54 protein-coding genes (2 of these 54 running past the window's edge) are annotated in these 57,671 nt (G+C 35.0%); 14 read left to right on the top strand and 40 right to left on the bottom strand.

Annotated features, from left to right (window positions below; genetic code table 11):
• The 3 genes in view from GM921_RS14300 to rfbC are tightly spaced (at most 15 nt apart) and all read left to right on the top strand, a layout consistent with a single transcriptional unit that may run on beyond the window.
• Window positions 1-227, top strand: partial view of a tetratricopeptide repeat protein gene (locus tag GM921_RS14300; RefSeq protein WP_182923310.1) — the end only. It extends 1,582 nt beyond the left edge of the window; only the last 227 of its 1,809 coding nucleotides appear in the window; its start codon lies beyond the left edge, outside the window; it ends in the stop codon at window positions 225-227.
• A 15-nt stretch (window positions 228-242) separates the two neighbouring features.
• On the top strand, window positions 243-545 hold the full coding sequence (locus GM921_RS14295) for a DUF4286 family protein (RefSeq protein ID WP_182923309.1): 303 nt from the start codon (window positions 243-245) through the stop codon (window positions 543-545).
• Window position 546: 1 nt separating this feature from the next.
• Window positions 547-1,101, top strand: a complete 555-nt coding sequence (gene rfbC / locus GM921_RS14290) for a dTDP-4-dehydrorhamnose 3,5-epimerase (protein ID WP_182923308.1) — start codon at window positions 547-549, stop codon at window positions 1,099-1,101.
• Window positions 1,102-1,291: 190 nt separating this feature from the next.
• On the opposite strand, the gene GM921_RS14285 is transcribed toward rfbC, so the two are convergent.
• From GM921_RS14285 to GM921_RS14190, 20 genes are all read right to left on the bottom strand, one after another.
• Entirely contained in the window at window positions 1,292-2,134 is an 843-nt protein-coding gene (locus GM921_RS14285; RefSeq protein ID WP_182923307.1) for an OmpA/MotB family protein, read from the bottom strand.
• Window positions 2,135-2,136: 2 nt separating this feature from the next.
• Window positions 2,137-2,799 (bottom strand): DUF2461 domain-containing protein, encoded by a 663-nt coding sequence (locus GM921_RS14280; protein WP_182923306.1) that lies wholly within the window; start codon window positions 2,797-2,799, stop codon window positions 2,137-2,139.
• Entirely contained in the window at window positions 2,796-3,206 is a 411-nt protein-coding gene (locus tag GM921_RS14275) for a DUF983 domain-containing protein (protein ID WP_182923305.1), read from the bottom strand. The genes GM921_RS14280 and GM921_RS14275 overlap by 4 nt, the downstream gene beginning before the upstream one ends.
• 26 nt (window positions 3,207-3,232) lie before the next feature.
• Window positions 3,233-3,484 carry a hypothetical protein gene (locus GM921_RS14270; RefSeq protein WP_182923304.1) on the bottom strand — a complete coding sequence of 84 codons (252 nt, stop codon included), beginning with the start codon at window positions 3,482-3,484 and terminating at the stop codon, window positions 3,233-3,235.
• A gap of 36 nt (window positions 3,485-3,520) precedes the next feature.
• Window positions 3,521-4,060, bottom strand: coding sequence for a DUF420 domain-containing protein (locus tag GM921_RS14265; protein ID WP_182923303.1), 540 nt, complete (start codon window positions 4,058-4,060; stop codon window positions 3,521-3,523).
• A 147-nt stretch (window positions 4,061-4,207) separates the two neighbouring features.
• A complete protein-coding gene (locus tag GM921_RS14260; protein ID WP_182923302.1) occupies window positions 4,208-4,912 on the bottom strand; it encodes an SCO family protein in 705 nt (234 codons plus the stop codon).
• Entirely contained in the window at window positions 4,912-5,268 is a 357-nt protein-coding gene (locus tag GM921_RS14255; RefSeq protein WP_182923301.1) for a cytochrome C oxidase subunit IV family protein, read from the bottom strand. Before GM921_RS14255 ends, GM921_RS14260 begins: the two co-directional genes overlap by 1 nt.
• Window positions 5,269-5,290: 22 nt before the next feature.
• On the bottom strand, window positions 5,291-5,998 hold the full coding sequence (locus tag GM921_RS14250) for a cytochrome c oxidase subunit 3 (protein WP_182923300.1): 708 nt from the start codon (window positions 5,996-5,998) through the stop codon (window positions 5,291-5,293).
• Window positions 5,999-6,029: 31 nt separating this feature from the next.
• Complete coding sequence (locus GM921_RS14245) at window positions 6,030-6,608, bottom strand: cytochrome c oxidase subunit 3 (protein WP_182923299.1); 579 nt, start codon at window positions 6,606-6,608, stop codon at window positions 6,030-6,032.
• A 10-nt stretch (window positions 6,609-6,618) separates the two neighbouring features.
• Window positions 6,619-7,524: a heme o synthase gene (gene cyoE, locus GM921_RS14240; RefSeq protein ID WP_182923298.1), complete on the bottom strand. Its 906-nt coding sequence runs from the start codon at window positions 7,522-7,524 to the stop codon at window positions 6,619-6,621.
• 1 nt (window position 7,525) lies between these two features.
• Complete coding sequence (locus tag GM921_RS14235; protein ID WP_182923297.1) at window positions 7,526-8,587, bottom strand: COX15/CtaA family protein; 1,062 nt, start codon at window positions 8,585-8,587, stop codon at window positions 7,526-7,528.
• Between the two features lie 94 nt (window positions 8,588-8,681).
• Complete coding sequence (locus GM921_RS14230; protein ID WP_182923296.1) at window positions 8,682-10,571, bottom strand: cytochrome c oxidase subunit I; 1,890 nt, start codon at window positions 10,569-10,571, stop codon at window positions 8,682-8,684.
• A 21-nt stretch (window positions 10,572-10,592) separates the two neighbouring features.
• The gene (locus GM921_RS14225) at window positions 10,593-11,825 is read right to left on the bottom strand and encodes a cytochrome c oxidase subunit II (RefSeq protein WP_182923295.1); all 1,233 of its coding nucleotides are present in this window, start codon (window positions 11,823-11,825) and stop codon (window positions 10,593-10,595) included.
• A 63-nt stretch (window positions 11,826-11,888) separates the two neighbouring features.
• On the bottom strand, window positions 11,889-13,112 hold the full coding sequence (locus GM921_RS14220; protein WP_182923294.1) for a quinol:cytochrome C oxidoreductase: 1,224 nt from the start codon (window positions 13,110-13,112) through the stop codon (window positions 11,889-11,891).
• Window positions 13,113-13,127: 15 nt separating this feature from the next.
• Complete coding sequence (locus GM921_RS14215; RefSeq protein ID WP_182923293.1) at window positions 13,128-13,736, bottom strand: c-type cytochrome; 609 nt, start codon at window positions 13,734-13,736, stop codon at window positions 13,128-13,130.
• Window positions 13,708-14,244 carry a DUF3341 domain-containing protein gene (locus GM921_RS14210; RefSeq protein WP_182923292.1) on the bottom strand — a complete coding sequence of 179 codons (537 nt, stop codon included), beginning with the start codon at window positions 14,242-14,244 and terminating at the stop codon, window positions 13,708-13,710. Before GM921_RS14210 ends, GM921_RS14215 begins: the two co-directional genes overlap by 29 nt.
• Window positions 14,245-14,246: 2 nt before the next feature.
• Entirely contained in the window at window positions 14,247-15,719 is a 1,473-nt protein-coding gene (nrfD, locus tag GM921_RS14205) for an NrfD/PsrC family molybdoenzyme membrane anchor subunit (RefSeq protein WP_182923291.1), read from the bottom strand.
• 23 nt (window positions 15,720-15,742) lie between these two features.
• Window positions 15,743-18,802 (bottom strand): TAT-variant-translocated molybdopterin oxidoreductase, encoded by a 3,060-nt coding sequence (locus tag GM921_RS14200; protein ID WP_182923290.1) that lies wholly within the window; start codon window positions 18,800-18,802, stop codon window positions 15,743-15,745.
• A gap of 48 nt (window positions 18,803-18,850) precedes the next feature.
• Window positions 18,851-20,140, bottom strand: a complete 1,290-nt coding sequence (locus tag GM921_RS14195; RefSeq protein ID WP_182923289.1) for a c-type cytochrome — start codon at window positions 20,138-20,140, stop codon at window positions 18,851-18,853.
• A 427-nt stretch (window positions 20,141-20,567) separates the two neighbouring features.
• Window positions 20,568-21,548, bottom strand: a complete 981-nt coding sequence (locus GM921_RS14190) for a deoxyhypusine synthase family protein (RefSeq protein WP_182923288.1) — start codon at window positions 21,546-21,548, stop codon at window positions 20,568-20,570.
• 712 nt (window positions 21,549-22,260) lie between these two features.
• Between GM921_RS14190 and GM921_RS14185 the strand changes: the two genes are divergently transcribed.
• Window positions 22,261-23,391: a BamA/TamA family outer membrane protein gene (locus GM921_RS14185; protein WP_182923287.1), complete on the top strand. Its 1,131-nt coding sequence runs from the start codon at window positions 22,261-22,263 to the stop codon at window positions 23,389-23,391.
• A 167-nt stretch (window positions 23,392-23,558) separates the two neighbouring features.
• Window positions 23,559-25,733: a penicillin acylase family protein gene (locus GM921_RS14180; protein ID WP_182923286.1), complete on the top strand. Its 2,175-nt coding sequence runs from the start codon at window positions 23,559-23,561 to the stop codon at window positions 25,731-25,733.
• Between the two features lie 231 nt (window positions 25,734-25,964).
• Here the strand turns inward: GM921_RS14180 and GM921_RS14175 are convergent, their stop codons facing one another.
• The 4 genes from GM921_RS14175 to GM921_RS14160 all read right to left on the bottom strand — a co-directional run bounded on the left by GM921_RS14175 (window position 25,965) and on the right by GM921_RS14160 (window position 31,272).
• Complete coding sequence (locus tag GM921_RS14175; protein WP_182923285.1) at window positions 25,965-28,148, bottom strand: N-acetylmuramoyl-L-alanine amidase; 2,184 nt, start codon at window positions 28,146-28,148, stop codon at window positions 25,965-25,967.
• Between the two features lie 15 nt (window positions 28,149-28,163).
• Window positions 28,164-29,795: a M56 family metallopeptidase gene (locus GM921_RS14170; RefSeq protein ID WP_182923284.1), complete on the bottom strand. Its 1,632-nt coding sequence runs from the start codon at window positions 29,793-29,795 to the stop codon at window positions 28,164-28,166.
• Window positions 29,796-29,797: 2 nt separating this feature from the next.
• Window positions 29,798-30,160, bottom strand: coding sequence for a BlaI/MecI/CopY family transcriptional regulator (locus GM921_RS14165; protein WP_182923283.1), 363 nt, complete (start codon window positions 30,158-30,160; stop codon window positions 29,798-29,800).
• A gap of 290 nt (window positions 30,161-30,450) precedes the next feature.
• Complete coding sequence (locus GM921_RS14160) at window positions 30,451-31,272, bottom strand: O-methyltransferase (RefSeq protein ID WP_235969844.1); 822 nt, start codon at window positions 31,270-31,272, stop codon at window positions 30,451-30,453.
• A 5-nt stretch (window positions 31,273-31,277) separates the two neighbouring features.
• On the opposite strand from GM921_RS14160, the gene GM921_RS14155 reads away from it, so the two are divergent.
• Window positions 31,278-32,135: a transglutaminase-like domain-containing protein gene (locus GM921_RS14155; protein WP_182923282.1), complete on the top strand. Its 858-nt coding sequence runs from the start codon at window positions 31,278-31,280 to the stop codon at window positions 32,133-32,135.
• Here the strand turns inward: GM921_RS14155 and GM921_RS14150 are convergent.
• The 5 genes from GM921_RS14150 to GM921_RS14130 all read right to left on the bottom strand — a co-directional run bounded on the left by GM921_RS14150 (window position 32,124) and on the right by GM921_RS14130 (window position 37,711).
• Entirely contained in the window at window positions 32,124-32,657 is a 534-nt protein-coding gene (locus GM921_RS14150; RefSeq protein WP_182923281.1) for an NADPH-dependent FMN reductase, read from the bottom strand. The genes GM921_RS14155 and GM921_RS14150 overlap by 12 nt on opposite strands.
• Before the next feature lie 3 nt (window positions 32,658-32,660).
• A complete protein-coding gene (locus GM921_RS14145; RefSeq protein WP_182923280.1) occupies window positions 32,661-33,575 on the bottom strand; it encodes an alpha/beta hydrolase in 915 nt (304 codons plus the stop codon).
• Window positions 33,576-33,684: 109 nt separating this feature from the next.
• A protein-coding gene (gene prfB, locus GM921_RS14140; protein WP_182923279.1) for a peptide chain release factor 2 occupies window positions 33,685-34,759 on the bottom strand; the annotation gives its coding sequence in 2 pieces (ribosomal slippage) (window positions 33,685-34,698 and window positions 34,700-34,759; 1,074 coding nt in all).
• Window positions 34,760-35,772: 1,013 nt separating this feature from the next.
• On the bottom strand, window positions 35,773-37,080 hold the full coding sequence (locus tag GM921_RS14135) for an amidohydrolase (RefSeq protein WP_182923278.1): 1,308 nt from the start codon (window positions 37,078-37,080) through the stop codon (window positions 35,773-35,775).
• A gap of 118 nt (window positions 37,081-37,198) precedes the next feature.
• Window positions 37,199-37,711 carry a hypothetical protein gene (locus tag GM921_RS14130; RefSeq protein ID WP_182923277.1) on the bottom strand — a complete coding sequence of 171 codons (513 nt, stop codon included), beginning with the start codon at window positions 37,709-37,711 and terminating at the stop codon, window positions 37,199-37,201.
• Between the two features lie 62 nt (window positions 37,712-37,773).
• Here GM921_RS14130 and pgi point away from each other — a divergent pair, with 62 nt between their 5' ends.
• The 7 genes from pgi to GM921_RS14095 all read left to right on the top strand — a co-directional run bounded on the left by pgi (window position 37,774) and on the right by GM921_RS14095 (window position 44,277).
• A complete protein-coding gene (gene pgi / locus GM921_RS14125) occupies window positions 37,774-39,420 on the top strand; it encodes a glucose-6-phosphate isomerase (RefSeq protein ID WP_182923276.1) in 1,647 nt (548 codons plus the stop codon).
• 426 nt (window positions 39,421-39,846) lie between these two features.
• Window positions 39,847-40,422: an RNA polymerase sigma factor gene (locus GM921_RS14120; RefSeq protein WP_235969843.1), complete on the top strand. Its 576-nt coding sequence runs from the start codon at window positions 39,847-39,849 to the stop codon at window positions 40,420-40,422.
• A gap of 20 nt (window positions 40,423-40,442) precedes the next feature.
• Window positions 40,443-41,660: an outer membrane beta-barrel protein gene (locus GM921_RS14115; RefSeq protein ID WP_182923275.1), complete on the top strand. Its 1,218-nt coding sequence runs from the start codon at window positions 40,443-40,445 to the stop codon at window positions 41,658-41,660.
• Entirely contained in the window at window positions 41,641-42,204 is a 564-nt protein-coding gene (locus GM921_RS14110) for a YceI family protein (RefSeq protein WP_182923274.1), read from the top strand. Before GM921_RS14115 ends, GM921_RS14110 begins: the two co-directional genes overlap by 20 nt.
• A gap of 2 nt (window positions 42,205-42,206) precedes the next feature.
• Window positions 42,207-43,148 carry a DUF5777 family beta-barrel protein gene (locus tag GM921_RS14105; RefSeq protein ID WP_182923273.1) on the top strand — a complete coding sequence of 314 codons (942 nt, stop codon included), beginning with the start codon at window positions 42,207-42,209 and terminating at the stop codon, window positions 43,146-43,148.
• 12 nt (window positions 43,149-43,160) lie between these two features.
• The gene (locus GM921_RS14100) at window positions 43,161-43,601 is read left to right on the top strand and encodes a QcrA and Rieske domain-containing protein (RefSeq protein ID WP_182923272.1); all 441 of its coding nucleotides are present in this window, start codon (window positions 43,161-43,163) and stop codon (window positions 43,599-43,601) included.
• A 148-nt stretch (window positions 43,602-43,749) separates the two neighbouring features.
• The gene (locus GM921_RS14095) at window positions 43,750-44,277 is read left to right on the top strand and encodes a DUF4251 domain-containing protein (RefSeq protein ID WP_182923271.1); all 528 of its coding nucleotides are present in this window, start codon (window positions 43,750-43,752) and stop codon (window positions 44,275-44,277) included.
• A gap of 174 nt (window positions 44,278-44,451) precedes the next feature.
• Here GM921_RS14095 and GM921_RS14090 read toward each other — a convergent pair whose 3' ends face one another.
• The 11 genes from GM921_RS14090 to GM921_RS14040 form a co-directional block, all read right to left on the bottom strand.
• Window positions 44,452-45,543: a glutaminyl-peptide cyclotransferase gene (locus GM921_RS14090; protein ID WP_182923270.1), complete on the bottom strand. Its 1,092-nt coding sequence runs from the start codon at window positions 45,541-45,543 to the stop codon at window positions 44,452-44,454.
• On the bottom strand, window positions 45,521-45,886 hold the full coding sequence (locus tag GM921_RS14085; protein WP_182923269.1) for a YraN family protein: 366 nt from the start codon (window positions 45,884-45,886) through the stop codon (window positions 45,521-45,523). Before GM921_RS14085 ends, GM921_RS14090 begins: the two co-directional genes overlap by 23 nt.
• Entirely contained in the window at window positions 45,886-47,829 is a 1,944-nt protein-coding gene (dnaG, locus tag GM921_RS14080) for a DNA primase (protein ID WP_182923268.1), read from the bottom strand. The genes GM921_RS14085 and dnaG overlap by 1 nt, the downstream gene beginning before the upstream one ends.
• 58 nt (window positions 47,830-47,887) lie before the next feature.
• Window positions 47,888-48,190 carry a GIY-YIG nuclease family protein gene (locus tag GM921_RS14075; protein ID WP_235969842.1) on the bottom strand — a complete coding sequence of 101 codons (303 nt, stop codon included), beginning with the start codon at window positions 48,188-48,190 and terminating at the stop codon, window positions 47,888-47,890.
• A 74-nt stretch (window positions 48,191-48,264) separates the two neighbouring features.
• A complete protein-coding gene (locus GM921_RS14070) occupies window positions 48,265-48,930 on the bottom strand; it encodes an SGNH/GDSL hydrolase family protein (RefSeq protein WP_182923267.1) in 666 nt (221 codons plus the stop codon).
• A gap of 6 nt (window positions 48,931-48,936) precedes the next feature.
• Complete coding sequence (locus tag GM921_RS14065; RefSeq protein WP_182923266.1) at window positions 48,937-50,499, bottom strand: serine hydrolase; 1,563 nt, start codon at window positions 50,497-50,499, stop codon at window positions 48,937-48,939.
• Window positions 50,500-50,600: 101 nt separating this feature from the next.
• The gene (locus tag GM921_RS14060; protein WP_182923265.1) at window positions 50,601-51,545 is read right to left on the bottom strand and encodes a hypothetical protein; all 945 of its coding nucleotides are present in this window, start codon (window positions 51,543-51,545) and stop codon (window positions 50,601-50,603) included.
• 65 nt (window positions 51,546-51,610) lie between these two features.
• Entirely contained in the window at window positions 51,611-52,792 is a 1,182-nt protein-coding gene (locus tag GM921_RS14055; protein WP_182923264.1) for a M20 metallopeptidase family protein, read from the bottom strand.
• 20 nt (window positions 52,793-52,812) lie between these two features.
• Entirely contained in the window at window positions 52,813-53,253 is a 441-nt protein-coding gene (locus GM921_RS14050; RefSeq protein ID WP_182923263.1) for an SPOR domain-containing protein, read from the bottom strand.
• A 104-nt stretch (window positions 53,254-53,357) separates the two neighbouring features.
• Window positions 53,358-56,666 (bottom strand): preprotein translocase subunit SecA, encoded by a 3,309-nt coding sequence (gene secA, locus GM921_RS14045; protein ID WP_182923262.1) that lies wholly within the window; start codon window positions 56,664-56,666, stop codon window positions 53,358-53,360.
• A gap of 151 nt (window positions 56,667-56,817) precedes the next feature.
• Window positions 56,818-57,120 (bottom strand): hypothetical protein, encoded by a 303-nt coding sequence (locus GM921_RS14040; protein WP_182923261.1) that lies wholly within the window; start codon window positions 57,118-57,120, stop codon window positions 56,818-56,820.
• 122 nt (window positions 57,121-57,242) lie between these two features.
• Between GM921_RS14040 and purD the strand changes: the two genes are divergently transcribed.
• Window positions 57,243-57,671 carry the 5' end (the start) of a phosphoribosylamine--glycine ligase gene (gene purD, locus GM921_RS14035; RefSeq protein WP_182923260.1) on the top strand. 843 nt of this gene lie beyond the right edge of the window, so only the first 429 of its 1,272 coding nucleotides appear in the window; the start codon lies at window positions 57,243-57,245; its stop codon lies off the right edge, out of view.

Raw genomic sequence — 57,671 nt, 5'->3', positions numbered from 1 at the left:
ATAAAGCGGTTACTGTGCTAAAAGAATTAATTACAACTCAAAATAATAGCATTTGGATTGATGATGCCTTGTTTACACTGGCGGATATTTTAGAGAAAAAACTAAATAATCCCGATGAGGCTAAGAAATTGTATCAACAATTAATGAATGATTACCCAGGCAGTATGTTTAATGCAGAAGCGCGGAAACGTTTTAGAAATATCCGTGGTGATAATGTAGGCACTTAATTATATCTTTGTACCATGTTATTATATAATGTAACCGTAATTATAGAAGATGCAGCTGCAGAAGAGTGGTTGCAATGGATGTTAGAAATCCATATTCCTGAGGTAATGGCAACTGGAAAATTTGTTTCCAATCGTTTATTAAAGGTATTAGATTCGCCAAATGAGGGAGTAACGTATTGTACACAATATGTTGCAGAAACGCTGGAAGCTTATGAAGATTATCAGCAAAATTACGCCCCAACTTTGCAAACAGATTTGCAAAGTAAATTCGAAAATAGATTTGTTGCTTTTCGCACATTAATGGAATTTGTAGCCTAATATGAACATCATAGAAACCCCAATAAAAGACCTTCTTGTAATTGAACCGAAAATTTGGAAAGACCCACGCGGTTATTTTTACGAGAGTTATAGTGCAAAATCATTTTCGGAAGTAGGTATAAATGCTGTATTTGTGCAGGATAATCAATCCTTTTCTCAAAAAGGAACTTTACGCGGCTTACATGCGCAAGCACCTCCTTTTGCACAAGGCAAATTAGTTCGTGTACTGCAAGGAAGTGTATTAGATGTTGCTGTTGATATTCGTAAAAACTCAGCTACATACGGCGAGCATTTTGCACTAGAATTAAGTGGCGAAAATCATAAACAACTATGGATGCCCCCAGGCTTTTTACATGGATTTCTTACGTTAGAAGACAATACCATTTTCACGTATAAAGTAACTAATTACTACGATAAGAGTTCTGAAATCGGCATAATGTGGAACGACCCAACATTAAATATAAATTGGAGCGAGCAAGTTAATGCAAACGAATTTTTATTATCTGATAAAGATTTGGTTTTAGGTAATTTTAAAGATTTAAAAAGTCCTTTTTAAGCCTCCTTTGTCATTCAGAGCGCAGCGAAGAATTTTGCTCGTCATTCCCATGAAAATGGGAATCGTAATGCGGGAAAAAGCCTCCTATTGCTATTGTCATTCAGAGCGCAGCGAAGAATCTCTAGCTTGTTTAATAATAGATTCTTCGCTGCGCTCTGAATGACAAAACTAACTATGAATGATAAAACAATTATTGTTTTATCAAATTATACAATTCATCCAATTTAGGAGAAAGTACAATTTCTATTCTACGGTTTTTGCTACGACTTTCTGCTGTTGTATTTGGACCTAAAGGCTGAAACTCTCCTTTACCTGTTGCCGTCATTCTAACACTTTCTACTTTTTGCTCGTCTGTTAAAAACCGAACTACCGATGTAGATCTAAGCACACTTAAATCCCAGTTATCTTTAATTTGTCCAAGGTTAGTGATTTTTTGAGAATCGGTATGACCTTCTACCGCGATATTAATTTCTGGTTGTTGTTTTAATACGGTGGCTAATTGCGTTAACGCTTGTTTACCTTTTTCATCAATAATAATACTACCCGATGGGAATAATAATTTATCCGTTAACGAAACATATACTTTGCCATTTTTAATTTCAACTGTTAATCCGCTTTTAGTAAAGCCCAGCAATGCTTCTTGTAGTTTTGCTTTTAATTGGTTTGTGGCTTCATCGCGTTTGCGTAAAACTTCTTCTACTTCTTTTAAGCGCTGTTCACGTTTTTTTAAATCATCAGAAAGTTTATTAATCTCTGTAGAGCTATTGCTGCGTAACTTATTATAGTTGGCATCCATTTCACTGTATTGAGATTTTAAGTCGTTTAATTGCCCAGTTAAGTTTGTAGTATCCGTTTTTAAACGAGCAATTAACTGTTCTAAACTTTCGTTTTTAAGCTGAGATTCTGTCCAGCCAGTACTTAATGAATCTTGTTTTGACAATAAGGCTTTATATTTTTTAGGTGATAATATTACGCAAGAACTAATAGCGGTAACAAATAATACTAATATTGCAAGCAGGGCGATTTTTCTCATAATTATACTGTGGTGGCTTTTCTCAAAAATAGAACAAATGGTTGGATAGTTTTAAAAGCAGTTATTAACTTATCAACGATGGTAGGTTTAAAAAACTCTTCATCCGCTATTGAATAAATTGCAATAAAGCTTTTCAACTTTAATAATTCAATTTCTGGATGTGTAACTTCATATCCCTTTGGTGCTTTTTTCAGTTTATCTTCTTGACTAAGTCTATATGTATTTTTAAATTCTTTTGCATTGATAACGTCTAAAAATTCGGAAGTATTGTAATCAATTTCTTCTCTAATCATTTTTAATACGGAAGACTCTGGTTGCCAAAAGCCTACGCCGAAAAAAGAGTTTCCTGGTTGCAAATGAAGGTAATATGCGGCTGTATTTGGCCCATATCCTTTTACATCAAAAGCAATTCCGTAGTTCTTTTTATAAGGATCTTTGTTTTTGCTAAAACGTACATCGCGATAGATACGCATTAATGCTTTTTTAGGCTCTGTATCTGCAGAAAACTGTGGATCAATTGCAGCAAGCTCTTTTATCAGCTGCGCTATGAATGGAAATAAATCTGCTTTTGCTTCCTCATACAAATACTTGTTTTCTGCAAACCATTCGCGGTTATTATTTTTGGAAAGTTCAGTTAAAAAGGATAAGGTTTTAGGTTTAATCATGGCTTATCAAAATTTGCATTGTACTTAATTTTAGGCGATAGCAAATGCAGTAAAATTATACGTGAATATCGATAATTTAAGGGAGATAAAAAAAGTGAACCTAAAAAAATGACACCTACATACAGCCACAATGAGTCGAAATCTAATCTTCCATCAGAGAGATAATAAGTGGCAAAACCCATAGTAATCATTTCTACCATATTCATGGCATAACTCACGTACATGGCTGCATAAAAATAGCCCGGTTCTATTTCAAACCGTTGCCCGCAATGAGCACATTTGTAATTGGTGCGTTGAATATTGAAACCGTAAATACTTCCTGTAAATATTGCTCCTCTTCTACAATGCGGGCATTTTCCTTTTAGAAGCGCATAGAGTTTAGGTGTTTTCTTTGTAGAATGACCCATGGCAGCAAAAGCTTGATGAAGAAAAATTAGTTAGTTATCGGTGCAGATGCAACTTTCTTACGGTAATTTCTATACCACAAAACACCAATTCCTGTCATTAAAATATAAGGAATTACTAAAAGATAAATGATGCCAGAATTAAGCCCTTTTCCTTGTGTATTCCCATTTTTAGTGCTCTGTTCGGCATTAATGGTGCACATAGAACATTGTGCTTTTACCGCTGGGCTAAATGAAAAGCTTAACAGGATAATAAATAGAAAAACTATACCTTTTTTCATGGCAACAAATATACCCATTAAAAAATAAAACTGCTTTTAAAAATTATAATATGGCGATATCATGAGATATACAATTACACCTGTTACTGCTACATACAACCACATTGGAAATGTGATTTTCGCAATTTTTTTATGCTTATCAAAACGTTGAGCTAAGGCTCTCACATACGTTACCAATACAAACGGGATAATGATAACCGATAAACAGATGTGTGTTATTAAAATGAAATAGTAAATGTATTTGATAGCACCTTCACCGCCAAATTTAGTAGAATCTGATGTCATGTGGTAAGCAACATACATCCCTAAAAACAAAACAGAAAGACATATTGCAAACTTCATTAGGTTTTCGTGCAGCTTTCGTTTGCCATTCTTAATAGCCAAAACTGCAAGAACTAATACAACTGCAGTTATCCCATTAATGGTTGCATAAATTGGTGGTAAAAAAGAAAGTGGTTGTACATCATAACCTAGCTTTCTTAAATTAATGCCAAAAAGCAAGGCAACAACTAGTGGTATTGCTACAGATAATACAATTATCCATTTATTATATTTTTGTTCTACTGAGGTATTCATATTAATTGTCCTAACTTGTTTAGCCAAATTTCATTGACTATTGACTATTGACTATTGACTATTGACTATTGACTATTGACTATTGACTATTGACTATTGACTATTGACTATTGACTATTGACTATTGACTATTGACTATTGACTAATCTATCGTCCATCTTTCATGTTCCTTAACTCTTCAGCAATCAAAACTTTAATTTCATCGTCTAGTTTAGATATTGCTTCTTGATTTGTGGCTTCGTAATACCCTCTTATTCTATGCTGTGGATCTAACAAAACAAACATATTGCTAAACGTAAATTTAGTTTGTCCGTTTTCTGTTGATTTCAATGCATCTAATAATAATCCCTTTTTGATGAATTGATTAATTACTGTGCTATCGCCTGTCAACAAATCCCATTTACCCGCTTTAGCTTTTAGCTTATCTGCATAATCTGCTAAAACAGCTGGTTGGTCATGTTCAGAATCCATAGTTAAACCTATAAAATGGACCATGGTATTTTTTACGTACTCCTTATTCAGAACTCCCAATGCTTTATTAGCAACATCAATTCCGTAATTTCCTCCGCTAGTATAAAACAGATGAGCAAGGATAATTTTACCCTCGTAATTTTTCCAGCTTACTGTATCAGACTTTTGGTTAACTAACTTAAAGTCTTCCACTTTGTGATAAATGGTATCTGGTATTTGCTTACCTCTTACCGAATGAAAGGTTGATGCAACTTGTTTTGCACCATAAATAGCTAAGGGTTTATATCTGTTTTTTCCCTTTTCCTGAAGTAAATAATATAAAAATCCCGGTACCGCTAATATGGTGACCAGGATTAATATTTTTTTTATGGGATAATTCATTAAACCTTTGGCATGTGAACGTGAAGATAACCACCTTCAATAAGCATTAACGTAATGAAATAAATAATAAATATAAAGGAAACCGTAAGCGCTAATTGTAGTCCTCGTTTTTCGAACTTTAAGTGCATAAAGTAAGCTACAATGTAAAATGCTTTAATTAAGGTTAAGCCGATATAAATATAATTACCTGTATGTTGTGTAAGGTGGCCTTGAGGAATTGCCCACAAAGCGATGATAAACTCAATCACAGTAATCAGTAGTAAAATACCGAAAACTTTCCAGATCTTTTTCTTCGTCATTCCTTCATGCTCGCCGTGTGCATGTTCATCAGTAGTATGTATGTGTTGTTCTGACATAATATTTTTTTTAAAAGAGTAATTAAACTAGATAGAAGAATGTAAATACAAACACCCAAACTAAATCTACAAAGTGCCAATATAAACCTACTTTTTCCACCATTAAATAATGACCACGTTTCTCGAAAGTTCCGTTAATTGTCATACATAAAATGATGATATTGATAACCACACCACTAAATACGTGGAAACCGTGGAAACCAGTAATAGTAAAGAATAAGTTTGCAAATTGTTGTGCAGCAACTGTAGAAACAGGGCCGTTAAAGAAATGGGTTAACTCTTCTGCAGATGGAATAGTACCCCACCAAAAACCTTCATGGTGTAAGTGTGTCCATTCTATAGCCTGACAGCCTAAGAACATTAAACCACCAATAATAGTTGCAATCATCCATCCAATTACTTCTTTTTTTGCACGGCGATGACCAGCTTCTACCGCTAGTACCATGGTTACCGAACTCATAATCAAAATAAAAGTCATTAAACCCACAAATACAAGTGGAGCACCGTGATCGGTTATACCTGGAATAGATTGAAACACCTTGTCTGGTGCAGGCCAAGTAAACTTAGTAAAACGTTGCGCACCATAATAAACCAATAATGACGAGAATGTAAAGGCATCTGATAATAAGAAAAACCACATCATTATTTTACCATATTCTACGTTCCAGGGAGAATGTCCGCCAGCCCATGGAGTGGTTTTAACTTGGTCTAATTTCGATAATGAATCCATTTAGTAATAGTATAATAGTTTGTTAAAAAATCTAACTGTTCAAAAGTAAAAAAACATACAGATATATCCATAATATATCTATAAAATGCCAAAAAATAGAGGTAATTTCTTGACGATAAACGGCTTTCTCTAATGGAATCTCTTTATAAGAACCAATTAAAGTATTTAAGATAAAGCAAATACCTGCAAAAATGTGTAATAAGTGGAAACCCGATACAATATAAATTAAAGATATTGCCGCATTATTATTGATTAAAACCGCTCCACTACGGTATAATCCTGTCCAGCCTTGAAATTGCAAATAGGCGAAAATTAAGCCTAATGCTAGAGTAATCCATAAAAATAATTGCTGCGATTTTTTATTCCCATTTCTCAACGCTCTTGAAGCTAAGAAAAGAGTAACGCTGCTTGCAACTAAAACTGCGGTGCTATACATAAAAGCATCTGGCAATACTAAGCCATGACCTTTTCCTTTAGATGCTGCGAACACGATATAATAACTTGTCCAACCACCAAACATAATGGTAGATGAAACTACAAATAACCACACCACAAACTTTTTGGGTTTAGCATCAAACTTAAATTCTTTTTGTTGCAAAGTATGCACCATTTTAATATTGTTAAACTATCAAATTAAATAATAAAACCACTTGTACCAAGGGGATGTAAAAAAACGAGCAGAACATCACTTTTCTTGCGCTCGGCAAATCCATTTTCACCATCATTTGGTAGGCAAAATAGCTAAACACAAGTCCAGCTAGTATAGATACTCCAGCTATATAATATCCGCCAAAACCGTAAAAAGTTGGCAATAAACTTACTGGTATCAAAATCAATGTACTCACAAAAGTAAATACAGCACTTGTTCTATCTCTTTTTTTGGTTGGTAATAATCTAAAACCAGCTTTTTTATAATCATCATCTAATACCCAAGCAATAGCCCAAAAGTGAGGGAATTGCCATACAAATTGGATTAAAAATAGAATTAATGCAATCTGATAATCAACAGGAACATATCCCACTTCAGATTGTCCTCCAATAGCAGCAATATAGCCGATAAGTGGTGGCAAAGCACCCGGAATTGCTCCCACAAATACAGCAATTGGCGATTTTCTTTTTAATGGCGTATAAGCAAAGGCGTATAATAAAATAGAGAAAACAGAAAGTATACCTGTTTCTGGATTCAATTTCACCAATAACGAAGTACCCGCCATTCCCATAATTAAACCAAGTACCAAGCCTTGTCCTGTTGTCATTCTACCAGCTGGCATTGGTCTATCTTTGGTTCTGGTCATCAACTTATCCAAATCCTTTTCAATAATTTCATTGAAACAATTTGCAGCAGCTGTAACTAGAAATCCACCCACAATTAAAATCAGCCAATTAGTCCAGTTAATCCCTGGTGCTATGCCTCTATCAATCTGAATTTTAGAACCAATTAAAAACGTAACCGATGCAGAAAACACTACCAAAAAGGTAAGTCTGAATTTGATTAGTTTCGAGAAGTCTGAAAAAAATTGTTTCAATTTAATTGGGTTTATAAGTAGCTGTACGGTAAACTAATAGGTATAAATAATATTGTAGGCTAAATAATATCGTGGCAAATAAAATATGTATCGCTTGTGCGTATGGCGGTAATGATAAATACGACAGTAAAAAGCCTGAAGCAACTTGTACTACCAATGTTATCATGATGTAATTAGCAGTTAATAAAGGCCAACCTTTACCACTAAAACGATCTATCACCATTTTGTACACTATAAAATTGCAAATGGTTACCAAAATTGCTAAATCCCTATGGTAAGAAAATATAGAACCAACCTTACTAACCCAAGTATTTCGCCCATTAAATTGCAGTGATTTGGCAACTACATCTACGCTTTCACGCACTTCTGTACCTAATATAATTTGTACAATGGTGATGATAATGGTAAAAGCCAAAAATCCTTTTAGCCATAAAATACGGTACATGATTACACTGCGTTCTTTGTGCAGCATTTTAGCATAATTATAGGTATAAATTAAAATACCCAAAATTACCAAGGCCAATAACATGTGTACCGTTACCACCCACTGTGTTAAATTCGTTGATACTACAATGGCGCCTAACCATCCTTGAAAACCAATAAGTAATAGATTCAGAACACTTAATACGATAATCCTTTTAGCTGATTTCTTAAACGCAAATGAATAAAAAACCAATAGAACCAAACAAAAACCTGCGGCTACACCTACTAATCTATTTCCATATTCCGTCCAAGTATTTGCAACATTAAAAGCTTCAGGTTGTGCAATGGAAGCATCATGTCTAATACTATCTGCTAAATCAGCCTTGCCTAGTTTTTCTAAGGTCTTAGCAAACCGTTCGTTTTTAGCTAAGCGTTGCGCTACAAATTTTTCTTTGTAATTAGCTGGTAATTGTGATGCAGAAGTCGGCGGGATATACTGATCAAAACACTTTGGCCAATCAGGACAACCCATACCAGAACCAGTACTGCGAACAATTCCTCCAGCCAAAATGACCATTAGTGTTACAACAATACTAATAAAGTTTAATCTAATAAATCTATTTTCAGATTTAGCAATCATTTGATGTGTGATAGATTAAAAAAATAAGGTATCTGTTGCAAGTTAATTACTTCAGCAGATACCTTATCTATATTATTATACAGAATAATACCTGCTATTCTGTGTCTTTGGCGGGTTTGTTATTAAATTCCCAATCTGCCTGAATTTTTTCAGCTTCTGTGTTTCCTTCAAAATCATGTGGCAAGTTAGAGCTCATGGTTTGAGAGAAAGGAATAGTTTGCGGAATAAAATCTTCCTCAGCACCTGGTTTGCTATAATCATATGGCCAACGGTATACTGTTGGAATTTCACCTGGCCAGTTACCATGTAAACGCTCAACTGGAGCAGTCCATTCTAATGTATTTGCACCCCAAGGGTTTTGAGTTGATTTTTTACCTTTAAATATCGAATAGAAGAAGTTAAACAAGAATGCTACTTGAGCTAAACCAGCTATAATTGCCGACCAAGTTACCAATACATTCACGGTTAACCATTTTTGCATAAACTCAAATTCTGTAAATGCGTAATAACGACGAGGTACACCATCTAAACCTAAAAAGTGCAGTGGGAAGAATACTAAGTATGCACAAGTAAACGTAATCCAGAAGTGTAAATAACCTAATTTTTTATCCATTAAGCGACCAAACATTCTTGGGAACCAGTGATAAACACCTGCAAGCATACCAAATATTGCAGCAGAACCCATTACCAAGTGGAAGTGAGCTACTACGAAATACGTATCGTGTAAGTTAATATCTAACGCTGCATTACCTAACCAAATACCAGTTAAACCACCAGAGATAAAGAATGAAACCATACCGATAGCAAATAACATTCCTGGCGTAAATCTAATATTACCTCTCCACAACGTGGCTAACCAGTTAAATGTTTTTACTGCAGATGGAACCGCAATAATCAAGGTAGTGATCATAAATACCCCACCTAGTAACGGATTCATACCTGTTACAAACATGTGGTGACCCCAAACGATAAATGATAATATTGTGATACCAATTAATGAATAAATCATGGCATGGTAACCGAAAATTGGTTTTCTAGAGTTTACAGAAATAATTTCTGATGAAATACCCATTGCCGGCATAATTACAATATATACCTCTGGGTGACCTAAGAACCAGAATAAATGCTGCCATAAAATTGGCGAACCACCTTCGTTAGGTAAAATTTGTGTACCTATTACAATGTCTGATAGATAGAAACTTGTACCAAAACTACGGTCGAATACTAATAATACTACACCCGCAACTAATACAGGGAATGATAATATACCTAAGACTGCGGTTAAGAAGAACGCCCAAATTGTTAAAGGCATTTTCCAAAGATCCATTCCTTTGGTACGCATGTTTAAGATTGTACTAACATAGTTAATACCACCCATTAATGATGACGCTACGAAAAGCACCATACTAATTAACCACATCGTCATACCTAATCCAGAACCCGGGATTGCTTTTGGAACAGCCGATAAAGGCGGATATACCGTCCAACCAGCACTTGCAGGACCTGTTTGTATAAAGAATGAACCCATCATAATTACACAAGCAGTAAAGAAGAACCAGTAAGAAAGCATGTTTAAGAATGGCGATGCCATATCTCTTGCTCCCACCTGCAATGGAATTAATAAGTTACTAAACGTTCCACTTAAACCTGCGGTTAGTACAAAGAATACCATAATGGTACCATGTATTGTAACTAGCGCCAAGTAAAAATCTGGTCTAATTCTGCCACCAGCTGCCCATTTACCTAAAAATGTTTCTAAAATAGGGAAGCTTTTATCTGGCCATGCTAATTGTAATCTAAATAAAATAGATAAACCCATAGCAATAACTGCCATAATAATACCAGTTATTAAAAACTGCTTGGCAATCATTTTATGATCTTGACTAAAAACGTATTTAGTTAAGAACGTATCTTGGTGATGCTCATGACCGTGATCATCATGATTATCGTGGTGGTGTGTATCTTGTAGTGATATAGTTGACATAATAAGGGCTCTCCAGTATTATTATTTTTTTAAAGCTAATTGATTTGTTTTTGCAGTAGTATCTTTTGCTGTAGTATCAGCTGCTGCTGGTTTTGCAGCCGGATCAGCAAGTAAAGGTAATTTAAAGGTCTTTCTCAAATCGTTAGTTAAATAAGTTGCTTGTTTAACCACCCATTCATCATATTCCTTTTGCGAAACAACTCTAACTGGTTTTTGCATGTTAAAGTGGTTAGTACCGCAAATTTTTGCGCAAAGCAATAGATATTTGAAATTAGGGTCGTTAGTTTTAGCCTTCATTTCATCAGTAGTAATGGTAGGCGTAAACTCAAAATAAGAAGTCATACCAGGTACAGTATTTAATTGTACTCTAAAATGAGGTAAGTAAAAACTATGTATAACGTCTTTACTTGTTAAAATAAAACGAACTGGTTTGTTTACTGGAAGTACAATTTCATCAGCAACTTGATCATCTAAGTTGTGTTTATCATTAAAATCGATACCTAAAGCATTTATTGCGGTAATTAGTTTATAGTTCTTTAAACCAACTATACCATCTGCTCCCGGATAACGAACATCCCATTGAAACTGAGAAGAAGTTACTTCAATACTCAATGGTTTATGGTTAGGGTCTTCAATTTTATAGAAAATCGATCTCCAAGTAATAAAGCCCATTAATACTAAAATGGTTAAAACAAATGCAGGAATAACCGTCCAAATACGTTCTAAAACATTGTTGTGTGGATAGTAATATGCTTTTTTATCTTTTTGATGTCTATATAAGTAAGCAAAACCAAATAATACAATGTGCGTAGCAATAAATACAATGGTGGTAATAATTAATGTGATGTTAAACATTTCATCAATTTTCTTACCATGCTCAGATGCAGCATCAGGTAAAATCATGTTTCCATGAACTGTATATTCCCAATATACACCGTATAAACCTACTAGTAGAAATACTATGAATATAATTCCGTTAACTAAATCCCAGTTAATTCCTTCAGATTTACCTTCACTCTCACGAGTTAATTCATAAACCTTCATTGCTTTACCAACTATCGCGATGAATAAGCACAATAGCAAGAATAACAATACATAGAATAACGTTGACTTATAGATCGGACCCATATCTACAGGTTTAGCTGTAGCGACTGCGGCGGCTTCTTGGGCAAAAGCACTGGTGCTTGCAAACGCAGTAAGAATTACCGCTAAAGCTGCCATTGTTTTAGTACTTATTAATTTTTTTAAACTCATTTTCTTAAAAGTAGTACGCTGTACTTTTATAATATTAATTTATATAATCCTAAACCCTATCTATTATAGATGGTGGTTTAAACTTTCTTGTAAAAACGGATGATTTTTAGCAATCAATGGTTTTTTACTTAGCGAAGTTAATACGGTAAATGTAAATAAACCTAAGAAACCTAAAGCTGTTCCTATTTCTATAATTCCAAATCCACTTCCACTTTTTGGTCCAAACTCAAATACACCTGGCATAATCATTTGGTAATAATCTACCCAGTGTCCACAAAGAACCACAATAGATACTCCCAATAATACATTCTCACTTCTCTTGTTATCACGATCCATTAATAATAACAATGGAGAAAGGAAGTTCAATATTAAATTGATATAGAACCAAGATTCATAGTTATTAAAACGTTTGTAGAAGTATACGGTCTCTTCAGACATGTTTGCATAGTAGATCAATAAGAATTGAGCAAACCATACATACGTCCAGAAAATAGAGAAACCGAAAATAAACTGACCTAAGTTATGTAAGTGGCTATTGTTAACCCAACTCATGTAACCAGCTTTCTTTAATAAAATGATGATTACAGCAATGGTAGCTAAACTACTCACCCACATTGCAGCAAAGTTATACCAACCAAACATAGTTGAAAACCAATGTGCTTCTAATGACATGATCGTATCAAAAGCAAATATTGGTGTAGTAAAACCATATATTACTAAAAATACACATGAGTATTTAAAGCTTTTACGGTATGAATTTAATCCACCTTCTAAATCTTCATTGTTAGACCATTTTGATAAAAGCACAGCAAAAATGCTATACACTCCTAAAAAGATAACCTGTCTTGCCATGAAAAAAGGCACATTTAAGAATGCCGATTTACCATCGATCAATTTATCGTAGTTAGCAGAATTTGGATCAGTAATACCTGGCGCATTCCAATGGTGATATAAATTATGTGTATATAAACCTAAGCCTACAACAACCAATAAGATAATCACAGCTAAAGGTAAAACCTTTGCCATTGCTTGCGGTACGCGAAGTATAGATGCAGACCAACCTGCTTGTGCAACGAACTGAACGGCTAAAAAGAAAGCCCCAGACATACATACACATGCAAAATAGTATGCCATTAGTAACAGGTTCGCGAAAGTACGCTCATGCGCATCAGTCATAAAACCAAAAGCAATCGCTCCAATACCCACAAGGATACCGATGATGCTCAGGATTTTTGCTTTTCCTGTAAACTCAAATTGTTCACTTAAATTATAATGATGAGTTCCCATTTAAATCTGCTTTTCTTATTTTATTTTTTGTAATTGTTGAACATACATCACTACTTTCCATCTTTCTGTTGGCGTAAGTTGTGAAGCATGAGATCCCATTGCATTTAAACCATACATAATAGTATGATAAATTTTACCAGCAGGCATTGTTGCCATTGCACCACCACGTGATGAAACTGCGTCAGCACCATGATAAGCTGGAACACCTGAAATACCTTTATCTAGTTTTACGATATGACCTTGACCATCTCCTTTATCTCCATGACAAGGAGCACAGAATACGGTAAAGAAGTGTTTACCTTCTAATAGGTTCTTTTCTGTTAAAGGTAACGGGTTCACTAATGCTGCAGAAGCTTCATAACCTTCTTTGGTATTAGCGTACTCATATCTTACAAATCCAATTGGATCTGTATTTGCTGGTGGAGTTTGTGCAGTTGCTCCATTTGCAAAGTTTTTGTTTGGTTGATCCTGATTGTAAGCAATCGGATCATACATGTTTCTTGCATACTCTAAGCCTGTGCTGCGTTTATCTCTACAAGCTGAAAGCATCACTACAGTAACAAGCACCATAAATGTGCCGTAAACTATACTCTTCTTATTCATAGCTAATATACTTCCTTTCATTATGCTTTACTTCTAAAGCACCAGCACCTTTTAATAGTTCGTCAATTTTAGTATGCTCTGTATTTTGTTTTGCATCAATTGCAATGATAAAACGATCATCAGTTGCACGTAAATCCATTACTCTTGGTGCTCTTCCCGGAAACAAGTGGGTAGATGCATAGTAAGATCCTACTAGGCCAAAAGCACAAAATAAAATCGTTAACTCAAAAGTTATTGGAATAAAATCTGGCAAAGCAAAGTGAGTTTTACCACCAATGTTTATTGGCCAATCTACTGTTGTAGCTAAATAAACTCCAGTTAGCATTGTCATTGTTCCGGTAATACCGAAAAAGAATGCAGCGATATCTAATCTAGATCTTTTAACTCCTAATTTGGCTTCAATGCCGTGTATAGGCATTGGCGTATAAACATCATGAATTTTGATGTTGTTCTCCTGTAATTTATCAATGCCATGCATCATTTCATCAGGATCGCCAAAACTGCCTAAAATATATTTGATATTACTCATTGTTATATTTTTGCGTATTCTTCTTGTTTAACACTATCAAATTTATCTAAAGACTCTATGTACTCAGCTACTTGTTCTTTATCCAAGTGACCGTCTTTGATTAATTCCATTTTAGATTGCTCACTCGCACTCTTCAGTAATAATTTTACCTCTGCTATCGCGATAGATGGCAATACTCTTAAGAATAATAAGAATAAGGTAAAGAATACTCCGATTGATCCTACAAATACACTTACATCAACCCATGTTGGATAAAACATTGCCCAACTTGATGGTAAATAATCACGGTGTAAAGAGGTTACAATAATTACGAAACGCTCAAACCACATACCGATGTTTACAACAATAGATAATATCCAAGTAGCTGCAATGCTGGTACGGATTTTTTTGAACCATAACAACTGCGGAGAGATTACGTTACACGTCATCATCATCCAATATGCCCACCAATAAGGACCAGTAGAACGGTTAATGAAGGCGTATTGCTCGTATTCTGAACCAGAATACCAAGCGATAAAGAACTCAGTTAAGTAAGCCACACCTACAATTGAACCTGTTAAGATGATAATCTTATTCATCGATTCGATGTGGAACATAGTGATATAATTCTCTAAACCTAATACTTTACGTGCAACCAATAATAAGGTTAACACCATCGCAAAGCCTGAGAAAATTGCCCCAGCCACAAAGTATGGAGGGAAAATGGTAGTATGCCATCCCGGAATTACCGAAGTTGCAAAGTCCATTGATACAATCGTGTGTACCGAAAGTACTAGTGGAGTTGAAATACCTGCTAAGATTAGAGATACGGCCTCAAAACGTTGCCAAGTTTTTACATTACCAGCCCAACCGAAAGAAAGGACAGTATATACTTTTTTACGCATACCTACTGCTCTATCTCTAATCGTCGCGATATCAGGCAATAAGCCTGTATACCAGAATAATAGTGATACTGAGAAATAAGTTGAGATTGCAAACATATCCCATACTAATGGCGAGTTAAAGTTTACCCAAAGTGAACCAAATTGATTTGGTAAAGGTAATACCCAATAAGCTAACCATGGTCTACCCATGTGAGATACTACGTATGTTGCGGCGCAGATAACGGCGAAAATAGTCATCGCCTCTGCAGAACGGTTAATAGAGTTACGCCAATTTTGACGGAAGAGTAGTAATACTGCAGAAATTAGCGTTCCTGCGTGACCAATACCTACCCACCATACGAAACCGGTGATATCCCAAGCCCATCCAACTGTTTTATTTAAACCCCATGATCCGATACCGAACCAAAAAGTATAACTCACGGCAACTACCCAAAGTGTAGCACCACAAAGTGCGATGATAAAGCCAATCCACCAAGCCCTGTTCGGCTTGTTTTCTACCGGTAGTAAAATATCATCCGTAATTTGAGCATACGTAATGTTTTTACCGGTAATTAATGGTTCTCTTAAAATTGATTCGTTATGTCCTGACATAATTTATATTGCTAAGTATGCGCTTACGCGTGTACTTCTTTAGTTTCTGAATCTATATTTCTAATTTTCGTCATATAACCAATACCTGGTTGTACGTTGATTTCTTCTAAAACGTAGTAGGTACGCTCACTACGCAATAATTTCGATACTTCTGAATTTGGATCGTTTTTATCGCCGAAGATAATCGCGTTAGCTGAACAAGCTTGTTGACAAGCCATTTTGATATCTCCGTCTTTTAGTGCACGTTTCTCCATTTTAGCTGTTAATTTACCAGCTTGGATACGTTGAATACACATAGAGCATTTTTCCATTACCCCACGAGAACGTGTAGTCACATCAGGATTTAATACTAATTGTGTAAACTCATTGTTTAAGTAGTTATCGAAACGTGAATCATTCCAGTAGTTAAACCAGTTGAAACGACGAACTTTGTATGGACAGTTGTTTGCGCAATAACGTGTACCTACGCAACGGTTATAAGCCATGTGGTTTAAACCATCTGATGAGTGTACAGTTGCTAATACCGGACAAACTGTTTCGCAAGGTGCGTGATCACAGTGTTGGCATAACATGGGTTGGTGAACAACTGAAACATTATCTAAATTGCTCATGTGAGCGATTTCTTTTTCTTCAGTTACATTCTCACCTGTTTTCTCATCGTTAAAGCTGTAATAACGATCGATACGCAACCAGTGCATTTCTCTACGTCTACGAACTTCATCTTTACCTACAACAGGAATATTATTTTCTACGTTACAAGCAACAATACAAGAACCACAACCAGTACAAGCATTCAAATCGATTGCCATTACCCAGTCATTACCTAATTTCTCGTATTTATCTGTTGTCCATAAATCGTAAACTTTATGTTTATGGTGATTACCAGATCCAGCAGCTGGGTCTTTTAAGTAATCTTTTAAACTCGCTTCGCGAATAATATTTCTACCTTCAAATGAATAGTGCGTTTGTGTTTGCGCTAACTCATCTGTTCTTCCAGTTCCTGATAACTTAACTACAGTAGCATATTTCAACGTACCGTTGTTAAAGCTTACAAAAGGGAAAGCGTTTTGACCAACGTTATTTCCAGCTTTACCAACTTTAGTACGGCCGTAACCTAAAGCTACAGAAGCAGTACCCATTGCCTGACCTGGCTGAATTAAAACAGGTAAATCAATTGATGTTCCTTTTTCATCCTTAATAGTAACAACATCAAATTCTTTGTAACCAGATGCTTCAGCTTGTTTCGGCGAAATAGCTAAATAGTTATCCCAAGTTACTTTAGAAACTGGATCAGGTAATTCTTGTAAGAATGCATTGTTAGCATGTTTACCATCACGCATCGGAATGCTTTCGTAAACATGTAATTCTAACGTATCTTTTCCATTTCCTTTAGCTAAAGCTTTACTGCTATTTGCAATTGAAGTAGCAACAGCATCTAAAGAAAGAGCGAATGTATAAGCGCCAGCAGGTTTTGCAGTTAAAGTAACTACTCCGCTTTGTAACACATCATTCCAAGTTTTGCCTGCAGCAGGTAAAACTGTAGCTTCCCAATTGTTACGTACATATTTGTAGTAATCTTGAACAGCTCCATCAGACCAAATTAATAAACTTTGTTCTGCTTGACGTGAGTTAAATACTGGGTTAATTGTTGGTTGTACTATAGAATAGAAACCTTCGTATGTATTTGCATCACCCCATGATTCTAAATAGTTAGGTGTAATAGCAACAGCATCACAAAGATCAGAAGTTTCATCAACTCTGTCTGAGAAAGAAACTTTTAAAGCTACTTTAGCTAATGCATCAGTAAATGCTTTTGAATTAGTTGCATCATAAACAGGGTTTGAATTTAAGAAGAATACCGCAGCAACTTCTCCTCTGTTCATTTCATTAATTAATTCTGCAAATTCTGCATCATTACCTTCGTAACGTTTATTCGAATTATCTAAATCGATAGTAGTACCATAACTGCCAATAGCAACGTTAATAGCATTTACTAAAGTTTGAGTAGAAACATCATTAGAACCAGAAACCACTAGAGATTTTCCTTTGTTCTGTAGTAATTCTTTAGCAACTAATTTTAAAGCTTTATCGGCATTAGTGTTGTTACCTAATGTGCCACCAGCTAAATTGCTGCCAGTAATTGCATTATATAAGGTAATTAATGCTGGTCCTTCTTCAGATAATTTAATCGGAATACGACTATCAGCGTTAGTACCAGTTAAGCTCATTCCGGTTTCAAACTGAAAATGGCGAGACATTTTACCTTTTTCTAACGATTTATGATTTCTGTTAGAAACATATTGAGCAGTAAATTCTTCTCCACTAATCCAAGTTCCTAAGAAATCGGCAGCAAAACTTACAATTAAGTCTGCTTTATCAAAGTTATATTTTGGCAATACTGCTTTACCAAAGCTATTTTCATTTGCTTTGATGATACCTGTATAAGATACAGCATCGTATTGTACATGTTTTGTAGTAGGATATTTAACCGCGAAATCTGCAACAACTGCTTTAGCCGATGGGCTATTTAAGCTAGATGAAACAATACGGATTTTTTTACCTGATGCTTGTGCTTTGTTTAATTCGCCTTTTACAAACTCGTCTAATTTACTCCAAGTTGTTTCTGCTTTTTTAAGCAAAGGCGCTTTTAATTTAGATACATCATACAAATCTAACACTGAAGCTTGCGCTTGTGCATCTGTACCTGTGCTAAATATACCAGCATTTGGGTTAACCTCTATTTTAATTGGTCTACCAACTACCGTTTTAACCAATACGCTTTGACCTTTAAAAGTCGAAACATAATAGTTAGGGATACCTGGCACAACCTCTTCCGGTCTAATTAAATAAGGAATTGATTTGTGTACAGGTGTTGTTTGACAAGCTGCTAAGGTTACTGCACCTAACCCAAAACCTAAGGCTTTTAAAAAGTCGCGGCGTGGGGTAACGGTACTTAATCCTGCTTCACTTAAAACATCTTCTATTGGAAGTGGCTCTGCAAATTCGTTTTTGTTGTTTTCAACAAAAGCGGGAGTGTTTTTAAGCTCCTCTAAGCCTTTCCAGTATTTTTTATTGCTTTCCATTTAAGCTCTATTACTGTTTATCGAACGTTCTTTACTAAACTCTATTAATTAATAATGGCATTTACCACACTCTAAACCACCTAACATGGCTGGAGTAATTTTTTCGCCTTTTTTAATTTTCTCATGCGCTGCAATGATGTTCGCATAGAAAGCATCATTTTTCTTACCAGAGATATCTGCATCCTTATGGCAATTGATACACCATTTCATGGTTAATGGAGAATACTGATAAATTTCTTCCATTGTATTTACTGGACCATGGCAAGCGAAACATACTGGATCTTTTGGATCAATACCTTTTTCTTTTCTGATTGCTGCTTCACCAACTACTACGTGTTGAGAGTGATTGAAGTAAGCAAAATCTGGCAAGTTGTGAACACGAACCCACTCAATTGGTTTTTCTTTAGCTTTATCGTACGTCTGTTTATCAGCATCGTAACCTAAAGCGTTGTATATTTTCTGAATTTCTGGAGAAATCTGTCCGTCTTCTGTTCTAGCTTGTACGTTTTTATGACAGTTCATACAAACGTTAAGCGAAGGAATAGTTGAGTTTTTTGATTTAAATGCACCAGAGTGACAATATTGACAATCGATTTGATTGATACCAGCGTGCAATTCGTGTGAGAATTTAATTGGTTGTACAGGTTGATAACCCGTATGTACACCCGTTTCCCACATACCCATCCAACCGAAAGAACCTAATACAATGATTAAGCACAATACGAAGAAAGCAACAAATTTCTTGTTTTTAAATAATCTTCTAACGCCTGTAGCTAATGATACACCTTCTTCTTCAACAATTGCGATACCTTGCTTTTGTAGAATTAAACGCTCTAACATTTTTACTGCACGGCCTAAAACAACCAATACAATAATAGATAGGATAATGATGGCGATTATACCAACAATAGAAAGACTTGAAGTACCTTCGTCTTTTACAGCAGCACCTGCTTCTGCAACTTTCTTAGGTTCTCCTACCTTAGCGTAAGCGATGATACTTTTAATTTGATCATCAGTTAATGTAGGGAAAGTTTTCATTTCTGAAGGTGAAAACTTAGAAGCTTCAATAGCTTGTTTATTACCAGAAGCGATCAAAGCAACGTTATTCTTAATCCACGGGATTAAAAACGCTTCATCAAGCTCGTTCACTTTTGCGGTTAACGCTGGACCTGTAATATCATGGTCAAGTGCGTGGCAAGAAGCACATTTATCTTTAAACAATGTTCTTCCCTCAACTACATCTTGCGCCTGAGTAACAGTTACAATTAAAAAAGATAAGGACGCAAAAACGAATGCTGACTTCCAAACTTTCTTAAAAATTAATGAGATATTCCTCATAATGAGTATTTTATGCTGTTTTTTGAAATTAATTTTAAATCTAGATGATGATTTGACTTAAGCCATTCAGAAAGATTTGAACAAAAGTAAAATTTATTAAGATACCAATGACATATTAATGACACTGAAATACAATTTATAATCATTCTAAATTATTAGATTTTCTGCTTTAAATGATAAAAAACCAGCAATTTTTAAAATACTGCTGATTCTCTTACGCTTATCTTTTTGAAAAAAATTTGGAAGTTAAACAATAAGCAAATATGGTGTTGATTTGCTTGCCGCAGATGCGCAGATTTTAATTTTTCATGTACGTGGATCATAATCGATTGTCATCCTGAGCTTGTCGAAGGGCTTATATAAAAATCTTCGACAAGCTCAGATTGACATGAATTTAATTCTTAATCTGCCAATCAGCGGCAAAAGCTTACATCTTCAATATCCAAGCAAAAATCAATGGCGCCACAATTGTAGCATCAGATTCTACAATAAATTTAGGTGTATGAATATCTAATTTACCCCAAGTGATTTTTTCATTTGGCACTGCACCAGAATAAGAACCATAAGAAGTCGTAGAATCAGATATCTGGCAGAAATAACTCCAGAAAGGAATATTTTCCATTTCCATATCTTGATATAACATAGGAACTACACAAATCGGGAAATCGCCAGCGATACCCCCACCAATTTGGAAAAAGCCAATTCCTTTACCAGCAGAGTTAGCAATATACCAATCTGCCAAATAACCCATATATTCAATACCACTTTTCATAGTAGTAGCTGTTAATTCTTTTTTCATCACATACGATGCGAAGATATTTCCCATTGTCGAATCTTCCCATCCCGGAACTACGATTGGCAAATTCTTTTCGGCCGCTGCCAACATCCATGAGTTTTTAGGATCAATTTCATAATATTGCTCCAAATCTCCACTTAACAGCATTTTATACATAAACTCATGCGGAAAATAACGCTCGCCTGCAGCATCTGCATCTTTCCAAATTTTGTGAATATGTTTTTGTAAACGACGGAAAGCTTCTTCTTCTGGAATACAGGTATCCGTTACACGGTTGTAATGGTTTTCTAACAAATCCCACTCGTCTTGCGGACTTAAATCGCGATAGTTTGGAACGCGTTTATAGTGAGAGTGTGCAACAAGGTTCATAATATCTTCCTCTAAGTTTGCACCAGTACACGAAATAATTGACACTTTATCTTGTCTAATCATTTCTGCCAAAGAAATACCCAATTCTGCTGTGCTCATTGCACCTGCAAGGGTAATCATCATTTTTCCACCTTCATCTAAATGGGTTTCATAACCTTTAGCTGCATCCATCATCGCCGCAGCGTTAAAATGAAGATAGTTAGTCTCCATAAATTTCGATATCGGTCCTCTTGTCGTACTCATTCGTATATTTTTTTGTTCGGATGCAAAAGTACATATTTCGAATGCAATCCGAAAGTTCATTGGTTATTAGTTCATTTGTTAACTGTTAATTGAAAAATGAGTTTGGGCGTTCGGGCGGGCTTTACATTACAATCTTTTTGCTTGTCCTTCGACTACGCTCAGGATGACAGCAAAAAGGATTTCCATTTCAATCCCTAACGCAAATTGCAATTGCAAAAAAGCATTTCGCCATACTTTGTCAATCTTTTACAGATTGACAAAGTTTATTACCTATAAATCGCTTCATTTATCAAGACCCCATCAATTGGTAATTGAAAGCGGAACAGCTTTGTATTATTAACTAATAGTTAATAACCATTTCGTTATTGTCATGATATCTGGATTATAATTGGATTGGAGTCTATTCGGACTTGCGTCGCACTTTGTTCGGATACAATTGTCATAAGTCCGAACCAACCCCGACCTAACTCCGAACTAAGTCCGAACTAACCCAGACTAAATGCGCCTTAACAGTTATCCATTTAATAGGTATTTGTGAATCTGGGATGAAAAATTACTGATGAGCAAGAATTAACTAATAGTTAATATTAGCGACTATCAAATTCACTATTAAACATTAAAAAGCATTTCAAAATTTATTAGCCTCAAATCGTTTCAAACTTTGACAATCTGTAAAAGATTGTCAAAGTAAATTTATCCTACATTTGTACCGATGAAAAAAATCTTCCTCTTTTTGCTTTTGGCAATGCTAGCTCATCCCCTTTGGGCGCAAAAAAAACTAATTCAAAAATTATTATCCAACGAAAAAGATACTACTCGTAAAGCTAGTTTTATGCCAATACCTGTATTAGGTTATGCGCAAGAAACAGGTTTTGAATTTGGTTTAGGTGCGCTGTATTCATTTTATATGGATAGAAAAGACACGACTAACCGTAGCTCTAATTTCTCGGGAACGGCATCTTACTCTACTAAAAAAACCTATAACATAGCTTTAAAAGGTGATGCTTGGACACCTGGCAACACGTATCATTTTATTGGAGAATTAAGATTTAAAAAAACACCTTTCAATTTTTACGGCATAGGTAATAACACTCAAAAAAGTGATGAAGACAAGTTAGTACAACAACAAATAAAGATCTTACTTGATGCAGAAAAAACGTTTGTTAAAAATGCATATACTGGGCTTTCTTTAGGATTTGAAAATTATACTTTTACCGATAAAATTACTGGCGGCATTTATAGTTCATCTCCCGTTTTATACGATAGAGCCGGTGGCTCGGTAATGTACCTTGGTTTATCTCAAAGTTATGACACTAGAAACTCTAACAACTACCCAACAAAGGGGTTTTTTGGCAGAATAACCTATCAATATGCACCCGATGTTTTTGGCGGTAGCAATTTTACGGGCAGTCAAATAAAGGTAAATGTGCGTAATTTTTGGTCGTTAGCACCAAAAGTAGTTTTAGGTGTACAAGGTTTGTATCATACTGTGCAGGGTACGCAAACACCATTTTACTTGTTGCCACAATTAGGTAATGACGAAATGATGCGTGGTTATTATACTGGCCGCTATCGCGGTGAAAATTTATTGGCAGCACAAGCAGAATTACGCTACCGCTTTATGAACAGGTTTGGTATTGTTGCCTTTGCTGGCGGAGGAAAAGTTTTCGCCAATGGCAATTTCTCTCTTGATGATTTAAAACCTAATTATGGTGTTGGTGGCCGTTATTTCTTTGATACCGCTAAAGGTTTAAGTGTTCGCTTAGATTATGGTATTGGAGAGAAAAAAGCAAATGAAAAACGCCAAAGTGGAATGTATATTAGTCTAGCAGAGGCGTTTTAAACTACTTTGTCATTCCGAGGAACGAGGAATCTTTTAGTTCGTAAGAAAAGAGATTCTTCGCTGCGCTCTGAATGACAAAGAGCATCTGCGGCTTTTCCTTTTAAATTCTTTTCTCTTAAAAAGATTTCTCAATTTAGCTATCTCCGCAATTTGTTAAATCTCCTATCATGAAGAAATTATTCTTTTTGTTGTTATTGCCGTTCTCTCTTTTTGCTCAAAAGTTTACATCAACTGAAATAGCTTCATTTCAAGCGCAAGCCAAAAAAGTTACCATCATTAGAGATAATTGGGGCATTCCGCATGTATACGGTAAAACAGATGCTGATGCTGTTTTTGGATTATTATACGCACAATGTGAAGATGATTTTAAAAGAGTTGAACTTAATTATGTAGAAAAATTAGGCAGATTAGCTGAAATTAATGGTGAGCGAAGTCTATTTAATGATTTGCAAATTCGCTTATTAATCGACACAACAGAAGCTATGGCCGATTATCAAAAAGCACAACCTTGGCTTAAGAAATTATTAGACGCATACGCCGCTGGCATTAATTATTATTTGTATAAAAACCCACAAGTTAAACCTGCATTATTACATCGATTTAAACCTTGGTACGCTTTATTATGGACTGACGGAAGTATTGGTGCAATTAATACGGCAGATTTAACCTTACAGGAACTTCAGAAATTTTATACTGGCGATCATTCTCCAACGGCTTATGTTCCAGTGATAAAAGATCAACAAAGTGGATCAAATGGATTTGCTTTTGCACCGTCAATGACAGAATCGGGCAATGCAATTTTATATATCAACCCGCATACCACATTTTATTTTAGGCCAGAAGTGCAAATGCAAAGTGAGGAAGGTTTAAATGCATATGGCGCCGTAACTTGGGGTCAGTTTTTTGTTTATCAAGGCTTTAACGAACATTGCGGTTGGATGCATACATCTAACAATGTGGATATTGCCGATATGTATGCCGAAAAAATAAGTAAAACGGATAAGGGATTATTCTACGAATACGATAAAAAGAAATTTCCACTAGTGGAGAAAAAAGTTACTATCCACTACCGCGATGGTATTACTTTAAAAACCAAAAGCTTTACTACTTATTTTACTAACAATGGGCCTGTGATGGCGATACGGGATGGCAAATGGATTAGTTTAAAATCTAAAAATAGAAATACACAAAGTTTAGTGCAAAGCTGGGTGCGTACCAAAGCTAAAAGTTTTGAAGATTACCAGAAAGCAATGGATTTAAAAGCAAATGCATCTAACAATACGGTTTATGCAGATGCGCAAGGAAATATCGCCTATTGGCATGGGAATTTTATTCCAATACGAGATAAGAAATATAATTGGAGTGAGGTAGTAGATGGTTCTATTTCAGCTACGGCTTGGAAAGGTTTACACCAAGTGAAAGATATGGTTCATGTGTACAATCCGCCAAATGGCTGGCTACAAAACTGTAATTCTACTCCATTTAGCTCGGCAGGAAAAAATAGTCCGATTAAGGCTAATTACCCAACTTACATGGCTCCAGACGGAGAGAATTTTAGAGGCGTTGCTGCTGTTAAATTATTGAATAGGCCTGTAAAATATACGTTAGACAAAGTGATTGCCACTGGCTACGATAGTTATATGCCTGGTTTTGAAGTTTTAATTCCAGCTTTATTAAAGGCGTATGCACAATTACCACAAAGTGATCCTTTAATTGAAGAATTGAAAGCGCCAATTGCCATTCTAAAAGATTGGGATTATAGATCTGGAGAAAGTTCTGAAGCTACTACTTTAGCCATTGAATGGGCGCCAAGATTAAATTCCGCGATACGTAAGGTTTACATTAATCCGGGAGATAAAGATCAAGTGGAGGCTACTACAGAATTTGCCAAAGTTGCAAGACCAAACGAATTATTAGATCCTTTAAAAGCTACTCTTGCCGATTTAACCAAACGCTTTGGGAAATGGCAAATTGCTTGGGGAGAAGTGAATCGCTTTCAACGCTTAACTGGTGCTGTTACCGAAAAGTATGATGATAATTCGCCGAGTATTCCAGTTGGCTTCGGCTCGGCAATGTGGGGGCAATTGGGTTCTTTTGTCAGCACTACTTTTAAAACGAATAAACGTTACGGTTACAGTGGAAATAGCTTTGTTTGCGCAGTTGAGTTTGGTAAAAGGATTAAAGCAAAATCTATTTTAGCTGGTGGCAATAGCGGAGATCCGACATCAAAACATTTTAATGATCAGGCGTTAATGTATAGCAAAGGGCAGTTTAAAGATGTTTTGTTTTATAAGGAAGATGTGTTGAAACATGTAGAGCGGAGTTATCAACCTGGTAATTGATTTTACCACATAGTATTTTTAGCCGCAGATGCGCAGATTTATGTTTTTTTAATCTGCGGCTTCTGATTTAAGTAGAAAGAAATTTCTGTCGGTGAGACACCGACCGATAGACAAAGTGGTTTAGCTTGCTCGTCCTTCCCATGAAAACGGGAAACCTAATGCTGGGAAAGAATTTGCTGTTTACCTAATTGATGCATTACGATACCCAGTCAAGCTGGGCATGACGATTTATTAATATTTATAAACGCTACCAACTGGCTCTGTTACTGTATACTTTTTAAGGAGTGTATTATATTCAATTTTGTCGCCACTTATCTTATAACCTTCTGGAGTTGTTAAAGTTCCTGCATGAATAGTCATTACATTAGAATTTTTATCTACCGTAACCACTTGGGCAGTAAATGAATACTTATCAATATTTGATTTCACTTTACCACTTACCATAAGGGTTTTATTCATTATTGTATTCATTTGTAATGAGTCATTATTGGCCTTTAATTTTTTAACCAACTCATACGCATCGGAGTTAACTTGAATAGTATTTCCAGGGGTTTTATTGGTGATGTATGTTCCTTTTTTCGCATCATAAATGATATACTTTTCTGCAACCTCAATTCCATCTTTTAATTTAAGTTGGGCATTTTTTGCGGTTATCATTTCATTCCTCTTATCAAATGCGATTTCTTCACCTTCTAGTCTATTTTCGCCTATTGAAATTACTCCTTTTTTGAGATAAGAAATATCATATTTTGTATCAACTGTTATGCTAGATGAAGAGATTATTACTGGTTTAGGATAAGCTGTTACAACTATACTTTCTCCTTTTTGGCCCTCTTTATACGTAGTGCTTGTTTTTTTAATCAATGGTTGATTTGGTTTAGGTGGTGATTGTAATGTTTCACCTTTCAAATCCAATTCTATTTCCTCATCTGTTCGCAAGTTTTCTTTATAATGCATTATTCCATTTACTATTGCTTCAGCCAATTCGTTTTGCTTAGCTTCATTAGTAATGGTTTTTAAATCTTGTTTGTTGGTTAAATAGCCCATTTCTAAAACTACTCCTGCTGCATTTGAATTTTGCAATAGAAATAATTTTTTCTGGAATGGTTTATAGCCTGTTTTAATACCTGATACCGTTTTTAGATTTTTGTATAAATCATAAGTCATGCTAGTTGATTTAAACCAATTCAATTTTCTATCTGAAGTTGGTGTATACATTTCTATTCCATTTTGTGAGCCATTAGTTTTAATCGGTTCGCTGTTTACATGAATAGAAAGCAAGAAATCTCCTTGTGGTTTTAACCTATCCGCTAAGCTTATTTTTTCATCACTATTACGAGTAGTCACTACTTTAATTCCTTTGGCTTCTGCTAAGGCTTTAATCTTGGTTGTAAATACTAAGGTGATATCCTTTTCATTATAACCGTTTGCTTCTGCTCCCTTTTCCTTACCACCATGACCAGCATCCAATATTAAAGTAAATTCCTTTTCATTTGTTGTTTTGGCATTAGGAAATACATCAACCACGTCAACTGTAAATCCCCATATTAAGCCCAAACCTATAGGTAGAGCCAGTAAATAAGCTAATTTTTTCATGTTTTTAGATTTAGAGTTAAATAACATTTTTATTCTTTCTTTAATAGGGCTTTTCACAAAGTTGTGAATGAGCGGCATGGTATTTTTACTTACTGCTAATTTCAATAATAGATGAGCATAATGTTCGGTTCCTACATTTTGAGAGGTAGCTTCATCTGCCTCATATTCATGTGTTTGCTCTAATGCTTTATCGTATAAATAAACTATCGGATTAAACCATAACACTGCTTTAGCTAGCATTAACAAAATTTTATCTATCGAATGAAGCTGCCTTGCATGCACTTCCTCATGTCGTAGTAAAACCTGTAATTCAACTTCTGTTAAACTATTTTGATCGATAAACACATAATTAAAGAAGGAACAATTGGTAGAACCTACACTTTTAGCGACTAATTTCAGCCCATTCACTTCGTGTGATTTTGTTCTGGTGTGTTTGTATAATTGAAATAATCGCCATGCGGTCACTACCAACAACCCAATAACAATAGCGACATAAACGTATGGAAGTAAACCATACCAATTAAAAGGTTCAACCTCATTAGCAATAGGCCCTGCTCCAACTTGTATCGGTTCTTGAAATGCTGCTCCTCCTAAATCTACATCTTGCAAAACAGTAGGTTGTTCAACTGCGGTGTTTTGTGCAATTTCTCTTTCTATGGTAAACTGCAAAGTAGGAATGATAAAACTCACCATTAAACTAGCTAATAGATAAAATCGATTAATTTTAAAAAAGGTTAGTCTCCTTAAAACCAATAGATAAAAGGCAAAGAACAACGCCGAACATGCGCTTACTTTTAAGAGATAATTGAACCATTCCATGCGTAGTGTTTTTGATTAATTAGATCTTAATTCAAGAACTCCATCGTATTTACCTACTAAATCTGGATATAATCTGGCAAACTCAGTACCTCCCTTTTCGTAAGCCGAAACCCTGTTGTATTTTTCGATCATTACTTTTTTAAGTCCTGCGGCTTGACTTTCAGTATATGGCACTCCGTTTACGTAAATCATTACTTTTCCATTCCTAGGAATATCTACAGATGCAGAACTGCCTTTTATCGTTCTTATTCTTGCTACATCGTGTGCTTCACCATTTCTACCTATTTCAGTATATCTTTCATAATAGATTTCATCTTCAGTAGTAGCATTTCTACTTCTAATACTAACAGGTTGCTCAGTTGTAGTTGTAAAAATCTGATTACCTCTTACACCAGTTACTCTGCCTGTTGCTGAAGCGATACTTTGCACACCCGTTACTGTTACTCCATCATAAACCGAATTTGCTTGTCGATTTCCAGTACCTGTAATCGTAATACCAGTTAATCCATTAACAGCTGGCTTTACCTCCGAAATTACGCCTCCATTAACAGTGATAGCATTTATTCTTCCAGTTCCAATTGTTCTTTCATTCATTAGTTGCACCCCATTAACTATCACCTCCTTTACATCGCTTCTTTTCCCTGTAACAGTTACAGCTTTATTTCCTGTAGCTTTTATTTGTACTCCTCTTACTTTAATTGGCACTTCTTTCACTTCCTCTGTCATAACTCGCTCAACTACTTTTTCTGGAGCCTTAACTTCAGCTTCTTTTGTTTGAGCATACACCACGTTTACAGCGAAACCCCAAACTAATACTAATCCTATTGGCATTGCCAACACATACCTAAATTTTTTCATGTCTTTTGATTTTGAATTGTATAACATTTTTATTCTTTCTTTTAATGGACTTTTAACGAAGTTGTGGATAAGCGGCATGTTGCCTCTAGCTACTGCCAGCTTTAATAAAAGGGTAGCATAGGGTGCTGTTCCAAAATCTTGGGACGTCACCTCATCGGCTTCGTATTCGTGTGTTTGTTCTAATGCTTTATCGTATAAGTAAATAATTGGATTGAACCATAATACCGCCTTTGTAATCATGAGCAATAGCTTATCAAATGAATGATATTGTTTGGCGTGTACTTCCTCGTGTTTCAGCAAAAGCTCTAGTTCTTTATCCGTTAGGCTATTATGATCTATAAAAACATAGTTGAAAAAAGAGCAATTGGTAAATCCGTTCGTTTTGGATACTAGTTTTAGTCCGTTAACTTGACGAGTTGGTTGTCTAGTAAAGCTTAACAACTGAATGAGACGCCATGCGGTGATTAACAACAAGGCTCCTACAAGCGCTTTATAGGTTGAAATCACTAAAAACGACCAATCAAAACTTTGAGTTACTATTGGAGTTGCAACCTGAGTACCATTTGCAGTTGAGTTTTCTTGTGGGATAATCACACGGTTAACGATAACTGGAGCTGCTCGTTCTACTTCAAAATTTAATGTTGGAATAGCAAAACTCAACACTAATGCTGCTAACAAATAAAAACGATTGGCTTTAAAAAAGGTTAGTTTTCGTAAAAACAGTAAATAAAATGCAAAGAATAACCCAGAGCATACGCTTACTTTAAAAAGATAGATGAGCCATTCCATACCTATGATTTTTTATTAATTAATGCTTTTAACTCTTCGATATCCTTATCACTTAATTTTTCTTCTTTTACCATAAATGACAATAGGCTTGTTGGCGAATTATCGAAATAACCTGAAAACAATTTGGAGAAAGTGGTTTTGGTATAATCTTCTTTACTGATGGCTGGAAAATACTCGTAGGTTTTGCCATATGCTTTATAGCTTACATACCCTTTCTTTTCTAAAAGCCTAACAATAGACGAAATGGTGTTGTATGGTGGTTTGGGTTCCTCCTCCAATTCGTCGATGATATCTTTAACGAATGCATTTTGTAGTTTCCATAAAACTTGCATGATGCGTTCTTCTGCCTTAGTTAATTCTTCCATAGACTAAAGCTATAACTTAATTTTCAGTTATACAACTAAAAAATACGTTATAATGATTAATTAACTGATTATCAGATAAATAATTTTACTCAACTATAATTATGGTAATAAATAAAAGATACCATTCGATAGATAAAGATGTGATAATTGTTTTAGCCGCAGATGCGCAGATTAAAAATGAACAAAAGAAATAATCTGCGCATCTGCGGCTAAAATTTCGGTGGGTGAGACACCAACCGGTAGGTAAATAGCAAGAAAGATTGCTTCGCTATGCTCGCAATGACTAGAGATTAGAACTTAATCTTGAAATGCTCTTTAGCTTGTCCTTTTTTGAAATAAACTAAGCCTATCCAAAATAAATCGATAGTAATAGCAACTTGAGGATGGTTTTTAATTTCTTCCCAAGCTTCTTTCATGCCTTTGCTCCAATAAATATCATCAAAAATAAGCAGTGAGTTTTCGTGGATTTTTGGCAAGCACCAATTAAAGTAATTCAGCGTTGCTTCTTTGGTATGATTACCGTCTATATAAACAAAGTCTAATTTCTCAGCGTCGTTTATCGCCTTTGGCAAAAGGTCATTAAAATTACCTACTTGTAATTCGATGTTGTTTAAACCGAGTTCAGTAAAGTTTTGATAAGCCACCGCAGCAGTTTCTGGACATCCTTCTATTGTTAGAATGGTTGCTTCTGGTGCTGCCTTGGCTAAATATGCAGTTGTAATACCTAAACAAGTACCTAACTCGATCACATTTTGTGGATTTTGATTTACGACTAATCGATAAATCAGCTGTGCTAAACGTGGGTTCTTTAAGGCATTCTTTGCTATTTGACTTACTTTCTTTGTACGGTTTTTATTTAAATGCGAACCTGCACCTAAATCAGTTACGGTGATTAACCTATCGTCATTTAAAAGTTTTTTTCGCTGATCTTCAATGCTGTTATATACTTTTTTTGCAGAATAATCGTAAATTACCTCATCAGTTAGCTTATAAACAAAGGGCGAATGCGTACCGTGTCTACTTTTGGCAGTAAAACGATGTTGTAGATAGTCGGCGAAGAATTGAAAAACCATAGTCGCAAAAATAGGCAAACAGAAAATTGTAATTTGCATTTTTAATGGAAAATCTTGCAGAAATAGATGCTTTAGTTAAATTATTAGATGATCCTGATGAGGAAGTTTATCAGCATGTGCAAGAACGTCTGTTAAATTATGGAAACGAAGTAATTACCTATTTAGAAAGTGCTTGGGAGCAATCTTTAGACACTTTACTGCAAGAACGTATTGAAAACATTGTTCACACCATTCAGTTTAATAACGTTAAAGAAGATCTTAATTTATGGTACCAAAGTGGTGCTTTTGATTTATTGCAGGGCGCTTTAATTATTAATCGTTATCAATATCCTGATTTGGATGAGCAAGCCGTAATTAACCAAATTGAAGACATTAAACGTGAAATTTGGGTAGGTTTGCAACACGAAATGAGTTCTATTGAAAAGATTAAGCTCATTAACCATGTTTTTTATAATCAGTATGGTTTTGGTGGCAATACTAAAAATCATCATGATCCACAAAATTCTTACTTAAATCAGGTTTTAGAAAGTAAAAAAGGAAATCAAATATCCTTAGCGATTATTTATGCTACGCTAGCTCAAAAATTGGATATTCCTGTTTATGGGGTAAATTTACCGCAGCATTTTATTTTGGGTTATATAGATGAAAGTAATGCTGAAAAAGAATACGGTGTGCTCTTTTACATTAATGCATTTAATAAAGGTGCCATTTTTGGCAAACACGATGTAGATCAGTTTTTACGTCAACTTAATTTAGAGCCACAACCAGGGTTTTATTCGCCGTGTAGCAATACAGAAATTATCCGTCGCATTATTCGTAATCTTATTTCTGCTTATGAGAATTTAGGTTCTGCAGAAAAGGTGGAAGAACTTAAGCAACTTCAAGAAATTTTATCGGAGTAAGTTGTGAAAAGCAGTTATAAATTTTAACACATTAGCTAATGTTTCTGGGTCTGCAATTTCCAATTGATCGTTAATTTTCCCTTTAATTCCTTTAATAAGCAAAACAGTATCTTCATTAAATTTAGTTTCAAGGGTTTGCATAATTAGTTGAAGTTCTTCATTCGCTTTATCTCCAGAAGCTGAGGCCGTAATTAATCCAACAGATTTTTGAGAAAAAACCGTTGTAGAAACACACCATTCAATTGCATTCTTTAAACTTCCTGGTAAGCTGAAAACATATTCTGGTGTACAAATAATTACGCCATCTGCTTCAGCAATCTTTTGTCGAAAGTTAGCAATAGTTGTTGGTGGATTTTCACCGTCAATATCTGGATTAAAGTGTGGAAGACTCGAAATTCCTTCAAAAACAGTAAGATCGAAAATGTCTTTTGTGAGTGTTTTTATTTTAGTAACCAACCTAAGGTTGGAAGAATTCGCCCTCGTACTTCCAATAATTGCGAATATTTTCTTTTTAGCAATCACAGTTTATTCTGACAACAGATTATTGGCTCGCATCCAATTTTTAAGTGTTTCAAACCAGTTTTCTTTTGTGGTTTTGTTATTTAATCCAAAGCCATGTCCGCCTGCTTGGTAAATATGCATTTCTGCTGGCACTTTATTTTTGGCTAAAGCTTCATCGTACGCTAAACTATTTTTAACAGGCACTGTACCATCGTTATTAGCATGCACTAAAAATGCTGGCGGAGTTTGTGCATTGATATGAAGTTCGGAAGAGAAATAACGTCGTTGAGCATCTGTAGGTTGTTCGCCCAATAAGTTTTTAACTGAACCAGCATGGGTATAGCTTCCAAAAGTAATTACCGGATAAATTAACAAAGAGAAATCTGGTCGTAAACTAATATTCTCTTGATTTTGAACTTTCATGTCGTTGTAATGTACACTTAAACTAGCTGCTAAATGTCCACCTGCAGAAAAACCCATGATACCAATTTTAGCAGGATTTATTCCCCACACATTGGCATTTTTACGCACTAAATAAATAGCTTGCAATGCATCTTGCAATGGTCCCATCGATTTATCATCCATAATTAAATCGCTTGGCAAACGGTACTTTAACACAAAAGCTGTTATTCCAACTTCGTTGAATTTTTTGGCCACATTATGTCCTTCTTTATCAATGGCTAAAATACCATATCCTCCACCAGGACAAATAATTACTGCTGTACCATTTGGTTTGGCAGGTATATAAGCAATTAACGATGGGTCGGTAACTTTACTAACTCTCACCACACCGTCTGTACCTGCTACGGATGTTTCTTTATAATCTGAAGGTGGGGTTTTCGCTCCAGGAATTGCACCGTTATAAAGTGGAATAACTTGCTGTGCGTTTACTTCCATTACTATAAAAAGAGAAAATACAAAAATGAATAGTTGTTTCATCGGATGATTTATTACAGTTTAAAAGTATTAAAAATAATTATCATTGCTGAATTGATAAATTGTCGAATTGTTTCGTCTCAAATCTCATATCTCAATACTCACATCTCTCTTAAAACTCCATTAAATACGCTTTAAGAAACTCGTTTATATCTCCATCAAGTACTGCCTGAGGATTAGAGGTTTGATAATTTGTTCGGTGATCTTTTACTCGTCTATCATCCAAAACATAACTTCTAATTTGCGAACCCCATTCAATTTTCTTTTTAGAGCCTTCAATTAAAGCCGTTTCTTCATCGCGTTTGCGTTGCTCTATTTCATACAATTGTGACTTCAACAAACGTAAAGCATTTTCCTTATTTTGTAATTGTGATCTAGATTCTTGATTTTTAATGATAATACCAGAAGGTTTGTGGTATAAACGAACTGCAGTTTCAACTTTGTTTACGTTTTGTCCACCAGCGCCACCTGCTCTAAACGTTTCGAATTCTACATCTGCCGGATTAATATCTATTTGTATCGTATCATCTACTAACGGATATACGTAAACGGATGCAAATGAAGTATGTCGACGGGCATTTGAATCGAATGGAGAAATGCGCACCAAACGATGAACACCATTTTCTCCTTTTAGGTAACCGTAGGCAAACTCGCCTGCAATTTCAATAGTTACCGATTTAATACCCGCAACCTCTCCTTCTTGATAATCTTGCTCTGTTACTTTATAGCCATTTTTCTCTGCCCACATTAAATACATGCGCATTAGCATGTATGCCCAGTCGCAACTTTCTGTTCCGCCTGCGCCTGCTGTAATTTGAACCACTGCATTTAATGAATCTTGTTTGGTTTTGAGCATGTTCTTCAACTCCAAATCTTCAACAGCTTTTAAGCTTAAATCAAATTGTTCTTGAAGTTCTTGTTCAGTAGCATCGCCACTTTGAAAAAATTCAAACAGCACTTCCACATCTTCTACAGCAGCATTGGCTTTTTGCCAACCATCTGTCCAGATCTTTTTAGAATTAATTTCTGCAATATGTTTTTCGGCTTTTTTCGGGTCATCCCAAAAATTTGGTTGCAAGGTAAGTTCTTGCTCAATACGAATATCTTCTAGTCGGTTTTCAACGTCAAAGATACCTCCTCAGCGACGTTACTCTGTCCCTTAAATCCTGAATTAATTCTTTAGTCATGCTAGCAAATATAGAAAACGTTTTAGGTTTTATTTCTTCATTGCCCTATAATTAATCAACTCTTATACAAATCCCTAATAGACTAAATGGTATTCTATGGCACGCAGAAAACGGAATTGACCATAACAGTAAATTAAAGGATTTGGAAGGGTTTGAATAGTATTTATCAATAATTGAAAGATTTGAAAGTAAATTGAAGGATTTGAAAGTCTTTTATTGGGTAGCTTATTACACAATTTTACCCCAAAAATACCCTAACAGCTATTTAAAACCACATATACACTTATTTAACTTTCAGTTTTCCCGACAGGAAAAGAACATTTCCTGACAGGAAAAAGGCTTTTCTTACCATATTATGGACAACATCTAGCGTATTATGTCAATAGTTTGCTCTACTTAAGGCATTTCTTATCGTATTATGGCTCACATCTTGCGTATTATATCAATAGTTTACTCTACTTAAGGCATTGTTTGCTATACAATTGTGTTTGTTCGATAGATTATATCCATTTCTTGTCGAACATATATAGGTGTACACCTTTAAATTAAGCAGAAAAACTACAAATGAACAGCAACAAAAAAATAATAAATCAACTACTATGAGCAACAATAAAATTTTCGTTTATTCCAATAACATTATGATGTTATTGGACTGTGGTGAAACAACTAGCTTTCGCGAATTAAAAGTGCTTAAGCAAACCTTTAGAATTACCCACCCAAAAAAATTAACGGTAGACCATGTTTGTATTTACTATGGCATAACGCGAGAGCAATATTGGATAACCCAAGAGATTGAAAATGAGAACAAACCAACAAAGGGTACAAGCTAGTGTACTTGTGCATTTGGTTTTAAGCTTTGCTTAAGTTTATGTTACTGTTGTAAAGTTTGAAAGTTACACTATTGAAATGTTTTAAGCGTACAAACTATATTTTTTACTCATCTATTGCTAAGCAACTTACTATGCATCCAAAACTTTTCAGCCTTCAAACCTTGCAACATTTCAACATCTTTTCTATTTCTTCATCGCCATATAATCAAGCGTTAAGTTGCACAATGCCTTAACTCCTAGATTGAAACTGCTTTCATCAATGAAAAAATCTGGTGTATGATGAGAAGGTGCCTTTAAAGGATCGCCTCCTTTGGGCATTGCCCCTAAAAAGAAGAAAAGACCTGATACTTTTTCCTGATAGAAAGAAAAATCTTCTGCGCCAGTTACCGGAGGTTTTAATTTTACATTGGCTGCTCCGGCAGTTCCCTGTAAGCTTGGCAACATCTTTTCGGTTAAAGCTACATCATTAAACGTTACTGGATAATGAGAACTGTATGGAATTGCTACTTCTGCTTTTGCTCCATTCGCTTCAGCTGTTTTAGTAACAATGGTTTTAATGCGATCAATAAACATAGCCTCATCAGCTTTGCTAAACGTACGCACTGTACCTAACATCTCTACCTTTTCTGGAATAATGTTAGAGCGCACTCCGCCATGTATAGCTCCAATGGTAACTACACCGGGGTTTTCGGTAATGTTTAAATTTCTGCTTACAATTGTTTGCAAATTAGTAATGATTTGCGCTGCTACTACAACTGGGTCTATGCTACTCCATGGGTAAGCACCATGTGCTTGTTTACCCATAATGGTAATTTTCATATCATTAACCGCAGCCATTGTACCACCCGGGCGATAGGTTAAATCTCCAACGGGAGTTTGCGAGTTAATGTGTAAACCAAAAATGACATCCACTTTCGGGTTTTCTAAAACGCCTTCTTTTACCATCAGCTCTGCTCCGCCTTCTTCACCTACTGGCACCCCTTCTTCTGCTGGTTGAAAAATGAATTTAACTGTTCCTGCCAAATCCTTTTTCATTCCTGCTAATATTTCTGCAACTCCCATTAGCATGGCTACGTGAGAATCATGTCCGCAAGCATGCATTACACCAACTTCCTGTCCGTTATACATCGTTTTAACTTTAGATGCAAAAGCTAAAGGAACTCGTTCTGTAACTGGCAAAGCATCCATATCGGCTCTTAATGCTACAACTGGCCCAGGTTTCCCTCCTCTTAAAATACCAACAACACCAGTTTTGGCTACGCCTGTCTTTACTTCTATTCCTAAACTTTTTAAATGTTCGGCAACAATTCCCGCAGTGCGGATTTCTAAATTGCCCAATTCTGGATGTTCATGAAAATCTCGTCGCCAATTGATTACTTTCTCTGTTATAGCATCAGCACGTTTCGCGACTTCTACTTTCTGAGGGTTATTTTGAGCAAATAGAAAAAATGGAGCAATTAATAGTGTTAAAAAGAGTAGCTTTTTTATCATGATGCGATTTATTTGATCGTTAAACTGTTTTCTAAATATAGTTAAAACATACAAAAGCTGTATTAATCACCCTTAAATAGAGAAACTAATACAGCTTTATAAAAATAACAACTAAGTTTTAGCTAAATAACCCTTTAATTTTACCTAAAATACCACCAGAGCTTGGTGCTGCTGTACCATCTGCTTGGGTTTGATTACCACCAACGCCCAACATAGAGGTTACATCACTTAAATCGAATTTACCATCGTCGCCACCAATTAATTTGCCAGCAATATCTTGTAAGTTAAATGAGCTATCGTTAGGATCGTTCGTTTTTTGAGTGAATTTTTCAATTAACCCTGGTATTAAAGAACCAGCAATGCCTTCGGCTGCACCTAAATTAATGCCCATTCCTTGTAGTTTTTCTACAAAACCTGTGGTGGCTTGCTGAGTTACATCACCTGTGTTTCCCTTAAAAACATCCATTAAACCACCCAAATTACCAGATGATACTTGTTGTTTTAAAGCGTCGACAATAGAAGATGATGCTGCCTGAACAGCTTCTTCATTTTGTTCGTTTGGCACATCTGGATTGTTCACAATCGCATCTTGTGCATGTTCTTTTACTAAGTTTATTAAATTTTCTAACATAGTGTTTAATTTTTAGTTGTTTTGTACAGGTATTTATTATTTAATTAAAAATAGCAATTTTTATGTTACCAACTATTAATTTCACATCAACTTCTGCCTATCAATATTTAGCAGATCATTTTATAGATATTAACGAAACCAGTTTAAAAGATTTATTTATTGAAGATGAAGAACGCTTTAAAAAGTTCTCCATTTTATTTGATGATATTTTAGTTGATTTTTCTAAGAACAGAATTAACGATACCACGTTAGCATTACTCCTTCAATTGGCTCGCGAATGCAAATTAGATGATGCGATAAAAGCGATGTTTAGTGGCGATAAAATTAATGCGACTGAAGGTAGACCAGTATTACACATCGCCCTGCGCAACCAAAGTAATAAAGCTATTTTAGTGGATGGGAAAGATGTAATGCCAGATGTAAATGCTGTTTTGGCCAAGATGGAAAAATTCAGCAATGCGATTATCTCTGAGGAATGGAAAGGTTATACCGGCAAGCCAATTACAGATATTGTGAACATTGGTATTGGCGGCTCTGACTTAGGCCCTGTAATGGTTACAGAAGCTTTAAAAGCTTATAAAACGCGTTTAAATTTGCATTTCGTTTCTAATATTGATGGAACTCATTTAGCAGAAACTTTAAAAGGTGTAAATCCAGAAACTACGTTATTTTTAGTAGCTTCTAAAACGTTTACTACACAAGAAACCATGACTAACGCACACAGTGCAAGAGAATGGTTTTTAAACAGCGGTGCTAAAACTGAAGATATTGCTAAACATTTTGCTGCACTTTCTACCAATGCAAAAGATGTTGCTGCTTTTGGAATTGATACCGAAAACATGTTCGAGTTTTGGGATTGGGTTGGCGGTCGTTATTCATTGTGGAGCGCCATTGGACTTTCTATTTCTTTAGGCATTGGTTTCGATAATTTTAAACAATTATTAGCGGGAGCACATGCAAGCGATCAGCATTTTGAAAACACTCCATTTGAGCAAAACATTCCGGTGATTTTAGGTTTATTAGGTGTTTGGTATATTAACTTCTTTAATGCAGAAACACATGCTATTTTACCTTACGATCAGTATTTACATCGCTTTGCAGCTTATTTTCAGCAGGGCGATATGGAAAGCAATGGCAAACATGTAGATAGAAATGGAAACGCAGTTGATTACGAAACTGGCCCAGTAATTTGGGGCGAACCAGGAACAAATGGTCAGCATGCTTTTTATCAATTAATACATCAAGGCACTCGATTAATTCCTTGTGATTTCATCGCCCCTGCGCAAAGCTTAAATCCATTAGGCGATCATCATGCTATATTATTATCTAATTTCTTTGCGCAAACCGAAGCTCTAATGAACGGGAAAAGTGAAGAAGAAGTAATAAAAGAGTTAAGAGAGTCCGGAAAGTCCGAAAGTCAGATAAAAGAGCTAGCTCCATTTAAAGTATTTGATGGCAACAGACCTACTAATTCTATCCTATTAAAAAAGGTAACTCCATATAGTTTAGGCAGCTTAATTGCATTGTATGAACATAAGATATTTGTACAAGGTATTATTTGGAACATCTTTAGTTTTGACCAATGGGGAGTTGAATTAGGCAAGCAATTGGCACAGAAAATACAACCAGAGTTAAAGGATAATCAGCCTGTTAGTACGCATGACGCCTCTACAAATGGATTAATTAATTTGTATAAAAGCTGGAGGTAATAGTTTATTAGTCATTAGTTCATTGGTCTGGTTTTACTGTACGGTTGTCATTCCCAACTCGATTGGGAATCCTAATGCAATAAGAGACTTTTTAACGCATTACGATTCCCGTTTTCACGGGAATGACGAGCATGATGGTAAAGCATCTCATTAATCAAGCCGAAGCCATTGGTTCATTGGTCTGGTCTTACTGTACGGTCGTCATTCCCAACTCGATTGGGAATCGTAATGCAATAGCAAGGCTTTTTTAACGCATTACGATTCCCGTTTTCACGGGAATGACGGGTATGATGGAAACTACTACGGACTAATTTAAAATCGCCATTTAGTTGATTTCTTTTCAATTAAATGGCGATTTTTCTTTATACAAGAATTTATCCATAAATTTCTTATACGCAGGCAACCTTTATGAATTAAATGGCGTAATTGCTAGTATCTGAACTAATCTATATTGAAATTATTTTGCTAACACCTGAACTAATTAATGGCTGTATAAAAAAAGACCGACGAAGTCAGAAGGAACTTTATCGTCTTTACTATGGGTATGCCATGAGGATTTGTTTACGCTATGCAAAGAATAAAGATGAGGCCGTAGAAATGATAAATGATGGCTTTATGAAGGTGTTTATGAATATACAAAAGTACGATACAGAACGTCCTTTTAAAGCGTGGTTAAGCACAATTATGATTAATACATCAATTGATTATTACAGGAACCGAATAAAACAAATAGAAATGGAAGAGCTAAATGGTAAACACGAAATGGAAGATAGTGAAAACGTTCTCTCCCATTTAAATTATGAAGACCTGATAAGATTAGTTCAAAAACTATCTTATGCATACAGAACTGTTTTCAATTTATTTGCAATAGATGGGTATTCACATGAAGAAATTTCGAGTATGTTATCCATTTCTGTGGGCACATCAAAATCTAACTTATTTAAAGCTAGAGAAAATTTAAAAAAACTGTTAGTTGAAGCACCTACGCACAACCAACAATAAATAGATTATTAAAACAAGAAATGAAAGAGTTGAATGATAAAGACTTTGATCAAGCCTTTAAAACTAGGATAACTGAAGAGTACCCTGAGTTTGAGGAAGAATCATGGTTGAAGATGGAGAAGAAGCTGAAGAAAAGAGATAGACTGGTTTTTTACAGAAATGCTAGTATTATACTGCTATTTCTTTCTTTTGGGTTGGGATTTTATTTGATAAATCGTAAAATAGAGAGCAAAGCTGATGTAATTGCAGTAAAGAAACAAGAAAATAAAAAAGTTGAGGGTTTAGACGGTAAATCAAATCCGATAGGAAAAGAAGAAACAAAAATTGCTGACAATGGGAATAATGATTTAGCGAATAGCAATGGCAAATCGGTGAAATATTTTAACCCTTCAAAAACGTTTCATTATAATATTATAACGAATCCGTTAATTTCACAAACTAGTATTACTAAAAAAGCTGATAGTTCATCTACTCAAAAAGCTTTTGCAATAGTAAAACCACAAGAAGCTGTTAATGCACCTCAACAACAAATAATAAACAAAGTTGAAGCACCTACTATTGCTCAAGCTACTCCTGAAATTACCCCTGTAGATGAGAGTGATATTAGAGGACCTAAAGCTATAAGAGATATTAAAATTAAACGTAAAATCCCTTTTAGTTTAGCCATAAGTGTTGGTCCAGATTTTAATTCTACAAATTCTATTGTTGGTGGCAAAAGTAGTTTAGCTCTTGGTGTGGGAGTTGGTGTGGGTTTAACAAAAAAACTAAGTGTACAAACTGGTTTAATTTATGGGTCGAAAAACTATACGGCTAATGGTTACAATTACACTTTTAACAACCCAAACATAGCAGCAACTATTACCCAGATTAATGCGGCATGTAAGGTTTTAGAAATTCCATTAAGAGCCTCATACAACATATCTGATAATCAAAAACGCAGTATAGAACTTAATGCGGGTTTATCTAGTTATTTGATGCTAAAAGAGAATTACGTTTTCAAATACACTGCTGCATCTGGCAGAAAAGATAGAATTTCAGAAAAAATAAATGAGAATCAACATTTTTTAAGTGTAATAGATTTATCTGCTACTTATAATATCAAATTAAAAAATAAAAAACTGGGTTTTGGCATTGAACCTTATGTTAAAATTCCTTTAAGTGGAATTGGAGAAGGTAATGTGCCTTTAAAATCTAGTGGTGTATCCTTAAAACTACGTTATGATTTCAATAAAAAATAGTAGTCTGGTCTTACTGTTGTTGCTTTACTTCGCATTTGTAATTTCTGCGAGCGCACAAACTTATGTTGGAAAAAACATTAAAGTAAGTATTTTTTCATCCACACCTGTGGAAGACATTAAAGCAGCCAGTGCTGCCGGGACAGCGGTTTTAGTAGCCCAAACTCAAGAATTGGCAATTCAGGTTCCTATTAAAAGCTTGGAATTTGATAAAAAAATGATGCAAGAGCATTTCAACGAAAACTACATGGAAAGCGATAAGTATCCGCTTGCCAAGTTTAAGGGAACAATTGAACCAAAGATTGACTGGAAAAAAGATGGTGAATATACTGTTTTGGCAAAGGGCATACTAACGGTTCATGGTGTAGATAAGCCGAGAACTATTGCTGGAAAAATTACCATTAAAAATGGCGTTCCAACACTTAATTCAACCTTCGATGTAGCTTGCGTTGCACATCAAATTAAAATCCCGAGCTTGGTTTTTACCAAAATTGCGGAGGTTATTAAAGTAACTATTCAAGGCACATTAACCCCTCTAAATAAGTAATTATGAACAAGCCTAAACTATTTATTTATCTATTTCTAATCTTAATTGTGTTTGCGTTAAGGGCGAGCGCACAAACAGCAGATTCATTACTGAACACTTTAGACAGCACAAAAAAGTTTAACAAAGTTGAAGCTACTTTTAAGGCAACACATATCGTGCTATCACATTCAACTGAAACACAGAAAAAGCATGATCTCGATTTCAGTATTCGTCACCGTTTTGGAGATATTGGCGGAAAGTTTGGCGGTGCACATACTTTATTTGGTATTGATGTTGCTCCAGATCTTTTCATTGGATTTGATTATGGAGTTACTGATAACCTAACCTTAGGAATTGGCAGGAGTAAACACGATGAATTGTTTAACTTCTATGCAAAACAGAAAGTACTTCAACAAAAAAGTGATGGCAGCATGCCAATTAATTTTACGCTATTGTCGCAAGCTGCCGTAATTGGAAGAAAATCTTTTTCAGCAACAGAATTTGCGAATTACGGAGAGCGATTATCTTATTTTATTCAACCTATTTTTTCGAGAAAAGTATCATCCAAATTATCACTTGCTGTAATGCCTGCAGTTTTATTCCGATCAATTACCTTAGATCCTGATGATCCTAAAAGTTTATACTCAATTGGTTTTGCTGGAAGGATAAAACTAACAAAACGTCTTTCTTTTGTGGCCGATTATACGTTGGTTAATGGTTTATCTCGTTCGGACAACTTGCCGATTACGCTTTATAATCCATTAGGAGTTGGGATAGAAATTGAAACTGGTGGGCATATATTCTCACTTAATTTCATGAACTCAGAATATATAAATGAAAATAGTTTTATCGCCAATACGCAAAAATCATGGTTACATGGAGGCGTGAGGTTTGGGTTTACAATTTCTCGAAACTTCAGTTTGTTCAAAAATAAAAATCCAGATACTAAATCAACCATTTACTAAAAAAAGACAATTATGGAACGGAACGAATTTATTAAATCATTAGGGCTCGGTGTAGCTCTTATATGTACAGGGAGTTGTTTATCAAGTTGCGGCGGAAAATCAGATGATCCTGCACCAGGAGGTGGCGCTGTTGGAAACAAAGTTAATATAGATTTAAATTCTCAATTAACATCAGTAGGTTCTTTTGTTTCTACTGGAGGCGTATTGTTTGTTCGTCTTGCTACGGGAAATGCAACTTCATCTTTTGTAGCTACACAAGCTCTTTGCCCTCATCAAGGAGGTACGCTAAATTGGGTGCAGGCTAGCAATCTTATTCAATGTAGTTTACATAGTTCGCAATATAATTCATCGGGGACTGTGCTTAGACAACCAAATGACGGAGGCACAACGAGTGCACTAAAAGTTTATAGTACTTCTATTACCGGAACCACATTAACTGCTACAATATCATAGTTTTAAGGTTGGTCAGGGAGGGAGTTATTTTTCTCTCCTTGATCAACCTTATTGTGTAATTTGATTGTACTAATCCAATTTTCGGATCGTTTTCTATTAAACTTTTAATTGATTATCTTGTTTAATCATTATATAAGAATTTATCATCATGAAAACGCTTAAAATAGTAACTCTTTTCGCCTTAGCATTTATTGCTTTTAAAGCAAGTGCGCAAACAGATAAAGCAACAACCATACGAATTGTTGAAGACAAAAATTATGTTTTCGTGGCAACTACTGCAATCCCTACAAATATTACGGACATTAATAACATATTACGAAAAATGCCAGGAAATGCAGGTGGGGGAAGTATTAGTCTTAGTGGTAGTTCTTATGATGTGCGAGTTACTAATGATAGCGTAGTTGTCTATTTGCCCTATTATGGCAGAGCATATTCAGCATCGCCTAATTCTGATGAAAATGGATATAAGTTTACAACCAAAAAATTCACCTATGATGTTAAAAAAACCAAAAAAGGTGGTTGGGATGTAAATGTTAACACAAAAGATGTAAAAGATAATGTAAGAATGATCTTAAATATAACTTCAGCAGGTTATGCAACATTAAATGTAATGAGCAATAATAAACAGTCGATTATATACAATGGTTATTTAAGCGAGAATAAGAAGAAAGAGTAAGAAACTGTTTAAAATTATACTGTCAATCATTAGGTTAAGAAAATGTTCGTCATTGCGAGTCTCCGATTTTTCATCGGGGCGAAGCAATCTTTCCTAACTAGATAGATTGCTTCGTACCTCGCAATGACGAGCGCCCTACTAAACCCTTAGCTCAGACTGACAACCGACGGTATTTTACTTAGCTGAACTTTCAACTATTTTGATCTCGTATATTTTTGGCCATTTTTTACCAGTTACAAAAAGACGCTTCCCTTTTGCATCCCAAGCAATGCCATTTAACACATTATTTCTTCGCTCATCACCTGTTTTAAAATAATCACCTGCTGGAAAAATACCTTTGAGATTTATCCTACCTTCAACTGCGCCATTTATAGGATTAATGATTAATATAGTATCGGTGGTATAAACGTTTGCATAAATTTTACCATCAATATATTCAAGTTCATTTAGACTTTCGATTGGCTCTTTATTATCGTAAACATCGATAGATCCAATTCTATTGTAATTATTCTTATCTAAAAAGAAAATAGTATTTGAGCCATCTGTATTTAATACTTTTTGTCCGTCAAAAGCTAGACCCCAACCTTCTTTACCAGTGAGGTAAGCAAATTCAGAAAGTTTTTTCAATGTTGCTTTATCGTAAACAAAACCAACTTTTTCTTGATAGGTAAGCTGAATAATTTTATCGCCTATAACAGTTATTCCTTCGGCAAAATATTTTTTATCTACAGGAGTAGATTGTACAATTTTCCCAGTTGATGGTTCTACTTTACGCAGGCTAGAATGTCCGTAATCTCCTGCACTTTCATAAAAGAAACCATCGTGATATTCTAAACCTTCTACATAAGATGAGGTATCATGTGGTAAAGTATTAATTACTTTGTAAGTGTATTCTATTGGAGCTTTAGCAGCTAAAACATTAATATTTGCCGTTACTTCTTCAGGTTCTCCATCTCCATAAATTTTTGCGGTTAGCAAATGTCCACCTAATTTTAATCCTTCGGTTTTTAATTTAATTGCAGTAGTATCTGCTTTTGAACCTACTTTTGTAGTATCAATTAAATAAACTACAGAGTCTACTTTTTTCTCTTTTCCAAATAGAATTTTAACTTCAAATTCATTCCCCAAAGGAACATTTTGTCCAAGCTCTGGAGAAATAAAACTACGATATGAAGTTGATGAATTTTTACAAGAGCTCGCAAAAGCAACGATGATTGCAATAAATAATATGTTCTTGATTTGATTAATTTTCAGGCCAGAATGCATCTTCAATATGTTTTATAGTGTGATTATTTTGTTTATCAAAAAGAACTGAAATAATATCAAAACGAATTTCGCCTTGATGATTCATCAATTCTATATATTCATTTGCAGCTAATTCCATTTGTTTTTGTTTGGCATCGCTTACAAAATCTTCGGGTAAACCAAAAGCTGTCGAACTTCTAGTTTTTACCTCCACAAAAATGATTTGTCTATTTAAATAGGTTATTAAATCGATTTCTGCTTTACCATGAACCCAATTTTCATCTAATATCTCGTAGCCATTTTTTTCTAAATGTTCCTTTGCAATGGTTTCTCCTTTAACACCTAAATCGTTATGTGATGCCATTATTTAACGATTACTGACCCAAGAAACCTAGAAATTTCTTTCTCTACATTTTTAATAAAGGCATAACGTTGCATCAAAATCTCTTGATTAGTTGCATCGTTTTCAGTTTTAATTTCTTTCAACAAATCCAATAAAATCCGATCTACTTTTCTTTTTTTAAGATGATAAAGTCCACCTAAAATAGTTGCTTTTAAATTTACTGTTTCATCTCTTACGTAGATGTTATGTTTATTATACCAGTTTTCACTTAAACTATAAGGAGAAGTTGAAAGTGTAATGGCTAAATCTGCAATGTCTCTATCCTCACTTTTAATAAACTGGTTAGCTGTTGGTAATTGTCCGTTTTCTATTTCTATTCTATAATGGTCGATAATTTTTTTACAAAGTGCATTTTCAAACGTAACATCGGTTAAGTTTTGCATGATAAATGAACCAATATACATGTTATCAATTTTATCCCAACTCACCAATTCATGACCAAAAGCTAGTAATAAACGTACAATTTCTTGCTCTTGTAGTTCGTCATTTGCAGCTACAGCAGTAATTACTTGCGGTTCCTCATCAGCCAAAAGATCGGCTGGTGGCATATCCGGATGTTGTTGTTGGTATCTTGCCTGCGGAGCTGATGCTTTTTTAAATTTCGCAGCTCGCATCGTGTTTAACTCACTTAGCAAAACTCTTTCTTCTATTTGAAGCAAGCTACTGCATTCGCGAATGAAAACTGATGCTTTAATATTGTCTGGAATTTTGGCAATACTTTCTACAATATCTCTAATAATTCCTGCTCTTTTTATCGGATCTGTACCTGCTTCTGCTAAAAGGATATTCGCTTTATAGAGAATAAAATCTTGCCGATTATCTTCTATATAGGTTTTAAATGCTCCTGCACCAACTTTGTGCATATACGAATCGGGATCATCTCCTGCCGGGAAAGACACGACTTTTACGTTTAGTCCTTCCTCCAAAATCATATCCAATCCACGTAAAGATGCTTTTATACCTGCCGCATCCCCATCGTAAAGTATGGTTACATTTTGTGTAAAACGACCAATTAAACGTATTTGTTCTATTGTTAATGATGTACCCGAAGATGCAACTACATTTTCTATGTAAGCTTGATGGACAGAAAGTACATCCGCATATCCTTCTACTAAATAACAGTTATCTAAATCTCTAATCGCTTTTTTAGCATGAAAAAGTCCATAAAGCACATTAGATTTGTGATAAATTTCGCTTTCGGGAGAGTTTACATATTTCGGAACATTTTTATCTGTTTTTAATGTCCGTCCGCCAAAACCAATCACCCTCCCCGTAAAATTATGGATCGGGAACATCACCCTCCCTCTAAACCTATCGTACAATTTACCTTTATCATTTCTGATAGATAAACCTGTTTTTTCTAGATATTCTTCTGCATGTTTATTTTTAACTGCATCTTGAGTTAGTGCATCCCAAACATCTGGCGAGTAACCCAGGTTGAATTTTTTGATGATATCTTCTCTAAAACCACGCTCTTTAAAATAACTTAAACCAATTGCTTTGCCTTCTGAGTTATTCCAAAGTTGTTCTTCGAAAAAAGTAGCTGCAAATTGCGAAACAATGTATAAGCTTTCTTTGGCGTTTTGTGCTTCTAAATCTTGTACGGTTTCAACTGTTTCTTCAACCTCTATATTATACTTTTGAGCTAAAAACTTAAGCGCTTCTGGATAAGAATATTTCTCATGCTCCATAATAAAGCGAACAGAATCTCCGCCTTTACCACAACCAAAGCACTTATAAATTCCTTTGGTTACCGAAACATGAAATGAAGGAGTTTTTTCTCCATGAAAAGGGCAATTACCAATTAAACTTGTACCGCGTTTTTTTAAATGCACAAAATCGCCTACCACCTCTTCTATTCGGGCAGTATCCATTATTTTGTCTATTGTTTCGCGGTTTATCATAGTGTTATATCGTCATTGCGAGGAGGTATGACGAAGCAATCTTTCATGCTTGTCAAGATTACCACTCTTTTACTTCTTCCCATAAATCCTTCCAATTAGGATTCATACTTTGTATTAACTTTATTTTCTTTGCTCTACTTCCACCTTTAATCCTTTTTTCTTCAGCAATTGCCTCTTCTATTGTTAAAAAAGAGGAATGATAAACTAGCACATCGACATTAAATTTTGATGAAAATGAACTCGGATATAATTTTTCTTTATGTTCTTTTATTCTAAATAGTAATTCTGAAGTAACTCCTGTATAAAGTGTAGTATGTGTAAAGTTTGTTAAAATATAAACTGTTCCTCCTCTTACCATCATAATTTATATCATTTGCCCCTCAGAAAAGATTGCTTCTCCCGATAAAAATCGGGATCGCAATGACGACAATACTTCTACTTAATAAAAGGTAACATCGTATCAGCAACTAATTGGTTACCTATATCATTTAAATGTACTTTATCTACTGTTAAAACACCTTTTTCTTTATCTTCTGAGTTATTTGCTACTTCATAGGCTGTAAAAGCTTTTCTTAAATCGCAAAGTGGAAGATTATTTTTCACTGCTAATTCTCTAACTCCAGCAGCATATTTATTTAAATCTGCATCAACTTCGTTTGCATCATTTTTCTTTTCTCCAATTACAGTAGGAGTACACAATACTACTTTACTTCCGTTAGCTTGAATTTTATTAATTAATGCCTGATAAAATTTCAAATATTTATCATAATCAGTTCCGGTTCTGGCTCCCAGTTTATGCCAAACATCGTTTATACCCACATAAATAAATACTAAATCTGGTTTTTTATTGAGCACATCATCTTCCAATCTTAAATAAAGATCATACACTTTGTTTCCTCCAATGCCGGCGCCAATTAATTCGAATTTCGTAGAATCAACCGTTTTCTTTAATAAACTGATATAGCCATTCGCTTTCATTCCCTGTTGCGTGATAGAATCACCAAAGAAGATTACTTTTTTATGTTTTGGTTTCATTGCTATGCTTAAAAATAAAATAGCAATTGCAGCTATTAAACTTCCTGATTTAAGGTATTTGTCCATCGTTCTTTATTTGGTTATTTTAAAATCTAAATCCTGAAAATCGAAACTAAAATCTGTTAAAGGAGAAATCGCTTCCAATTTAAATCCATCCGCCATTGCGTTATTATTTAAACTGAAATTCACAAAAGCATCCGCATCCAAACTTCTATCGTACCATTTTACAATAAACGTATTGCCTTTATAATAAGTCATATCGCCTCTTAATTTTGGTGAATTTTTTGCCTGAAAATGCATTTTACCATTTACCTCACTAATGGTAACTTCTCCAAACCACGCATCCTTAAACGTACCGAAGTAATTTTTAATATCAGGTTTTGCAGTATTTGCTTTTTGTGCTGTCGCGATATCTGCCCAAGTTTTATCGACAATTTCTTTTGCTTGTTTTTCGTTTCTTAACCTATTATCGTTATATGTTTTAATTCTATCCATGCCTTTAATATCTAAATAACCATCTTTAATAGAATTAGTTATAGAATTAAATGCAGCACCAGATTGTTGATTGGTTAAAACGATAATTCCTAGTTTGAGTTCTGGCAAAATAGTAACCTGCGTTACAATTCCAGATAAACCACCAGTATGGGTTGCTTGGAATTTTCCATTTACTGAGCTTAAAAACCAACCCAATCCGTAACTGCTAAAACTACTCGGATTACCGCCTGCAATAATTGTTTGTGGCGTCCAAAGTTCTCTTGCTACAGTAGAACTGAATAATTTTTTATCTAAATTATCACCGTATTTTCCTCCATTAATCATTGCGATAACCCATTTACTCATATCGGTTACGCTAGAATAAATTCCACCAGCAGCATTTGCAATTTCGCCAAAACTTAAACCAACGGGCAATAATTTATCTTCATAAGGCGCATGCCCATCAATTACATTCGATTTATCTTTTAAACGATACCACGATGCAGCAGTTTTCGACATGCCTAAAGGTTTTATAATTTTGCTTTCTATAAAATCTTCATAAGTCATTCCAGAAACTCTTGCTACTACATCTCCAGCTACGATGTACATTAAATTATCGTAATCGTATTTTGTACGGAACGAAGAAACTGGTTTCAAATATCTCAGGTTATGAATCAACTGTTTTTTATCTACTGTTGATGAATCTGGCCAAATCATTAAATCGCCTGCGCCTAAACCCAAACCACTACGATGCGTTAACAAATCTCTTACTGTAAATTCGCTAGTTACATACGGATCATACATTTTAAACTCCGGAATTACATCTATTACTTTCGTATCCCATGTTAATTTTTTCTCATCAACTAACATTCCTAAAGCCGCAGCAGTAAATGCTTTTGTGTTTGATGCCACTCCGAAAAGTGTGTTTTCATCAACTTTTAAATTTGTTTTGATGGAACGAACGCCATAGCCTTTAGCGTGAATAACCTTGCCATCTTTAATAACAGCAACGGCAATGCCTGGTACATTAAACGTACTTAAGGTTTTTTCAGCTACGCTATCTATTTGTTTAGAAGTTAAAATTTGAGCTTGCAAGCTACCAGTCGAAAACAGCGCAATAGCCAATAACAACTTTGTTTTAGTGCGATAAAGTGATTGCATAATGGGATTTTGTTTAAACGTTTAAAGATAATAATCTTTTACGTTTTTGCGAGGCTAATAGCTAGGTCGTTACAGAGTGTTGTGCAGTGTTAGATTAAGACTTACTTTCCTCTAGCTAACTTATAATCTTTGTGCACCACCAAGAAACTTGCTCTTTCTTCTTTCTTAAAAGGATAATCCCAATTACCTTGATAGGTGATTTTAGTAGGCAGTTTAACTTCATCAAAATAACTCATTTCGATATTCATTTGCACATCAAAGTCAAATAACATATTACTGTATTTCATATCAACATAACGCCCAAGAATTTCGAAATTTCTTTTGTCAAAAATGGTCACTAATTCTTTAATCATTAAGCCATCTTTTGTCCAACTACTTAAATCTGGTTTTACAGAAATTTTAAATCGATATACAGGAATTGAATCTAGATAAGTTCCACTATAAAAGGTATAATCGTAATATTGACGCATATTTGCTGTAAATATTTGTGTTTTTCCGCCAATAAATGGCAGGCCTTTAATTGGTCTTCCAGGATTAAAAATCAAGGTTTTTAATTTATCCTTATAACTTTCATTCGTGCCTCCTTTACCATCACTAGCAGGAGCATTTGGCACAAAATCTGTGTTGTAAGCATTCATGAAAATAAAATCGAACATTTCTACGGTGTACAACTGATATTTACCATTCTTCTTGTAAATTTTACCGTTGTCTTCCTTTACCAAATATTCCATTTTGTAAGGGCCATCGTTATTATGCTTGATTTTCCTGTACACTTTTCCATCAACTTTGTTATTTTTATCGTAGGTATAAATTCTATTTTCAGCGATGAAAGAGAATTTTTTCATGTTGCGAAATGCCTGATAAAAACTTGTATCGTTGATAATGGCGTTGATAAATCGTTCTACATTTAAACGCTGTGCTTTGATAACAACCACAGAGTCTAGCTGGATAGTTTTGATCGTATCCGGATTAAAACGTGGAATTTCTTGACTATTAGCTTTGAAAAAGAAAATAGATAAAGCTAATAATAGAACTATTTTTTTCATGTTTTTTTAAATGCAAAAATCTTGCCCCTTTTAAAATAGCTATTTAAAATCGGGAAGGTTCTTAATTAATTTCCGAGCTGTTTTAGAGCGATATAAGCCATCAACCCTGTTGAAGTTTTTAAAGCATCTTCATCAATATCGAAGTTTGGTGTATGAACCGAATAGGTTGTTCCTTTTTCGGCATTTCCAGTTCCTAAACGATAAAAACAAGCATCTGTAACTTGCGAATAATACGCAAAATCTTCGGCAGCCATCCAAATATCTAAATCGATCACGTTTTCTTTTCCTAAATAATCTTCAGCAAAAGTACGGGCATTTGCAGTTAATTTTTCTTCGTTAATTAAAAATGGATACCCACGCATAATTGTAAAATCGCAACTTCCACCCATGCTTTCTGCAATGCCTTCCGCCATTTTCTTCATCAGCTTATGCGCTTCATTTCTCCAATCTTCATTTAGTGTTCTAAAAGTTCCTTCTAGTTTTACCTCATTAGGAATAATATTCGTTGCACCATTTGCATTCACTTTACCAAAAGAAAGTACCGAAGGTAAACGAGGATCTGCATTGCGACTAACAATTTGCTGTAATGCGACGATGATATGGGCTGTAATTAAAATTGGGTCTATATTTTGATGTGGTTGTGCACCATGACCACCCTTTCCATGAACAGTTACGTATAATTCATCAGTTGATGCCATATAAATACCTGAACGAAAACCTACTTTACCGGTTTCGATTAACGGCATTACATGTTGCCCGACGATGGCTTGCGGCTTTGGATTTTCGAGCACTCCTTCTTTAATCATAATGCTCGCACCACCTGGTAAAACTTCTTCTGCTGGCTGAAAAACTAGTTTAATCGTACCTGCAAATTCGTCTTTTAATTGATTTAAAATGTAAGCAGTTCCTAAAAGTGATGAACTATGCACATCATGTCCACACGCATGCATTACCCCCTGGTTTTTAGAACGATATGGTTTATCATTCGCTTCATGAATAGGTAATGCATCCATATCGGCACGCAAGGCGATGATATTTTCTGATGGGATTTTGCCTTTAATTAACCCTACAATACCCGTATTTGCCATATCTGTAAATTCAATTCCCCATTTCGTTAGCTTATCTTTGATAAACAGTGAAGTTTGAAATTCTTTAAAAGAAAGTTCTGGATTAGCATGAATATGATGGCGATAACCAACAACATCGTTATATATTTTAGCGGATAATTCTTGTATCTTCTGTTTCATAAATCTATTTGTTAGGAGCTCTATTTATTTACCTCATCTAAATCTGGCGCATTTATCTTTTCTCTGAAAATAAACAGCGTCGGGAAATTTGCTTTCAGTTCGTTTAATAAACGTTGCGCATCCAATCGGGTTCTGAAATCGCCTACGCGTAAATAATAGTTGGGTTCTTTGTAGCTAATATATGTTCGTAATCTAGGGTAAATTGCTTTAAATCTACTTTGTTCGTTAAAAGCTTCTCGTCTATCAGAGCCATAAAAAACTTGCACTCTATAACCCATATCAGAAACTATTGCAGTACTGGTTGGATTGGTAGTTGTCGGTTTTTTCTTATTTAATTCAATCCGCTTTGCGATTAAACTATCTATTAATGGATCTTTAACAACCGTAACTTCACCTTTGGTTTGAGCAAAAGAAAATTGGATGCACAGTAGAAAAATAATAGATAGATAAATTTTCATCATAGTTACTAAGATAGATTGCAGTCGTTTTACTCCCAATGACGAGGGATTTAAAAAAGAATGCCGAACTTTTTACAAAATTCGGCATTCTTATCTGGTATTACAAATTATCCGTTTGCACCGTGACAATTTTTGAACTTTTTGCCACTACCACAAGGACAAGGTTCATTTCTACCAACCGTAGCTTCTTTGCGAATTGGTTGTGGTGGTGCCATTTCTCTGGTATCTTCCATACCCATTGCGCTGCTACTTGGTTCACCAAATTCTGGTCTTGACATTTGTAGTTTGCTTTTTTCTTTTCTTGGCGCTTTAACTTCTCTAACGTCATCTGCATCTTGCTGAACTGGAATACCACCTTTATATAAGAAACTTACCACTTCTTTATTTACCACATTTAACATGCTTTTAAATAAATTGAAAGCTTCCATTTTATAGATAATTAATGGGTCTTTTTGTTCGTAAACAGCATTTTGTACAGATTGTTTTAACTCATCCATTTCACGTAAATGCTCTTTCCAACTATCATCAATTAAAGCAAGAATAATTGTTTGTTCGAAAGCTTTCGTTACTTCACGACCATTGTTTGCAATTGCTTTTTTCAAATCAACTGGCACTTGAATATGGCGAATACCATCTGTAAACGGCACAACAATTTGCTCAATTTGTTCTCCTCGCTCTGCGAAAACCTGTTTTAAAACCTGCATTGATTGATTAATAATGCCTTCAGATTTACGAGCATAGAAAGTTGTTACTTCTTCGAATAAAGTATCTGTTAAAACATGAATATTTTTCGAGCTAAAATCGTTTTCTGAAATTGCAGTATCTGCTGAGAAGTTTTTAATTACTTCTAATCTAAAGCCTTCGTAATTACCTTCTTCTTTATATTCGGTTACAATATCTTCAGCAACATCAAACACCATATTGTTCATATCTACATCTAAACGATCGCCAAATAAAGCATTGCGACGTTTAGCATAAATAACCGTACGTTGTGAGTTCATTACATCATCGTATTCTAACAAACGTTTACGAACGCCAAAGTTATTTTCTTCAACTTTTTTCTGAGCTCGCTCGATAGAATTGGTGATCATAGAATGTTGAATTACTTCTCCATCTTCAATTCCCATTTTTACCATGATGTTAGAAATACGCTCTGAACCAAATAAACGCATTAAATTATCTTCTAACGATACAAAGAATTGTGAAGTTCCTGGATCTCCTTGACGACCGGCACGACCACGTAACTGTCTATCTACACGACGAGATTCATGACGTTCTGTACCAACAATTGCTAAACCTCCAGCTTCTTTAACGCCTGCACCTAATTTAATATCCGTACCACGACCAGCCATATTCGTTGCAATTGTTACTGTTCCTGCTTGACCAGCTTCTGCAACAATATCCGCTTCTTTTTGGTGCATTTTCGCATTTAACACATTGTGTTTAATTCCACGAAGTTTAAGCATACGACTTAATAATTCAGAAATCTCAACCGATGTTGTACCTACCAACACTGGGCGGCCAGCTTCAGTTAATTTTACGATTTCTTCTGCAACTGCATTGTATTTTTCGCGAATAGTACGGTATACATAATCTTGCTCATCTTTACGAGCCATTACACGATTGGTTGGAATTTCTACCACATCCAATTTGTAAATAGACCAAAACTCACCAGCTTCTGTAGTTGCTGTACCCGTCATACCGCACAACTTGTGATACATACGGAAGAAGTTTTGCAAAGTAACCGTTGCATAAGTTTGAGATGCATCTTCTACTTTTACATTCTCTTTAGCCTCAATTGCTTGGTGCAAACCATCAGAGTAACGACGGCCATCCATAATACGACCAGTCTGCTCATCAACAATTTTAATTTTACCTTCATCTATGATATATTCTACATCGATTTCAAATAAGGTATAGGCTTTTAACAATTGATTTACCGAGTGAATACGTTCTGCTTTTACAGAATAATCACGCATTAAACTATCTTTTTTAGCAATTTTTTCTTCGCTAGATAAACTCGACTTCTCGATTTCGGCAATTTCTGTACCTACATCTGGCAATACAAAGAAATGAGCATCTTCACCCTGTTGGGTAATTAATTCAATCCCTTTTTCCGTTAATTCTACCTGATTATTTTTTTCATCGATATAAAAGAACAACTCCGAATCTACCTTAGGCATATTCTTAGACTGATCTGCCATATAATGATTTTCAGTTTTCAGCAAAGTTTGTCTAACACTACCTTCACTTAAAAACTTAATTAAGGCTTTACTTTTTGGCAAACCACGATGAGCACGTAATAATGCTAAACCACCTTCACCTTCTTCAGTTCCAGTTTTACCATCGTTAATTAATTTTTTCGCTTCGTTTAATGCCGATGAAACATACGTTTTTTGAGCGTTTACTAAACGTTCGATACGTGGTTTTAACTCATGAAATTCATGTTGATCTCCGAAAGGAACTGGTCCAGAAATAATTAGTGGTGTACGAGCATCATCAATTAATACTGAATCGACCTCATCTACCATTGCAAAATGCAATTTGCGTTGCACCAATTGATCTGGCGTTTGCGACATGTTGTCACGCAAATAATCGAAACCAAATTCGTTATTTGTTCCGTAAGTAATATCTGCTAAGTAAGCGTTTCTACGTTCTTGTGAGTTCGGTTCGTGTTTATCAATACAATCTACACTTATACCATGAAACTCGAATAACGGGCCATTCCACTCACTATCACGACGAGCTAAATAATCATTCACGGTTACAATGTGAACCCCTTGTCCAGCTAATGCATTTAAATAAGCCGGCAATGTACTTACTAAGGTTTTACCCTCACCAGTTGCCATCTCGGCGATTTTACCGCTATTTAAAACCATACCACCGATCAACTGTACATCATAGTGAACCATGTTCCAAACTACTTCTGTACCTGATGCATCCCATTTGTTAGCCCAAAATGCTTTATCGCCAACAATTTTTACATTGCTTTTGCGAGCTGCATAATCTCTATCAAATTGTGTAGCGGTAACTTCTAATTGTTCGTTTTCGCTTAAACGACGAGAAGTATCTTTTACAACTGCAAAAGCAGCTGGTAAAATTTGCAATAGCACTTTTTCTAATTCTACATCGCGTTCTTTAATAAGCGCATCAACCTCATCGTATAAAGCGGTTTTTTCATGTAACGCTAAATCTTGTGCTTCTGCTTTAAGTTTGGTATCTGCAATTTTCGCATCAATATCGGCTAATGCCGTAGCAATAGTTGCTTTAAACTCAATTGTTTTATGGCGTAATTCGTCGTTGCTTAATGACGAAAGTTTTGCGTACTCTTCGTTAATTTGTGTTACTAAAGGCTGTAATGCTTTAATATCTCTTTCTGATTTGCTTCCAAATATTTTGGCTAAAAATCCTAACATGTTTTATGATTGTGTTTTATAATATACTTAAAATGTTCAATTTGCAACAACCAAGCCATTGCTTACAAGTAAGTCAACTTGGCAGTTAAGGAATAAAATTCCGTTCCCTAATCTGATTAGACTGGGATTTATGTACTAAAGAGGGAAATAATTAGGGGCTATTGTTTTTTGGCTTTTTCCGTATTGTTAAATCGGCAACAATGTGATTATACGTAACGTGTTTTGCAACTTTAATTTCTGGCAATAAACCAATTAAAGTTAATTCACTGTAAGATAATAAGAATGGATTTCTCTGGTCATTTAGCTGATTTACATCTGTATTAACAACTTGAGAATCGTTTTGAGTTTTATTACAATACCGCTCTGTTAATAGTTTTAACCTCCCTACATCTTCCGCTTTTGCGAGATGAGTAAGGCTAAAAAATACAAGTGATATGGCAACAACGTGTTTCATTCGTGCGGCAAATCTAATTTTAATCTTTTACATACAGAAATCTAATTAGTTAATTACAAGTATTTAGGAATTAGCTGATTTATTTACCGCTCTTTTTAACTGAAAGCAATATCTTTGCTTCCATGAATATTTTATTGTTAGGATCTGGCGGAAGAGAATGTGCTTTTGCTTGGAAAATGAGCCAATCTACTCAATGCTCAAACTTATTTATCGCTCCAGGTAATGCTGGTACTGGCGCTTATGGCAAAAATGTAAATATAAATCCGAATGATTTTGAAGCGGTAAAAACTTTTGCGTTAAAAGAAAATATTAATCTTTTGGTTGTTGGCCCAGAAGAACCTTTGGTAAATGGTATTCATGATTTTTTTGCTAACGATGAAGAATTAGCTCATATCCCCGTTATCGGGCCAAAAAAAGAAGGTGCAATTTTAGAAGGAAGTAAAGATTTCTCTAAGCAATTTATGGAGCGTCATGGCATTCCAACTGCTAAATCTAAATCTTTTACCAACGAAAACTTAGCAGATGGATTAGCTTATTTACAAAACCATGCC

The organism is Pedobacter planticolens (genome assembly GCF_014172375.1).
Lineage (GTDB): Bacteria > Bacteroidota > Bacteroidia > Sphingobacteriales > Sphingobacteriaceae > Pedobacter > Pedobacter planticolens.
This window is presented reverse-complemented; position numbering and strand designations above follow the sequence as displayed.

Coding starts and splice junctions, on each gene's coding strand:
- GM921_RS14090 (WP_182923270.1), bottom strand. CDS start 45,543: ATGCATTCTGGCCTGAAAATTAATCAAATCAAGAACATATTATTTATT.
- GM921_RS14055 (WP_182923264.1), bottom strand. CDS start 52,792: ATGAAACAGAAGATACAAGAATTATCCGCTAAAATATATAACGATGTT.
- GM921_RS14180 (WP_182923286.1), top strand. CDS start 23,559: ATGAAGAAATTATTCTTTTTGTTGTTATTGCCGTTCTCTCTTTTTGCT.
- GM921_RS14175 (WP_182923285.1), bottom strand. CDS start 28,148: ATGGAATGGTTCAATTATCTCTTAAAAGTAAGCGCATGTTCGGCGTTG.
- GM921_RS14185 (WP_182923287.1), top strand. CDS start 22,261: ATGAAAAAAATCTTCCTCTTTTTGCTTTTGGCAATGCTAGCTCATCCC.
- GM921_RS14165 (WP_182923283.1), bottom strand. CDS start 30,160: ATGGAAGAATTAACTAAGGCAGAAGAACGCATCATGCAAGTTTTATGG.
- GM921_RS14265 (WP_182923303.1), bottom strand. CDS start 4,060: ATGAATACCTCAGTAGAACAAAAATATAATAAATGGATAATTGTATTA.
- GM921_RS14250 (WP_182923300.1), bottom strand. CDS start 5,998: ATGGATTCATTATCGAAATTAGACCAAGTTAAAACCACTCCATGGGCT.
- GM921_RS14235 (WP_182923297.1), bottom strand. CDS start 8,587: ATGATTGCTAAATCTGAAAATAGATTTATTAGATTAAACTTTATTAGT.
- GM921_RS14050 (WP_182923263.1), bottom strand. CDS start 53,253: ATGATGAAAATTTATCTATCTATTATTTTTCTACTGTGCATCCAATTT.
- GM921_RS14105 (WP_182923273.1), top strand. CDS start 42,207: ATGAACAAGCCTAAACTATTTATTTATCTATTTCTAATCTTAATTGTG.
- GM921_RS14095 (WP_182923271.1), top strand. CDS start 43,750: ATGAAAACGCTTAAAATAGTAACTCTTTTCGCCTTAGCATTTATTGCT.
- GM921_RS14220 (WP_182923294.1), bottom strand. CDS start 13,112: ATGGGAACTCATCATTATAATTTAAGTGAACAATTTGAGTTTACAGGA.
- rfbC (WP_182923308.1), top strand. CDS start 547: ATGAACATCATAGAAACCCCAATAAAAGACCTTCTTGTAATTGAACCG.
- GM921_RS14200 (WP_182923290.1), bottom strand. CDS start 18,802: ATGGAAAGCAATAAAAAATACTGGAAAGGCTTAGAGGAGCTTAAAAAC.
- GM921_RS14100 (WP_182923272.1), top strand. CDS start 43,161: ATGGAACGGAACGAATTTATTAAATCATTAGGGCTCGGTGTAGCTCTT.
- GM921_RS14110 (WP_182923274.1), top strand. CDS start 41,641: ATGATTTCAATAAAAAATAGTAGTCTGGTCTTACTGTTGTTGCTTTAC.
- GM921_RS14295 (WP_182923309.1), top strand. CDS start 243: ATGTTATTATATAATGTAACCGTAATTATAGAAGATGCAGCTGCAGAA.
- GM921_RS14135 (WP_182923278.1), bottom strand. CDS start 37,080: ATGATAAAAAAGCTACTCTTTTTAACACTATTAATTGCTCCATTTTTT.
- GM921_RS14285 (WP_182923307.1), bottom strand. CDS start 2,134: ATGAGAAAAATCGCCCTGCTTGCAATATTAGTATTATTTGTTACCGCT.
- GM921_RS14225 (WP_182923295.1), bottom strand. CDS start 11,825: ATGAGTTTAAAAAAATTAATAAGTACTAAAACAATGGCAGCTTTAGCG.
- nrfD (WP_182923291.1), bottom strand. CDS start 15,719: ATGTCAGGACATAACGAATCAATTTTAAGAGAACCATTAATTACCGGT.
- GM921_RS14245 (WP_182923299.1), bottom strand. CDS start 6,608: ATGGTGCATACTTTGCAACAAAAAGAATTTAAGTTTGATGCTAAACCC.
- GM921_RS14275 (WP_182923305.1), bottom strand. CDS start 3,206: ATGGGTCATTCTACAAAGAAAACACCTAAACTCTATGCGCTTCTAAAA.
- GM921_RS14160 (WP_235969844.1), bottom strand. CDS start 31,272: ATGCAAATTACAATTTTCTGTTTGCCTATTTTTGCGACTATGGTTTTT.
- GM921_RS14130 (WP_182923277.1), bottom strand. CDS start 37,711: ATGTTAGAAAATTTAATAAACTTAGTAAAAGAACATGCACAAGATGCG.
- GM921_RS14145 (WP_182923280.1), bottom strand. CDS start 33,575: ATGAAACAACTATTCATTTTTGTATTTTCTCTTTTTATAGTAATGGAA.
- dnaG (WP_182923268.1), bottom strand. CDS start 47,829: ATGATAAACCGCGAAACAATAGACAAAATAATGGATACTGCCCGAATA.
- GM921_RS14115 (WP_182923275.1), top strand. CDS start 40,443: ATGAAAGAGTTGAATGATAAAGACTTTGATCAAGCCTTTAAAACTAGG.
- GM921_RS14230 (WP_182923296.1), bottom strand. CDS start 10,571: ATGTCAACTATATCACTACAAGATACACACCACCACGATAATCATGAT.
- GM921_RS14040 (WP_182923261.1), bottom strand. CDS start 57,120: ATGAAACACGTTGTTGCCATATCACTTGTATTTTTTAGCCTTACTCAT.
- secA (WP_182923262.1), bottom strand. CDS start 56,666: ATGTTAGGATTTTTAGCCAAAATATTTGGAAGCAAATCAGAAAGAGAT.
- GM921_RS14075 (WP_235969842.1), bottom strand. CDS start 48,190: ATGATGGTAAGAGGAGGAACAGTTTATATTTTAACAAACTTTACACAT.
- GM921_RS14270 (WP_182923304.1), bottom strand. CDS start 3,484: ATGAAAAAAGGTATAGTTTTTCTATTTATTATCCTGTTAAGCTTTTCA.
- GM921_RS14195 (WP_182923289.1), bottom strand. CDS start 20,140: ATGAGGAATATCTCATTAATTTTTAAGAAAGTTTGGAAGTCAGCATTC.
- GM921_RS14085 (WP_182923269.1), bottom strand. CDS start 45,886: ATGGCATCACATAACGATTTAGGTGTTAAAGGAGAAACCATTGCAAAG.
- GM921_RS14260 (WP_182923302.1), bottom strand. CDS start 4,912: ATGAATTATCCCATAAAAAAAATATTAATCCTGGTCACCATATTAGCG.
- pgi (WP_182923276.1), top strand. CDS start 37,774: ATGTTACCAACTATTAATTTCACATCAACTTCTGCCTATCAATATTTA.
- GM921_RS14060 (WP_182923265.1), bottom strand. CDS start 51,545: ATGAAAAAAATAGTTCTATTATTAGCTTTATCTATTTTCTTTTTCAAA.
- GM921_RS14155 (WP_182923282.1), top strand. CDS start 31,278: ATGGAAAATCTTGCAGAAATAGATGCTTTAGTTAAATTATTAGATGAT.
- GM921_RS14255 (WP_182923301.1), bottom strand. CDS start 5,268: ATGTCAGAACAACACATACATACTACTGATGAACATGCACACGGCGAG.
- GM921_RS14170 (WP_182923284.1), bottom strand. CDS start 29,795: ATGGAATGGCTCATCTATCTTTTTAAAGTAAGCGTATGCTCTGGGTTA.
- GM921_RS14065 (WP_182923266.1), bottom strand. CDS start 50,499: ATGCAATCACTTTATCGCACTAAAACAAAGTTGTTATTGGCTATTGCG.
- GM921_RS14210 (WP_182923292.1), bottom strand. CDS start 14,244: ATGAGTAATATCAAATATATTTTAGGCAGTTTTGGCGATCCTGATGAA.
- GM921_RS14070 (WP_182923267.1), bottom strand. CDS start 48,930: ATGGACAAATACCTTAAATCAGGAAGTTTAATAGCTGCAATTGCTATT.
- GM921_RS14280 (WP_182923306.1), bottom strand. CDS start 2,799: ATGATTAAACCTAAAACCTTATCCTTTTTAACTGAACTTTCCAAAAAT.
- GM921_RS14190 (WP_182923288.1), bottom strand. CDS start 21,548: ATGAGTACGACAAGAGGACCGATATCGAAATTTATGGAGACTAACTAT.
- GM921_RS14215 (WP_182923293.1), bottom strand. CDS start 13,736: ATGAAAGGAAGTATATTAGCTATGAATAAGAAGAGTATAGTTTACGGC.